The organism is Escherichia sp. F1 (genome assembly GCF_046764225.1).
Classification (GTDB): Bacteria; Pseudomonadota; Gammaproteobacteria; order Enterobacterales; family Enterobacteriaceae; genus Escherichia; species Escherichia coli.
Genome location: NZ_CP177202.1, coordinates 230,686 through 288,356 on the forward strand (window position 1 = coordinate 230,686; position 57,671 = coordinate 288,356).

The 57,671-nt window shown below is 48.6% G+C and carries 52 protein-coding genes and 1 pseudogene (2 of these 53 only partly in view); 25 read left to right on the top strand and 28 right to left on the bottom strand.

Annotation, left to right across the window (positions count from 1 at the left end; translation table 11 throughout):
• A protein-coding gene (locus ACK8NJ_RS00990) for a helix-turn-helix transcriptional regulator (RefSeq protein WP_001167676.1) crosses the window boundary here: on the top strand, positions 1-58 show its end. The gene continues 545 nt to the left of window position 1, outside the view; 58 of the gene's 603 nt are visible here — the last part of the coding sequence; the start codon falls outside the window, past its left edge; it ends in the stop codon at positions 56-58.
• A gap of 50 nt (positions 59-108) precedes the next feature.
• On the opposite strand, the gene ACK8NJ_RS00995 is transcribed toward ACK8NJ_RS00990, so the two are convergent.
• Positions 109-1,758 (bottom strand): alpha,alpha-trehalase, encoded by a 1,650-nt coding sequence (locus ACK8NJ_RS00995; protein WP_000934212.1) that lies wholly within the window; start codon positions 1,756-1,758, stop codon positions 109-111.
• A 404-nt stretch (positions 1,759-2,162) separates the two neighbouring features.
• On the opposite strand from ACK8NJ_RS00995, the gene ccp reads away from it, so the two are divergent.
• The 4 genes from ccp to gadW all read left to right on the top strand — a co-directional run bounded on the left by ccp (position 2,163) and on the right by gadW (position 7,461).
• Positions 2,163-3,560 (top strand): cytochrome c peroxidase, encoded by a 1,398-nt coding sequence (gene ccp, locus ACK8NJ_RS01000; protein WP_000784813.1) that lies wholly within the window; start codon positions 2,163-2,165, stop codon positions 3,558-3,560.
• A 210-nt stretch (positions 3,561-3,770) separates the two neighbouring features.
• Complete coding sequence (locus ACK8NJ_RS01005) at positions 3,771-5,171, top strand: glutamate decarboxylase (RefSeq protein ID WP_000372261.1); 1,401 nt, start codon at positions 3,771-3,773, stop codon at positions 5,169-5,171.
• 368 nt (positions 5,172-5,539) lie between these two features.
• Positions 5,540-6,364, top strand: a complete 825-nt coding sequence (gene gadX / locus ACK8NJ_RS01010; RefSeq protein ID WP_001191049.1) for an acid resistance transcriptional activator GadX — start codon at positions 5,540-5,542, stop codon at positions 6,362-6,364.
• Between the two features lie 368 nt (positions 6,365-6,732).
• Entirely contained in the window at positions 6,733-7,461 is a 729-nt protein-coding gene (gene gadW, locus ACK8NJ_RS01015) for an acid resistance transcriptional activator GadW (protein ID WP_001560074.1), read from the top strand.
• 362 nt (positions 7,462-7,823) lie between these two features.
• Here gadW and mdtF read toward each other — a convergent pair whose 3' ends face one another.
• Together mdtF and mdtE are read right to left on the bottom strand one after the other, a co-directional pair.
• Positions 7,824-10,937, bottom strand: coding sequence for a multidrug efflux pump RND permease MdtF (mdtF, locus tag ACK8NJ_RS01020; RefSeq protein ID WP_000024897.1), 3,114 nt, complete (start codon positions 10,935-10,937; stop codon positions 7,824-7,826).
• 24 nt (positions 10,938-10,961) lie between these two features.
• Positions 10,962-12,071, bottom strand: a complete 1,110-nt coding sequence (gene mdtE / locus ACK8NJ_RS01025; protein WP_328180655.1) for a multidrug transporter subunit MdtE — start codon at positions 12,069-12,071, stop codon at positions 10,962-10,964.
• A 107-nt stretch (positions 12,072-12,178) separates the two neighbouring features.
• Here mdtE and ACK8NJ_RS01030 point away from each other — a divergent pair, with 107 nt between their 5' ends.
• A complete protein-coding gene (locus tag ACK8NJ_RS01030) occupies positions 12,179-12,457 on the top strand; it encodes a hypothetical protein (RefSeq protein ID WP_001205324.1) in 279 nt (92 codons plus the stop codon).
• Here ACK8NJ_RS01030 and gadE read toward each other — a convergent pair whose 3' ends face one another.
• Positions 12,458-12,985: an acid resistance transcriptional activator GadE gene (gadE, locus tag ACK8NJ_RS01035; RefSeq protein WP_328180663.1), complete on the bottom strand. Its 528-nt coding sequence runs from the start codon at positions 12,983-12,985 to the stop codon at positions 12,458-12,460.
• Between the two features lie 797 nt (positions 12,986-13,782).
• Complete coding sequence (hdeD, locus tag ACK8NJ_RS01040; RefSeq protein WP_000965681.1) at positions 13,783-14,355, bottom strand: acid-resistance protein HdeD; 573 nt, start codon at positions 14,353-14,355, stop codon at positions 13,783-13,785.
• 254 nt (positions 14,356-14,609) lie between these two features.
• On the opposite strand from hdeD, the gene hdeA reads away from it, so the two are divergent.
• From hdeA to ACK8NJ_RS01055, 3 genes are all read left to right on the top strand, one after another.
• Positions 14,610-14,942 (top strand): acid-activated periplasmic chaperone HdeA, encoded by a 333-nt coding sequence (hdeA, locus tag ACK8NJ_RS01045; protein WP_000756550.1) that lies wholly within the window; start codon positions 14,610-14,612, stop codon positions 14,940-14,942.
• A 115-nt stretch (positions 14,943-15,057) separates the two neighbouring features.
• The gene (gene hdeB, locus ACK8NJ_RS01050; RefSeq protein WP_001298717.1) at positions 15,058-15,384 is read left to right on the top strand and encodes an acid-activated periplasmic chaperone HdeB; all 327 of its coding nucleotides are present in this window, start codon (positions 15,058-15,060) and stop codon (positions 15,382-15,384) included.
• A gap of 63 nt (positions 15,385-15,447) precedes the next feature.
• Positions 15,448-16,095 (top strand): MgtC/SapB family protein, encoded by a 648-nt coding sequence (locus ACK8NJ_RS01055; protein WP_001296814.1) that lies wholly within the window; start codon positions 15,448-15,450, stop codon positions 16,093-16,095.
• A 51-nt stretch (positions 16,096-16,146) separates the two neighbouring features.
• Here the strand turns inward: ACK8NJ_RS01055 and ACK8NJ_RS01060 are convergent, their stop codons facing one another.
• The 6 genes from ACK8NJ_RS01060 to shuT are packed head-to-tail and all read right to left on the bottom strand — an operon-like array spanning position 16,147 to position 21,356.
• Positions 16,147-16,917: a heme ABC transporter ATP-binding protein gene (locus ACK8NJ_RS01060; RefSeq protein WP_000622315.1), complete on the bottom strand. Its 771-nt coding sequence runs from the start codon at positions 16,915-16,917 to the stop codon at positions 16,147-16,149.
• A complete protein-coding gene (gene shuU, locus ACK8NJ_RS01065) occupies positions 16,914-17,906 on the bottom strand; it encodes a heme ABC transporter permease ShuU/ChuU (protein ID WP_000910402.1) in 993 nt (330 codons plus the stop codon). The genes ACK8NJ_RS01060 and shuU overlap by 4 nt, the downstream gene beginning before the upstream one ends.
• Positions 17,907-17,954: 48 nt before the next feature.
• Positions 17,955-18,578, bottom strand: a complete 624-nt coding sequence (gene chuY / locus ACK8NJ_RS01070; protein WP_000189365.1) for an anaerobilin reductase — start codon at positions 18,576-18,578, stop codon at positions 17,955-17,957.
• Positions 18,578-19,072: a heme utilization cystosolic carrier protein HutX gene (gene hutX, locus ACK8NJ_RS01075; RefSeq protein WP_000020040.1), complete on the bottom strand. Its 495-nt coding sequence runs from the start codon at positions 19,070-19,072 to the stop codon at positions 18,578-18,580. Before hutX ends, chuY begins: the two co-directional genes overlap by 1 nt.
• Positions 19,073-19,084: 12 nt before the next feature.
• Positions 19,085-20,422, bottom strand: a complete 1,338-nt coding sequence (gene hutW / locus ACK8NJ_RS01080) for a heme anaerobic degradation radical SAM methyltransferase ChuW/HutW (RefSeq protein WP_001102203.1) — start codon at positions 20,420-20,422, stop codon at positions 19,085-19,087.
• 19 nt (positions 20,423-20,441) lie between these two features.
• Complete coding sequence (gene shuT, locus ACK8NJ_RS01085; RefSeq protein ID WP_001322813.1) at positions 20,442-21,356, bottom strand: heme ABC transporter substrate-binding protein ShuT; 915 nt, start codon at positions 21,354-21,356, stop codon at positions 20,442-20,444.
• Between the two features lie 682 nt (positions 21,357-22,038).
• Between shuT and chuA the strand changes: the two genes are divergently transcribed.
• Both chuA and chuS read left to right on the top strand, forming a co-directional pair.
• Entirely contained in the window at positions 22,039-24,021 is a 1,983-nt protein-coding gene (chuA, locus tag ACK8NJ_RS01090) for a TonB-dependent heme/hemoglobin receptor ChuA/ShuA (protein ID WP_328180657.1), read from the top strand.
• A gap of 53 nt (positions 24,022-24,074) precedes the next feature.
• A complete protein-coding gene (gene chuS / locus ACK8NJ_RS01095; protein ID WP_001560070.1) occupies positions 24,075-25,103 on the top strand; it encodes a hematinate-forming heme oxygenase ChuS in 1,029 nt (342 codons plus the stop codon).
• Between the two features lie 60 nt (positions 25,104-25,163).
• Here the strand turns inward: chuS and ACK8NJ_RS01100 are convergent, their stop codons facing one another.
• The 4 genes and pseudogenes from ACK8NJ_RS01100 to ACK8NJ_RS01115 all read right to left on the bottom strand — a co-directional run bounded on the left by ACK8NJ_RS01100 (position 25,164) and on the right by ACK8NJ_RS01115 (position 29,463).
• Positions 25,164-25,694 carry a helix-turn-helix transcriptional regulator gene (locus ACK8NJ_RS01100; protein WP_000478615.1) on the bottom strand — a complete coding sequence of 177 codons (531 nt, stop codon included), beginning with the start codon at positions 25,692-25,694 and terminating at the stop codon, positions 25,164-25,166.
• 152 nt (positions 25,695-25,846) lie between these two features.
• A complete protein-coding gene (gene slp / locus ACK8NJ_RS01105; protein WP_001057453.1) occupies positions 25,847-26,413 on the bottom strand; it encodes an outer membrane lipoprotein Slp in 567 nt (188 codons plus the stop codon).
• Between the two features lie 352 nt (positions 26,414-26,765).
• Positions 26,766-27,882, bottom strand: a pseudogene (locus ACK8NJ_RS01110) (hypothetical protein).
• Positions 27,883-28,461: 579 nt separating this feature from the next.
• Complete coding sequence (locus ACK8NJ_RS01115) at positions 28,462-29,463, bottom strand: permease (RefSeq protein ID WP_001389872.1); 1,002 nt, start codon at positions 29,461-29,463, stop codon at positions 28,462-28,464.
• 107 nt (positions 29,464-29,570) lie between these two features.
• Here ACK8NJ_RS01115 and ACK8NJ_RS01120 point away from each other — a divergent pair, with 107 nt between their 5' ends.
• Complete coding sequence (locus ACK8NJ_RS01120; protein ID WP_001175589.1) at positions 29,571-29,867, top strand: ArsR/SmtB family transcription factor; 297 nt, start codon at positions 29,571-29,573, stop codon at positions 29,865-29,867.
• A gap of 122 nt (positions 29,868-29,989) precedes the next feature.
• Here ACK8NJ_RS01120 and arsC read toward each other — a convergent pair whose 3' ends face one another.
• The 3 genes from arsC to arsR are packed head-to-tail and all read right to left on the bottom strand — an operon-like array spanning position 29,990 to position 32,125.
• Positions 29,990-30,415 (bottom strand): glutaredoxin-dependent arsenate reductase, encoded by a 426-nt coding sequence (gene arsC / locus ACK8NJ_RS01125; RefSeq protein ID WP_000065800.1) that lies wholly within the window; start codon positions 30,413-30,415, stop codon positions 29,990-29,992.
• A gap of 12 nt (positions 30,416-30,427) precedes the next feature.
• Positions 30,428-31,717 (bottom strand): arsenite/antimonite:H(+) antiporter ArsB, encoded by a 1,290-nt coding sequence (gene arsB / locus ACK8NJ_RS01130; RefSeq protein WP_001551794.1) that lies wholly within the window; start codon positions 31,715-31,717, stop codon positions 30,428-30,430.
• Between the two features lie 54 nt (positions 31,718-31,771).
• Positions 31,772-32,125 (bottom strand): As(III)-sensing metalloregulatory transcriptional repressor ArsR, encoded by a 354-nt coding sequence (gene arsR / locus ACK8NJ_RS01135; protein WP_000008965.1) that lies wholly within the window; start codon positions 32,123-32,125, stop codon positions 31,772-31,774.
• Between the two features lie 742 nt (positions 32,126-32,867).
• On the opposite strand from arsR, the gene dinQ reads away from it, so the two are divergent.
• The gene (gene dinQ, locus ACK8NJ_RS01140; RefSeq protein ID WP_001295215.1) at positions 32,868-32,951 is read left to right on the top strand and encodes a damage-inducible type I toxin DinQ; all 84 of its coding nucleotides are present in this window, start codon (positions 32,868-32,870) and stop codon (positions 32,949-32,951) included.
• A gap of 53 nt (positions 32,952-33,004) precedes the next feature.
• On the opposite strand, the gene gorA is transcribed toward dinQ, so the two are convergent.
• Positions 33,005-34,357 (bottom strand): glutathione-disulfide reductase, encoded by a 1,353-nt coding sequence (gene gorA, locus ACK8NJ_RS01145; RefSeq protein WP_000160811.1) that lies wholly within the window; start codon positions 34,355-34,357, stop codon positions 33,005-33,007.
• Positions 34,358-34,428: 71 nt separating this feature from the next.
• Positions 34,429-35,271 carry a 23S rRNA (adenine(2030)-N(6))-methyltransferase gene (gene rlmJ, locus ACK8NJ_RS01150; protein WP_411962049.1) on the bottom strand — a complete coding sequence of 281 codons (843 nt, stop codon included), beginning with the start codon at positions 35,269-35,271 and terminating at the stop codon, positions 34,429-34,431.
• A 202-nt stretch (positions 35,272-35,473) separates the two neighbouring features.
• On the opposite strand from rlmJ, the gene prlC reads away from it, so the two are divergent.
• Complete coding sequence (gene prlC, locus ACK8NJ_RS01155) at positions 35,474-37,516, top strand: oligopeptidase A (RefSeq protein ID WP_325867547.1); 2,043 nt, start codon at positions 35,474-35,476, stop codon at positions 37,514-37,516.
• Positions 37,517-37,523: 7 nt separating this feature from the next.
• Positions 37,524-38,276: a 16S rRNA (guanine(1516)-N(2))-methyltransferase RsmJ gene (gene rsmJ, locus ACK8NJ_RS01160; protein WP_000686620.1), complete on the top strand. Its 753-nt coding sequence runs from the start codon at positions 37,524-37,526 to the stop codon at positions 38,274-38,276.
• A 48-nt stretch (positions 38,277-38,324) separates the two neighbouring features.
• Here rsmJ and dtpB read toward each other — a convergent pair whose 3' ends face one another.
• Together dtpB and uspA are read right to left on the bottom strand one after the other, a co-directional pair.
• Entirely contained in the window at positions 38,325-39,794 is a 1,470-nt protein-coding gene (gene dtpB, locus ACK8NJ_RS01165; RefSeq protein WP_001098652.1) for a dipeptide/tripeptide permease DtpB, read from the bottom strand.
• Positions 39,795-40,109: 315 nt separating this feature from the next.
• Positions 40,110-40,544 (bottom strand): universal stress protein UspA, encoded by a 435-nt coding sequence (gene uspA, locus ACK8NJ_RS01170; protein WP_000323571.1) that lies wholly within the window; start codon positions 40,542-40,544, stop codon positions 40,110-40,112.
• A 390-nt stretch (positions 40,545-40,934) separates the two neighbouring features.
• On the opposite strand from uspA, the gene uspB reads away from it, so the two are divergent.
• Positions 40,935-41,270, top strand: a complete 336-nt coding sequence (uspB, locus tag ACK8NJ_RS01175) for a universal stress protein UspB (RefSeq protein ID WP_000626187.1) — start codon at positions 40,935-40,937, stop codon at positions 41,268-41,270.
• A gap of 70 nt (positions 41,271-41,340) precedes the next feature.
• On the opposite strand, the gene pitA is transcribed toward uspB, so the two are convergent.
• Positions 41,341-42,840, bottom strand: a complete 1,500-nt coding sequence (gene pitA / locus ACK8NJ_RS01180; RefSeq protein ID WP_000902780.1) for an inorganic phosphate transporter PitA — start codon at positions 42,838-42,840, stop codon at positions 41,341-41,343.
• A gap of 231 nt (positions 42,841-43,071) precedes the next feature.
• Between pitA and ACK8NJ_RS01185 the strand changes: the two genes are divergently transcribed.
• Positions 43,072-44,274, top strand: coding sequence for an NAD(P)/FAD-dependent oxidoreductase (locus ACK8NJ_RS01185; protein ID WP_000439201.1), 1,203 nt, complete (start codon positions 43,072-43,074; stop codon positions 44,272-44,274).
• Between the two features lie 315 nt (positions 44,275-44,589).
• Here ACK8NJ_RS01185 and ACK8NJ_RS01190 read toward each other — a convergent pair whose 3' ends face one another.
• Positions 44,590-45,642, bottom strand: coding sequence for a DUF2776 domain-containing protein (locus tag ACK8NJ_RS01190; protein WP_001028899.1), 1,053 nt, complete (start codon positions 45,640-45,642; stop codon positions 44,590-44,592).
• A 382-nt stretch (positions 45,643-46,024) separates the two neighbouring features.
• Between ACK8NJ_RS01190 and ACK8NJ_RS01195 the strand changes: the two genes are divergently transcribed.
• The 8 genes from ACK8NJ_RS01195 to ACK8NJ_RS01230 all read left to right on the top strand — a co-directional run bounded on the left by ACK8NJ_RS01195 (position 46,025) and on the right by ACK8NJ_RS01230 (position 55,509).
• Entirely contained in the window at positions 46,025-47,632 is a 1,608-nt protein-coding gene (locus tag ACK8NJ_RS01195) for a YhiJ/YhiL family protein (RefSeq protein ID WP_411962050.1), read from the top strand.
• Positions 47,633-47,893: 261 nt separating this feature from the next.
• Positions 47,894-49,516, top strand: coding sequence for a DUF4049 domain-containing protein (locus tag ACK8NJ_RS01200; RefSeq protein WP_411962051.1), 1,623 nt, complete (start codon positions 47,894-47,896; stop codon positions 49,514-49,516).
• Between the two features lie 189 nt (positions 49,517-49,705).
• Positions 49,706-49,819, top strand: coding sequence for a protein YhiY (gene yhiY / locus ACK8NJ_RS01205; protein ID WP_001296785.1), 114 nt, complete (start codon positions 49,706-49,708; stop codon positions 49,817-49,819).
• Between the two features lie 62 nt (positions 49,820-49,881).
• Positions 49,882-50,949, top strand: coding sequence for an HlyD family secretion protein (locus ACK8NJ_RS01210; protein ID WP_000361507.1), 1,068 nt, complete (start codon positions 49,882-49,884; stop codon positions 50,947-50,949).
• The gene (gene rbbA, locus ACK8NJ_RS01215) at positions 50,946-53,681 is read left to right on the top strand and encodes a ribosome-associated ATPase/putative transporter RbbA (RefSeq protein ID WP_411962052.1); all 2,736 of its coding nucleotides are present in this window, start codon (positions 50,946-50,948) and stop codon (positions 53,679-53,681) included. Before ACK8NJ_RS01210 ends, rbbA begins: the two co-directional genes overlap by 4 nt.
• A complete protein-coding gene (locus ACK8NJ_RS01220) occupies positions 53,681-54,805 on the top strand; it encodes an ABC transporter permease (protein ID WP_001314210.1) in 1,125 nt (374 codons plus the stop codon). The genes rbbA and ACK8NJ_RS01220 overlap by 1 nt, the downstream gene beginning before the upstream one ends.
• A gap of 72 nt (positions 54,806-54,877) precedes the next feature.
• On the top strand, positions 54,878-55,153 hold the full coding sequence (locus ACK8NJ_RS01225) for a type II toxin-antitoxin system HicA family toxin (protein ID WP_001259385.1): 276 nt from the start codon (positions 54,878-54,880) through the stop codon (positions 55,151-55,153).
• Complete coding sequence (locus ACK8NJ_RS01230; protein ID WP_000593557.1) at positions 55,150-55,509, top strand: type II toxin-antitoxin system HicB family antitoxin; 360 nt, start codon at positions 55,150-55,152, stop codon at positions 55,507-55,509. Before ACK8NJ_RS01225 ends, ACK8NJ_RS01230 begins: the two co-directional genes overlap by 4 nt.
• 119 nt (positions 55,510-55,628) lie before the next feature.
• Here the strand turns inward: ACK8NJ_RS01230 and nikR are convergent, their stop codons facing one another.
• The 4 genes in view from nikR to nikC are tightly spaced (at most 5 nt apart) and all read right to left on the bottom strand, a layout consistent with a single transcriptional unit that may run on beyond the window.
• On the bottom strand, positions 55,629-56,030 hold the full coding sequence (gene nikR / locus ACK8NJ_RS01235) for a nickel-responsive transcriptional regulator NikR (protein ID WP_001190062.1): 402 nt from the start codon (positions 56,028-56,030) through the stop codon (positions 55,629-55,631).
• 5 nt (positions 56,031-56,035) lie between these two features.
• Entirely contained in the window at positions 56,036-56,842 is an 807-nt protein-coding gene (gene nikE, locus ACK8NJ_RS01240) for a nickel import ATP-binding protein NikE (RefSeq protein ID WP_411962053.1), read from the bottom strand.
• Complete coding sequence (gene nikD, locus ACK8NJ_RS01245) at positions 56,839-57,603, bottom strand: nickel import ATP-binding protein NikD (protein WP_001136211.1); 765 nt, start codon at positions 57,601-57,603, stop codon at positions 56,839-56,841. Before nikD ends, nikE begins: the two co-directional genes overlap by 4 nt.
• Positions 57,603-57,671 carry the 3' portion of a nickel ABC transporter permease subunit NikC gene (nikC, locus tag ACK8NJ_RS01250; RefSeq protein WP_001008963.1) on the bottom strand. Its footprint extends 765 nt past the window's final position, so the window shows 69 of its 834 coding nt (coding positions 766-834); its start codon lies off the right edge, out of view; it ends in the stop codon at positions 57,603-57,605. The genes nikD and nikC overlap by 1 nt, the downstream gene beginning before the upstream one ends.

The following is a 57,671-nucleotide window of genomic DNA, read 5'->3' on the forward strand; positions in this document are numbered from 1 at the left end:
CCGTCTGGAAGTGAAAAATCGCACCCAGGCGGCAATGATGTTAAATATCTCCTCCTGAAGAGGATAATTTTACAGCCAGCAGGAAGTTAGCGGCTGGCTGTAAAAATATTATGGTTCACCGTACAAACCAATTAAACGGCGCACCACACCGTTAGTCCAGCCAAACCCATCCTGCAACGGATACTCGCCACCGCCGCCTTCGCGGGGAACACCATCGGCAATATGGTATTTCTCGATCAGTTTGTGCTGTTCCAGATAGAACTGATTCACCGTCTTCAGCCAGCTGCGCGCGATTTCATCACCCAGAAGGTCATCGCCATACATTTTAAATCCCTGAATCGCCATCCATTGTAACGGTGCCCAGCCGTTGGGTTTATCCCACTGTTCACCGGTTTCGTACTCGCTTGCCAGAATCCCGCCAGGTGTCAGTAATCGGCTGCGCACGGCGTTTGCCAGACGATCGGCCTGTTCATGGTTCGCCATACCGACATAGAGCGGCACAATGGCGGCAGCGGAAAACAGCGCCAGTTGCTCGCGTCGCCAGTCGTAATCGCGGTAGATACCGTTTTCATCATCCCAGAGGTAACGGTTTACCGCATCGCGACGGGCACAGGCCTTCTGGCGGAACAGTGCTTCTGTCTCTTTCTCGCCTTTCAGCGCCGAGATGTTGGCGATGGCGCTCTCCAGTTTAAACAGGAAGGCATTCAGATCGATGGGGATGAACTGGGTGGTACGAATGCTCGCCAGACGACCAGTATCACGCAGCCAGCGGGAAGAGTAATCCCAACCGGAGGCCGCCCCCGCGCGTAAATCGCGGTACACCTCGTTGGGCGGGCGACCAGAATGTTTCGCGGTTTCAACGTCCTCAAGCCAGGATTCGTCACGCGGTGTGTCGCGATCGTCCCAGTAACGGTTGAGCAGCGATCCGTCCGGCATCCGCACAACATGGCGATAGGCCTGATTAGGGATCAACGATTCTGCACCGTCCATCCAGAAGGCATATTCCATTTTCAGGTGGTCGAGATAGCGGCGCGCACCGCGTACACCATCTTCTTCAAACAACTCCACCATCAGCGCAAAAACCGGTGGTTGCGAGCGGCTCAAATAATAGGTGCGGTTGCCGTTGGGGATGTGACCGTAGTTTTCGATCATCCAGGCGAAGTTATCGGCCATGCATTTCAGCAAATCTTCCCGACCACTTTCCGCCAGCCCCAGCATGGTGAAATAGGAATCCCAATAGTAGGTTTCGCTAAAACGGCCGCCCGGGACAATATATGACTGCGGCAGCGCCAGCAGAGAAGACCACGGAATGTGATCCTGCGGTTCGCGGGTTAGCACCGGCCACAGCTGGTCGATATGCTCTTTCAGGGAATTTTGCGGGTCCGATACATACTCGCTGGAGTAGACCTCCGGCAGCCAGAAGTGGTTTTCAACAAACTTGCGCAAGTCAAAATCACGATGACGGCGCACTTTACGGTAGCGGATTAAGATATCCAGCGGGTCCATTTTAGGTGCGCAGTCGGGAAAGGTTTTACTGTCGGGGAAAATTTTCGCCGACTGAACATGCTCGAACAGTTCGAGATAGCGATCGGCAGGCGTCAGCGCATCAGAGGCGGGCAGCCCTTCAATCATCTCGGGTTCCGGTTCTGCCTCGATCATCTCATCCAGTTTTAATTCATACGGGTCCAGCTCATAGCAGAGATCGACCTCGATCATCAGTTCGTCTGGATTAGGGTTTTGAATTTTCTGATTGAGCATAAGGATCCAACCTCCGAAATTCGTCGCTAATTATCGGGCTTTTCTTTAAGGGTAGTCATTCGCTCCGCCTGGTGGGCGACAAACCGTGCGGTGGATCACGTTTATTAACCTGTCAAAAAATATAACGTACTAATATCCATGGAATTTATAAAAATACAGATTTCGTGTTGTTTTTCATTTTCAGAACATTCAATTCTGCTCTCGCCGCAATCATGATATGCCATTCCTGATCTGGGTAATAGGCACAGGCTATCTTATTGATAGTTTATATTCATGTAATTGATTGATTCCTATCAAAAAGCATATTTCCCTGTTTTTTATGATGGCTTTGTCTCGCAGAGACGTTTGCAGCATTCTGGAAAATTTTCTGGGTCACAATAACTCACCACCGTGAGGGAAGAATAATGAAAATGGTCTCACGTATTACCGCGATCGGCCTGGCTGGCGTCGCGATTTGCTATTTAGGGTTATCTGGTTATGTGTGGTACCACGATAATAAACGCAGTAAACAGGCTGATGTTCAGGCATCTGCTGTCAGTGAAAATAATAAGGTTTTAGGCTTTCTCCGCGAAAAAGGATGCGACTATTGCCACACGCCTTCGGCAGAATTACCCGCCTATTATTATATTCCTGGCGCGAAACAGTTGATGGATTACGACATTAAGCTTGGATATAAATCTTTTAACCTCGAGGCCGTGCGTGCGGCTCTGCTGGCTGATAAACCCGTTTCGCAAAGCGATCTGAATAAGATTGAATGGGTGATGCAGTATGAAACCATGCCACCAACGCGTTATACCGCGCTACACTGGGCGGGTAAGGTGAGTGATGAAGAGCGGGCGGAAATACTCGCCTGGATTGCAAAACAACGCGCAGAATATTACGCCAGTAATGATACTGCTCCGGAGCATCACAATGAACCGGTGCAGCCCATCCCGCAAAAACTGCCTACCGATGCGCAAAAAGTGGCGTTGGGCTTTGCGCTGTATCACGATCCCCGTTTATCGGCTGATAGCACCATTTCATGCGCTCATTGCCATGCGTTGAATGCGGGGGGCGTCGATGGCAGAAAAACATCGATTGGTGTTGGTGGCGCAGTGGGGCCGATTAACGCGCCGACGGTATTTAACTCAGTATTTAACGTTGAGCAGTTCTGGGATGGTCGTGCGGCAACATTGCAGGATCAGGCTGGTGGACCGCCGTTGAATCCGATTGAAATGGCGTCGAAATCCTGGGACGAAATTATTGCTAAGCTGGAAAAAGATCCGCAGCTTAAAGCGCAGTTCCTCGAAGTCTATCCGCAAGGTTTCAGTGGCGAAAATATTACTGATGCCATTGCTGAATTTGAGAAAACATTAATTACGCCGGATTCCCCATTTGATAAATGGTTGCGTGGAGATGAGAATGCGCTGACGGCACAACAGAAAAAAGGCTATCAATTATTTAAAGATAATAAATGTGCAACTTGTCATGGTGGTATTATTCTCGGCGGACGTTCCTTCGAACCGTTGGGGCTGAAAAAAGACTTTAACTTTGGTGAAATTACGGCGGCGGATATTGGTCGTATGAATGTTACTAAAGAAGAGCGCGATAAATTGCGTCAGAAAGTACCCGGTTTACGTAACGTTGCACTAACGGCACCGTACTTTCATCGCGGTGATGTGCCGACGCTGGACGGGGCGGTGAAACTGATGTTGCGCTATCAGGTAGGCAAAGAGCTGCCGCAGGAGGATGTGGATGATATCGTAGCTTTCCTGCACAGTCTGAACGGGGTTTACACGCCGTATATGCAGGATAAACAATAATTAATTTAATCGCCCGAACAGGAATGTTTGGGCGATTTTCATTACGATAATAAAGTCTGTTTTTAATATTATCATGTTAAATGTTTATATTATAAAAAGTCGTTTTTCTGCTTAGGATTTTGTTATTTAAATTAAGCCTGTAATGCCTTGCTTCCATTGCGGATAAATCCTACTTTTTTATTGCCTTCAAATAAATTTAAGGAGTTCGAAATGGACCAGAAGCTGTTAACGGATTTCCGCTCAGAACTACTCGATTCACGTTTTGGCGCAAAGGCCATTTCTACTATCGCGGAGTCAAAACGATTTCCGCTGCACGAAATGCGCGATGATGTCGCATTCCAGATTATCAATGATGAATTATATCTTGATGGCAACGCTCGTCAGAACCTGGCCACTTTCTGCCAGACCTGGGACGACGAAAACGTCCATAAATTGATGGATTTGTCGATCAATAAAAACTGGATCGACAAAGAAGAATATCCGCAATCTGCAGCCATCGACCTGCGTTGCGTAAACATGGTTGCCGATCTGTGGCATGCGCCTGCGCCGAAAAATGGTCAGGCCGTTGGCACCAACACCATTGGTTCTTCCGAGGCCTGTATGCTCGGCGGGATGGCGATGAAATGGCGTTGGCGCAAGCGTATGGAAGCCGCAGGTAAGCCGACCAACAAACCAAACCTGGTGTGCGGTCCGGTACAAATCTGCTGGCATAAATTCGCCCGCTACTGGGATGTGGAGCTGCGTGAGATCCCTATGCGCCCCGGTCAGTTGTTTATGGACCCGAAACGCATGATTGAAGCCTGCGACGAAAATACCATCGGCGTGGTGCCGACTTTCGGCGTGACCTACACCGGTAACTATGAGTTCCCGCAACCGCTGCACGATGCGCTGGATAAACTCCAGGCCGACACCGGTATCGACATCGACATGCACATCGACGCTGCCAGCGGTGGCTTCCTGGCACCGTTCGTTGCCCCGGATATCGTCTGGGACTTCCGCCTGCCGCGTGTGAAATCGATCAGTGCTTCAGGCCATAAATTCGGTCTGGCTCCGCTGGGCTGCGGCTGGGTTATCTGGCGTGATGAAGAAGCGCTGCCGCAGGAACTGGTGTTCAACGTTGACTATCTCGGTGGTCAGATTGGGACTTTCGCCATCAACTTCTCCCGCCCGGCGGGTCAGGTGATTGCACAGTATTATGAATTCCTGCGCCTCGGTCGTGAAGGCTATACCAAAGTACAGAACGCTTCCTACCAGGTTGCCGCTTATCTCGCGGATGAAATCGCCAAACTGGGGCCGTATGAGTTCATCTGTACCGGTCGCCCGGACGAAGGCATCCCGGCGGTTTGCTTCAAACTGAAAGAGGGTGAAGACCCGGGATACACCCTCTACGACCTCTCTGAACGTCTGCGCCTGCGCGGCTGGCAGGTTCCGGCCTTCACTCTCGGCGGTGAAGCCACTGACATCGTGGTGATGCGCATTATGTGTCGTCGCGGCTTCGAAATGGACTTTGCTGAACTGTTGCTGGAAGACTACAAAGCCTCCCTGAAATATCTCAGCGACCACCCGAAACTGCAGGGTATTGCCCAGCAGAACAGCTTTAAACATACCTGATAACATAACGTTGTAAAAACCGAATGCCCAACCTTTAAAAAACAGCTGGGCATTCGGTTGCTTATTAATCGCAATAATATATTGGCTGTCTATTCATCGTGTTGATAAGATATATGTTATATGAATGTTTATTAAATGTAGCAATTATATTTAATGTAACGAAAAGGGATTATTTGCTTACTATTAATTTCCCTGCGTTCTTAAACACGTTTTTGTATTATAAATCCAGTCATCCTGCCCGTAGAACATCACACATTATCATCCTGTTCTCCCGCTTCGTTTAAATTTATTTATCAATCAATTTGACTTAAGAGAGCGGCGTGCTACATTAATAAACAGTAATATGTTTATGTAATATTAAGTCAACTATGCAATCATTACATGGGAATTGTCTAATTGCGTACGCAAGACATAAATATATTCTCACCATGGTTAATGGTGAATATCGCTATTTTAATGGCGGTGATCTGGTTTTTGCGGATGCAAGCCAAATTCAAGTGGATAAGTGTGTTGAGAATTTCGTATTAGTTTCAAGAGACACGCTTTCATTATTTCTCCCGATGCTCAAGGAGGAGGCATTAAAACTTCATGCACATAAAAAAGTTCCTTCATTACTCGTTCATCACTGTACCAGAGATATTCCTGTTTTTCAGGAAGTTGCGCAACTATCGCAGAATAAGAATCTTCGCTATGCAGAAATGCTACGTAAAAGGGCATTAATCTTTGCGTTGTTATCTGTTTTTCTTGAGGATACGCAGTTTATACCGTTACTTCTGAACGTGTTGCAACCGAATATGCGAACACGAGTTTGTACGGTCATCAATAATAATATCGCCCATGAGTGGACATTAGCCCGAATCGCTAGCGAATTGTTGATGAGTCCAAGCCTGTTAAAGAAAAAATTGCGCGAAGAAGAGACATCATATTCACAGTTGCTTACTGAGTGTAGAATGCAACATGCTTTGCAACTTATTGTTATACATGGTTTTTCAATTAAGCGAGTTGCAGTGTTCTGTGGATATCACAGCGTGTCGTATTTCATTTATGTTTTTCGAAATTATTATGGGATGACGCCCACAGAGTATCAGGAGCGATCGGCGCAGGGATTGTCGAACCGTGACTCGGCGGCAAGTATTGTTGCGCAAGGGAATTTTTACGGCACTGACTGTTCTGCGGAAGGAATAAGATTATAGAGTTTTACTCAGACATAAAAAAAACCCGGCATAGGGGACCGGGAAGAGGATAGTCTGCCGTCTCCAGACTAATAAACCGTTATAACACTCCCTGTTGGCACGGGAAACTTTGTGCTCTCAGTAAGTTAAATATAACTTTTACTGGAAATAAGATCAGCCATTTTTTTATAAACATAAGCTATACGCTGTGCGAAAATATATTCGTGCTGCATTTACTTATTATCAATTAACTGTTATGCAAAACTACTTTGTGGATAAATTTTGGTCCTACCAAATCTGGCAGTTTTTGCGCTAAGAAACAGTCTGGCATCATTTCATTAGTATACTGAAATTGAAATAATCGCAGTAATGAAATATAAGGGATAGTCATGACTCATGTCTGCTCGGTGATCCTCGTTCGTCGTTCATTCGATATTTATCATGAACAGCAAAAAATATCGTTGCACAACGAGAGTATCCTGTTACTGGATAAAAATTTGGCAGACGATTTTACGTTTTGTTCACCGGATACGCGACGACTGGATATCGATGAGCTGACAGTTTGCCATTACTTACAAAATATTCGTCAGATACCACGCAATTTAGGGTTACATAGCAAAGACCGTCTGTTAATTAACCAGTCCCCCCCCATGCCGCTGGTGACGGCGATTTTTGATAGTTTCAATGACTCCGGGGTAAATTCACCGATACTGAGCAAAATGCTCTATCTTTCCTGTTTATCGATGTTTTCTCATAAGAAAGAACTGATCCCCTTACTTTTCAATAGTATCAGTACTGTTTCAGGAAAAGTTGAACGCCTTATTAGCTTTGATATCGCCAAACGTTGGTATCTGCGCGATATTGCGGAAAGAATGTATACCAGCGAGAGTCTAATCAAAAAAAAGTTGCAGGATGAAAATACCTGTTTCAGTAAAATATTACTCGCCTCCAGGATGTCGATGGCCAGACGATTACTCGAGTTACGTCAAATTCCTCTGCATACTATTGCGGAAAAATGTGGCTATAGCAGTACATCGTACTTTATAAACACATTTCGACAATATTATGGTGTAACGCCACATCAGTTTGCGCAACATTCGCCAGGTACCTTTTCCTGACATATTTTGCATTTGAATATTGGTCAGGATCTCACACCTGCTTCATGTGAAACTCTTCCCTGATGATTTCTGCCGGGCTACCGGCTAGTTCTCTTTCGCAGTTTGCCAGGCGGTATAGGTATTTTCAGGAGGAAAAGACTCGGCATGTTTGGGATTATTAAGCTGACAATTCATACGATTACGGGAATGTGGGTCAGTATTGTGTTGTTTAAATTGATGACGAATGGCTGGAGTGGTTTCTACTTTCAGTGCTGTGTACTAAGCCTGGTATTCCTGACGGTTAGCTGGTTGTTGAGTGGTGAATGGTTAGCAGGAAAGAGTAAGGCTGAACCCTCACGTTCAACCTTACTCTCATTTACACGTTACGCTTTTTTAAAGCGGGCAAAGAGATGTTCCACTACAACGAAAAAGACCGGAACGAAGTAAATTGCCAGCACTGTTGCGGCAAACATCCCGCCCATCACGCCGGTACCTACCGCGTTTTGCGCGCCAGAACCGGCACCATGACTGATAACCAGCGGCAGCACGCCGAGAATAAAGGCCAGAGAGGTCATCAGGATTGGGCGTAAACGCATTCGCGCCGCTTCGATGATCGCCTCTATCGGCGTTTTCCCTTCTTTCTGCATCATCTCAACGGCAAATTCGACAATCAGGATGGCGTTTTTGGCGGAAAGCCCGATGGTGGTCAGCAAACCAACCTGGAAGTAGACGTCATTACTTAAGCCGCGTAGATCGGTGGCCAGTAATGCGCCAACGACGCCTAACGGTACAACCAACATCACCGAGAACGGAATTGACCAGCTCTCATAAAGTGCGGCGAGGGCGAGGAACACCACGACCAGTGAAATGGCATACAGCGCGGGAGCCTGGTTTGAGGATAACGCTTCCTGATACGACAGTCCGGTCCATGAGTAGCCGACGCCTGCCGGAAGTTTAGCGACCAGGTCTGCCATAAATTTCATGGCGTCACCGGTACTTTTCCCGGCTGCCGCTTCACCTAAAATCTCCATTGACGGGATGCCGTTGTAGCGTTCCAGTCGCGGTGAACCATAGGTCCATTCGGTAGACGAATAGGCAGAAAGCGGTGCCATCGTGCCAGAGGCGTTGCGTACATACCACTGGTTGATGTTATCCGGCAACATACGGAACGGCGTGCCTGCCTGGACATACACTTTTTTCACCCGCCCCTGGTTGAGGAAGTCGTTCACGTAGCTGCTGCCGAAGGCGGTGGAAATTGTCTGGTTGATATCAGACAGCGCCACACCCATTGCCTCGGCTTTCGCGGCGTTGACGTTCACTTTGAACATCGGTGTATCTTCCAGGCCGTTCGGGCGTACCCCGGTGACTTGATTCGGTGATTGCGCTGCCAGTGATAATAGCTCGTTTCGCGCCTGGGTCAGTTTTTCGTGTCCCAGGTTGCCGTTGTCCAGCAGTTCCATATCAAAACCTGACGCGGTACCCAGTTCAGCCACCGCGGGTAAGTTGAACGGGAAGACGACGGCTTTATTGATACTGCTTAACGCAATCATTGCCCGCTGAATGATCGCGGTAACCGAGTTTTCCTCACCGACACGTTCAGACCACGGCTTGAGACTGATAAACGCCAGGCCGTTGTTTTGCCCCTGGCCGCTGAAGCCAAAGCCGCCAACGGTAAATACCGACTGGACATTATCTTTCTCTTTAGTCAGATAATAATCCGTCACCTGTTGCAGCACTTTCGTGGTGTTAACCATGGTGGCACCGGAAGGTAACTGCGCGGTGGTCATAAATACCCCCTGATCCTCTTCTGGTAAGAAAGAGGTCGGCGTGCGCAGGAACAGCACCGCCATCCCGGCGCAAATCAGGAGGTAGACCACCATGTAGCGACCGGTACAACGCAACAGCGAGCGGGTGCTATCGGTATAGTGCTGAGTTGATTTTTCAAACAGCGTGTTGAAGCGTGCGAACAGGGCGTTAGGTTTATGACCGCCTTCCGGCGCGGCTTTCAGAATGGTGGCGCACAGGGCAGGGGTCAGGCTCATTGCCACAAATACTGAAAGCAGCATGGAGGAGATCAGCGTGATGGAGAACTGGCGGTAGATCTCCCCGGTTGCACCGCTCATAAAGGCCATCGGCATAAACACTGCGGAAAGAACAACGGCAATCCCGACCAGCGCACGTTGGATCTGCCCCATCGATTTATGCGTCGCTTCCTTCGGCGGTAGTTTATCTTCCGCAATGACACGCTCGACGTTCTCCACCACCACGATGGCGTCATCCACCAGTAACCCTATCGCCAGCACCATCCCGAACATAGTTAACGTGTTGATGGTGAAACCGACCGCCGACAAGATCGCAAACGTCCCGAGAATAACCACCGGTACGGCAATCGTCGGGATGATTGTGGCACGGAAATTCTGCAAAAACAGATACATGACCAGGAAGACGAGGATGATAGCCTCAACCAGTGTTTTAAAAACTTCCTGAATAGAAATTTCGATAAACGGCGTGGTGTCGTAAGGATAAACCGTCTTCAGACTTGCGGGGAAATAGGCTGATAAGCGGTTCAGCTCCTCTTTGACTGCCCGCGAGGTATCCAGGGCGTTTGCTCCGGTAGCCAGTTTGATGGCGATCCCGGCAGCAGGTTTGCCGTTATAGCGCGCCACGGTGGAATAATCTTCCGCCCCAAGTTCGACGCGGGCGACATCACGCAGCAGCACTTGCGAGCCATCTTGCTGAACTTTCAACAGGATTTTGCCAAATTCTTCCGGCGTTTGCAGACGCGTCTGCACAATGATCGAGGCGTTTAGTTGCTGGTCTGCCGCCTGTGGCATGCCACCCAGTTGACCACCAGAAATCTGGTTGTTCTGCACCTTAATCTGGGAAATAACATCGGAAGGTACCAGATTGTATTTATTGAGTTTTTGCGGGTCCAGCCAGATACGCATGGCGTACTCGGAACCAAAGAGCTGTACGCTACCAACGCCCGCGGTACGGCTTAGCGGGTCTTTGATATTAGACGCTACATAGTCCGCGATATCGTACTGGTTGAGGCTACCGTTATCAGAAATAAACGCCGCTACCATCAGGATATTACTGCTCGACTTATCGACGCTAATCCCCTGCTGCTGCACCGCTTCAGGTAATGAAGGCATAGCGAGCTGCAGTTTATTTTGCACCTGAACCTGTGCGATATCAGGAGATGTCCCAGTCTCGAAGGTCAGAGTGATAGAGGCATTACCCGCCGCATCACTGGTTGAAGACATGTACATCAGGCCATCAAGCCCATTCATATTTTGCTCAATCACCTGAGTGACCGAGTCTTCTACCGTTTGCGCATCGGCACCTGGATAGGTAGCGCTGACGGTAATGGTCGGTGGCGCAATCTGCGGATACTGCGCAACCGGTAAGTTCATGATCGCCAGACCGCCTGCAAGCATCATAATAATGGCAAGTACCCAGGCAAAAACCGGGCGATCAATAAAATAGTTAGCCATGAAAGTCCCCTTAAGCCTGCAACGTTATTGTTTCGATTCGGTGCTGGCGTTTTCCTGGCTGGAGGAAATTGCTCGTGCTTTGATACCCGGACGAATGCGTTGCAAACCGGAAACGATCACCCGATCGCCAGCCTGCAAGCCAGAGGTGACAACCCACTGGTCGCCGATGGCTTTGCTGGCTTCGATTTCGCGTAGCTGCACGACATCGTCTTTATCCAGAATGAGCGCCGTTGCTTTACCCTGGGCGTTGTGGGTGACGCCTTCCTGCGGCACCAGTAATACATTCTGGCGGCTACCTTCATCCACTAATGCCGTAACGTACATGCCAGGCAGCAAGTCACCATTTGGGTTGGGGAAAATCGCCCGTAACGTCACGGAGCCCGTGGTTTCATCCACCGTCGGGTCGGAGAATTTCAGCGTGCCGGTCTGGCTGTAACGTTTACCATTTTCCAGATTGAGCTGTACTGGCGTACTGCCCTGAACCTGTTTGATTTGCCCACTGGCGATCTCTTCTTTCATGCGCAAGAAATCCTGCACTGACTGCGTGAGATCGACATAAATCGGGTCCAGACGTTGTACGGTAACCAGCGAATCTGCCTGATTAGCGGTAACGAGTGCGCCGACGGTCACCGACGATTTCCCGCTGACGCCCGTAATCGGCGAGGTGACATTCGCGTATTGCAGATTGATCGTCGCCTGTTCAACAGCTGCTTTGGCGACGGTGACATTGGCTTCTGCTTCATTCAACTGGGTGCGCGCGGTGTCGTAATCCTGACGGCTAACGTAGTTGGTCTTCAGCAACGATGCCTGGCGGTTAAAGGTGATGCGGGCATTGCTGGCGGTAGAGAGCGCTTTCGCCAGCGTGCCTTTGGCGGAGTTCAGCTCGGCCTGTAAAGGTGCAGGATCAATCTGATACAGCGAATCGCCCTGGTTCACTTTATCGCCTTCGATAAAGTTGCGTTTAATGATAATACCGCCCACCTGGGGACGTATCTCGGCAACTTCATAAGGAACGGTTCTACCGGGCAATTCGCTCAACACATTGACCGAACCGGGGGAGAGTGTGACGACACCGACCTCAGGCGTCATGGCTGCGGCGTTTTCCGCCGATTTGTCATCGCAGGCGGTGAGCATCGCGCCGCAGAATAACAACGGTATTAACAGCTTTCTTCTTCTGTTCATTTTAGTCCCTGAAAATTCTTGAGAAATAACGGTTCTTTAAATTGCGCGCGAGGAGAGATATGAGGGATTTACAGACCAGCGGCATAGTGGGGTTGTCAGCCAGTAAGGTGGGATACAGGCACAGTGATCGACATGGTGAGGTCAACGACAAAAAAAATGTTGCCGTTCTGCCAACAGTTCCTGCCAGCATTCGGGCAACGAAGGGTTCTACTGGTGGATACATATACCAGGGGAATAAAGTCGTTTTCGCCTCTCCTTTAGTAATCACCGGGGGTAATGAAATCAGCATCTGCATCCCTCGTCATGCCAGCCATCAATTTCAGTTGCTTATGTCCTGACTAAAAATAAGATGTGATACCCAGGGTGACGATGTCGCTCATACGTCTTAGTTTCAGCTTGTACATAATGTTGAATTTCTGAATCTTTAATGTTTGTTGCGAAATATTGAGCGTCGACGTGATATTGCTTTCATTTTTATTTTTCAGAATCAGTTGCATAATTTTGAACTGATTATGTGAAAAACATAATTGTGAATTCTTATGGGGCAAGTGTTTACCATAAGTAATCTCAAGAAGATTTTTGATACTTTCTTTGCGGCTGACAAAATAAATAGGCGCTTTAGCTTTTAGTTTACTGATGTGATAAGGTGCCAAAACAATAATTCTCTCGGCATCTGATTTCTCCAGAAATTTAATCGCTTCTTCATCAAGGATATGATTGTGATAGGTATCAATGATAACCTTGAAGGGTTTATTGCCTACTTTTTTGATCTCTGACAGGGAATTGATTTTTATCATTTCGTGATTATCTTTCAACTGCCAAAAGCCCTGTAAAAGAAAAGAATCTTTCGTCATGAGAAAAATCATAACTTGCTCCTTAGCCGTTATCGTTTCGAACATGTCATCCTTTTCATTATTTACATCCTTGTCCGAATCGTTGTTCAATATAGTAAACGCCTATAAGAACTTTGCCCTTCGTGAACTAATACGTCTATTAACACTAATCAATACTTCAGATTTATCCATCACGCACTCCATATATTGATCCTAAGTAAGATTCCTGGTTGTTATCAGTTTGTAAATGGTAAACAAAAAGTTAACGTCTGCGGATTACTGCCCAAGAATAAGTTATCAATAACCAGTTTGTGATCTCTGAAGAATATTACTAAAGTTAAAATGTAATCCGATTTAAATATCGAGTCTCCTTGTTTCGACTTAAGCTGGCAATTGGATTGCCAGCTTTCTTTTAACGCATTCAAATTACCTGAGTAGATAACTCATTCATGTCTTCAGGTTTTTATATAGCGTCTGGAGACACGGATATTTATGCACTGTAATCAACGCCAGTTGCAAAAAATGAACCCGGATTACTTATTTAACCGCCCATAGCATCAACGCTTACGGAACTCTTTGTTCACTTTCCCACAGCACTTTTAAAACATTAAACCTGACTACGGAAAATATCAGCCATGATAATGTTTGAAATGGCTAATTTGCCATGGAATGAAAAAAATTAGATGAAATTCAGTAGGTTGAAATAATCATCAGCAGGTAATTATTTCAATGATAGTGCGCAATTGATCTACAACGCTGTGTAGCGGAGAGAGTATTAATCGGATCATAGTCACATCAAGTGACTATGATCCGGGTGACAACAGGGATAATTATTGCTGCTTAACGAACAAACTGGCGAAGCTGAACAGGCTGGCAGCGCTAAATATCAGTTCAATACCCACCAGTGTGGAAACCAAAGTTACAGACACCATCGGCGTTGCACCAAGGAATATCCATGCAATGACGATATCCAGCACACCAATAACGAGCTGTAGCCAGCTGCCTTTCATTGAACGCTGACGATACCAACTCATCAGGCGAATAACCCCTGCAACACAGAACAAACCGGCAATAAATGCCGCAATGGCAAAAATGCCCAGCTCCGGTGCGCGGATGAAGAAATAGCCGATCAATAAATAGGCGACTGCGACGAGGAAACCGGATAATACCGGCCAGAAATTATGACTGCGGTTGCTGAATAATCCAACAATAAGCGCAACGCCCGAGCAGATTAATAATGCACCCACTACCGTGCTTAAAATATCGCCAGAGACGAACGGGAAACTGATACACAGCAACCCGACGATAAACAGTAGCACGGCAATAAACTGGATTGCTCTGCGATGCTTTTTCAGCATCTCCAGATCAAACTTCAAAATTGTTGCCTTATCTATATATAACATAGAACCACCCTATAAAATTAAGAAGAAAATCCCCTGCTATCAATCTATGCCAAAAACGCGTCTAAGAATGCAGTCGATTTAATAAAAATTTCCTAATTACAGTATCTGATGCATCTGTAACTCATTGTATTGAAATAAAAATATCTGATTTTGATATTTTCCATCAACATGACATATACAGAAAACCAGGTTATAACCTCAGTGTCGAAATTGATTCGTGACGGCTCTTTCACTTTATAGTTGAGGATATTACGATGAAAAAAGTATTAGGCGTTATTCTTGGTGGTCTGCTTCTTCTGCCAGTTGTGAGCAATGCAGCGGATGCGCAAAAAGCAGCTGATAACAAAAAACCGGTCAACTCCTGGACCTGTGAAGATTTCCTGGCTGTGGACGAATCCTTCCAGCCAACTGCAGTTGGTTTTGCTGAAGCGCTGAACAACAAAGATAAACCAGAAGATGCGGTTTTAGATGTTCAGGGTATTGCAACCGTAACCCCAGCTATCGTTCAGGCTTGTACTCAGGATAAACAAGCCAACTTTAAAGATAAAGTTAAAGGCGAATGGGACAAAATTAAGAAAGATATGTAATTCCGGGAATGCGTTACATCGTACTTCCTTGCATATTGAACAGGCCGGAATATCTTCTTTAAAAGCAGCTATTCCTCCTGTTCATATATAATCTCTATATTGAATGGGTTACAAAATGAATATTTCATCTCTCCGTAAAGCGTTTATTTTTATGGGCGCTGTAGCGGCTTTGTCACTGGTGAACGCACAATCTGCGCTGGCAGCCAATGAATCCGCTAAAGATATGACCTGCCAGGAATTTATTGATCTGAATCCAAAAGCAATGACACCGGTTGCATGGTGGATGCTGCATGAAGAGACAGTATATAAAGGTGGCGATACCGTTACTTTAAATGAAACCGATCTCACTCAAATTCCTAAAGTGATCGAATACTGCAAGAAAAACCCGCAGAAAAATTTGTATACCTTCAAAAATCAAGCATCTAATGACTTGCCGAATTAATGAGGTACAAGTAAAAAGGAGTAGCAAGTTGAGCCATCTTGCTGCTCCTTTTTGCATTTTTATATGACAGCAGAATTTATTATACGTCTTATACTCGCAGCAATTGCCTGTGGCGCTATTGGCATGGAAAGGCAAATGCGCGGCAAAGGAGCAGGGTTACGCACACATGTATTAATTGGCATGGGAAGCGCCCTGTTTATGATTGTTTCGAAATATGGTTTTGCTGACGTGCTGTCTTTAGATCACGTCGGACTGGACCCCAGCCGTATTGCTGCTCAGGTGGTGACGGGCGTCGGGTTTATCGGTGCAGGTAACATTCTCGTTCGTAACCAAAATATTGTAGGTCTGACGACGGCAGCGGATATCTGGGTGACCGCCGCCATTGGTATGGTTATTGGTAGCGGTATGTACGAACTGGGCATTTATGGTTCAGTGATGACCTTACTGGTGCTGGAAGTCTTCCATCAATTAACCTTCCGCCTGATGAACAAAAATTACCATTTACAGCTGACATTAGTGAACGGTAATACGGTATCAATGCTCGACTGGTTTAAGCAGCAAAAAATAAAAACTGATTTAGTTTCGTTGCAGGAAAATGAAGATCATGAAGTGGTCGCCATTGATATCCAGCTTCATGCCACAACGTCGATAGAAGATCTGTTGCGATTATTAAAAGGTATGGCAGGGGTGAAAGGCGTTTCAATTAGCTAATCTTTATAGTTATTTATTCGCAGGAGTACCAGTGCGGTACTCCTGTTGGTTTTAATGATCGAGGACGATCAGTGGTGAATGGTTGGCAGGATCTTTAAGTACGGTAATATCCGCGCCGTAGAGCATTGTCAGCGCCTGCTGTGTCAATACATCCTGCGGTTTACCATTTGCGATAACCTTTCCTTTTTGCATTAATACAATACGGTCTGCATAACGTGCGGCAAGATTTAGATCGTGCAATACGCAGCAAACATTGAACTGCCGTTCGTGAACTAACTGGCGTAATAAACGGAACAAGTGCTGCTGATGGTGAATATCCAGCGCCGAAGTTGGTTCATCAAGAAATAACCATTTCGGTGAGGGAGTAGGTTCCCAGAGTTGCACCAGCAGGCGCGCTAATTGCACGCGCTGTTGTTCACCACCGGATAATTGCCGATAGTCGCGGTTTGCTAACGCCTGACAGTCACATAACGCCATTATTTGTGCTGTTTCATTATCCTGATTACCAGTGCGATGCGGATGCCGCCCCATCTGGATAACTTCTTGTACGCTGAATGGAAACGCCATGTGGCTATTTTGACGCATCACGGCCCGGTGTTTCGCCAGTTCAGTAATCGACCATTCATTTAATGGCTTATTAAACAACCGACATTCGCCGCTATCAGGTTGAAGATAGCCGGTTAACTGGCGAAGCAGCGTAGATTTTCCCGCACCATTAGGGCCGAGAATGGCAACAATTTCCCCACCGGGAAAAGTCAGCGAGACATTGTCAGTCAGACGCCGCCCCTGAAGGCTATAAACCAGATTCTGGGCGCTGATCATGTGATCCTCCGGTTGCGCAGAATCAACCACATAAAATAAGGACCGCCAAGCAGGCTGGTTAATAATCCCACGGGCATTTCTGCTGGCTGTACCAGCGTGCGGGCAAGCGTGTCTGCCATCAGCAATAAACAGGCTCCGGCGAGGGCGGAGCAAGGGATTAGCCAGCGGTGATTTGCCCCGGTAGTCATACGAATCAGATGCGGGATCACCAGGCCAATAAAGCCGATAATGCCGCTTACCGATACGGCGGCACCAACGAGCAGTGAGCTCACTAACAGTAATTGCTGGCGCTTACGCTTAACGTTCACGCCGAGGTAGTGGGCTTCTTCATCACCGAGCTGCAGTAAATTCAGCGTTCCGGCGAGACAAGTTGTTGCGATAATGGCCGGTAGGATGAATGAACTGGCAACCAATAACGTCGGCCATTGCGCCTGTCCAAGATTGCCCATCATCCACAATGTGAGTTGTCGTAGCTGCTGCTCATCGCCGATATAGCTCAGGATGCCGATCGCTGCGCCGCACAGGGCATTGATGGCGATACCGGCGAGTAATAATTGCATCATGCTGCCATCGCGATGGCGCTGCGTGATGAGAAAAATGATGGTGCAGACCACTAAACTTCCGGCAATGGCAAACACCATTTGCTCATAGAGCACCAGCACCACTGGGAAGGAGAAGGGCAGCACAATAGCAACGCCAACCATTAATGCAGAACCGCTACTGACGCCGAGTAATCCAGGGTCAGCCATTGGGTTGCGAAAAAGCCCCTGCATAATTACCCCGGCGGTTGCCAACGCTGCACCTACCAGCACCGCCAGCAAAACCCGTGGTAGACGAATATTGAGCCAGATATCGCGGTATTCCTCATCAAAAAGGGCATCAAAACTGATCTTTAACGCTCCCTGACTGGCACCGAACAGCACCAGAGCTAGCAATAATAGTGATAGCCCCATAAAGACCCTGGCGGAAGAGAGTGAATCCTTGAGCACGCAAAACTCCGTTACGACATTACGGCGCGGACATGCCGCGCCGGGGTATCACGCCGGTTTCAGGTCCGGTTCAATCAGACTGTAGACCTGCTGGTTAAGTGCTGGCGCATTTGCCAGTTCATGGATATGTGCGGCGACATCGGCACGGTGAACAAAACCATGACACTCCTGATTTTGTATCCGTTGTGCTTTGCCCGTTGCCGCCCCATCAAGCAGACCGCCAGGGCGGAGAATGGCGTAATCAAGCTGGCTGGTTTGCAACCAGCTTTCCGCCAGCGTTTTTTCCCGTACCGCCTGACCAAACGCAGCCTTTGCTCGCTCCGATAAAAACGGCCAGCTATCGCCGCATCCCAAAGAGGTCACCAGAATCATGCGACTGATGCCGGCCTTTTCGGCCTCATCAATCACTGTTCTGTGCGCCAGATAATCCTGAGCTCCGCCCATTGTTGAGATGATAAGCGCATCCGGGCCAGCTGCGCGGCAAGCATCCGCGACTACGCTGGCATCACAGGCGTCGCCTGTAAAAACCTGTACGCCTTGTTGCGCCAGTTTCGTGGCGGCATCGGCATGACGAACGACAGCAACGACCGGACGTTGTTCCGCCAGCGCCAGTTCAAGCGTTCTGGCACCCACACCTTTTCCGCCTGCGCCAAAGAGTAGCCACGGTGTCATCAGGCGTGTTCCTTTAACGATGCTGCCAGAGCATGGAAGGCGCTGACTTGTTCGCTCAGGAGCTGACGATGGTCATCCCTGCCGAGGAAGATTTTCAGCATGGCGCTGCCTTCCTTATTGAAAAAGAGAATAGAGGCGGTGTCCATGCCCATAAATTTACGTTCGATCAAGGCAATATGCGTGCAGTTTTCTGCTTTGATATGCCCGGACATGCCGTGCTTTCCGCGTAGGTTGAAATAGCCGTGGCGGTGGAAACCCGAAGGCAGTTCGCCGCTAAATTCGAGGATTACATCGGCAGTATGTACTAACGTGGTGACGTTGCCCCATTCGCAGACGGTATCCCAGACAGTATCGAATTTATCGCCTGACACTATGGTAGAGGAGGGCAGATTTTTCACTACTTCCAGCAGTGTGGTGTTGTATTGTTCGGCTACCACCTCCAGCGTACCGTCCGGCTCCGTTTTCAAAAATTCTTGTAACGAGACATGGCTCATAAATCACTCCTGTTATGGTTTTTCACGCACAATCGCTGGCGCATTAAGTACCTGAATTAGTTCATTAAGAGACTGCAAAATATTGCTTGCCCAGAAACGACCTTCATTAGTCAGCCGCAGGCAAGTTGACGCATCGCGGCTTAAGCCTTTTTGGTGCCATTGAGCCAGTAACGGCGCGAGTTTTTCGGCATGTGGCGTAAGTTCATCCAGCGGTACACGCGCTGTTTCAACACCTGACTGCAAGGTATGACGCCATTGCGCATTACGTTCGGCGTTACGCATGATCATCATCAGCGGTTTTTTGCCTGCCGCGACGGATTCATGCCAGGTCTGAAGATTGCGTTCGTTCATCCAGGAGTAACCATTAATCGAACCGCCGGCTCCGGAACCAAAGGCCAGACAATCGGCACCTTGTTTAATCAGCAGGTTATAGAGATTGCGTTCGCGTGTGGTACGGCCCCAGTGGCTGTTACTAATACAGCGCCAACCGGCTTCGTCCATGAAGTCACACCCTTGCAGATAAAGATCGCGACGTTCTGCCGGAGAGGGCACGGTAGTACGCCCATTTTCCACGGCTTTGCCCAGCGGTGTGTTGGGCAGGACATTGAGTGCATAGAGATCGACGCCGTCGAGACCGATATCGCGGGCAATAGTCAGATCTTCTCCCCAGGTTTGCGCATCCTGACCCGGCAGGCCAAACAGCAGGTCACAGACCACCGCAGCACGGTCACGTTTGACCAGGCTTTCCATAAACGCAATGGCGGTTGGGCCATCCGAGGTGCGGGCCATTTTCTTGCGGATTTTGCTGTTAAACGACTGGATACCAATTGAGAAGCGGTTTGCTCCTGCATCAAGACAAGCATCGATTCGCTCAGCGTCAAAATTCAGTACCCGGCCTTCGATAGTGATTTCACAATCAGGGGCCAGTGGCAGCTTTTCTCGTAATGTGGTGATAATTCTGGCCAAATCGTGTGCCGAAAGCGCGGAAGGCGTGCCGCCACCGAAATAGACCGCGTGGATGGGGGCAGACTGATGCAATACGCTGTCCGCTTCCATTTCTATTTCACGAATCAGGGCGTCGGTATAATGAGCACACGCATCTTCATTAAAACGGTTCTGATAAAAACCACAAAACGTGCAGTGTGTTGCACAAAAAGGAATGTGTAGATAAACCAGTCGCTTACGTGGTGATACCGTTTGATTGATCATCTCTTGCCAGGTCTGTGCCAGTTGCTCTTTGGCAACCGGAATGGCCCCACGAAACGGCATCATGGCGCGCCTGTCTTTAAATGGCTGATCACCGTCTAAAGCAAAATGTGGCGTGAGATCCAGGGTGTTATTTACGTTCATTCGTCTGATTTAAATCCATTTATTGCGGCCAAAGCTGCTGGTGTAAAGACTCAACGACATCAGCAATACGCGGACCCATTCCCAGAATCAGGTTTTGATCAACGGTGATAATGCGCTGGTTTTTCCATGCGGCAGTGTGGGTAATTCCGGCAATAGAACGTAGCCGATTTATATCGCCATCGACCATTTGTGAGGTTACGACAATCACTTCTGGATTGGCCGCAATCAGTGATTCTGCACTGTAGCTTTTGTACTGCTGGTGGGTTGCGACGTTTTCTGCTCCGGCAAGCGAAAGAATGGCGTCCGCGACGCTGCCTTTACCGGCAACCTGTGGCGCACTTCCGCCTGCGGAGAGAATAAACATGGCTTTAACCGGGGCTTTTTTGGCCGCCACGTTTTGCTGTACTCGCTCCAGGCGTTGGTTGATCTGTGTCACCAGCGCCTCGCCTTGTTCAGGAACCTGTAGCGTTTTTGCCAGTTGGCGAATGTTGGCGTACATCTGCTGAAGGGTGGCAGGCACACGCGGCAGGGTGACGACGTTGACTTTCTGCGCTCGTAGTTGGTCGAGCACAATTTGTGGCCCGGCATCCTGCCAGGTAATTACGCTATCCGGGCGAAGTGACAAAATGCCTTCGCTGCTGAGTTGTTTCCAGTAGCCAATATGCGGCAGTTTGGCGGTTTCTGGTGGATAAGATGTCGTTTCATCGACACCAACCACGCGTTCGCCAGCGCCCATCGCGTAGATTAGCTCCGTCAGCGATCCTCCTGCGACCACGATACGTTCGGCAGCCGTTACGCTAAAAGCCCAGCTAAGAGCCAGTACTGCCGTAAACAATTTTTTTCGTTTTACCGCGGTCTTCGCGGCAGAGGCCACGGCTGAAATACATAACGTCAGTGGGGAAAAAAGAAACGGCCTGGTGATGATCCTTGGCATAATATGAGAACTCTTATCAAATTGAGAATGATCATGATTATCATTTGAGTTATATATGAAATACAACCGTCGATTCAATACGTAAGGCGTTACAAGCGTATTTATTTTTGATTTTTATCAAGATGCTTCGTCAGCTAACGTTCTTGTTACCGACTAAATTTAAGCGCGGGAAAAAGCTGAGAACCCAGAGATATCGAGGCTTGCAGAGCAAAGCGAAGAGAAAATTATCACTGTTAACGACAAAGTTTAGTGATGAGGTCATGGGGGAATAACCATAAAAACAAAGTGGTTTCCAGGGCGCAGGATAAGTTTCATAACCCCCTGTTTATTGTGTTAATGGCGGTTAAAAAAAAGCTTGATCATAAAAAATTGATCGATAATAATTCTCATTATCACGTTTGCATTTAACAAAATACGGCCATATGGATAACAAAGCCATATCATTTACAAGGGTAACGCACAGCGCTCTTCACTCCTGATGGGGCATATCGTTTTGCCTGACAAAGAGGGCGTGCTTTTGCGTATTTGCCGAGATACCAGGCAATTTCATGGGATATAAACGCCTGTAAACTCACCCGGCGAATATTATCGCTCTGAATTTTAAATAAATTTATTTTTCGCCAGCCACCCCGGTATTAACCCAGGCAGCCAGCATTTTTTATTTTCCTCATGGAGAATCGCTATGTCACGTCCGCAATTTACCTCGTTGCGTTTGAGTTTGTTGGCTTTGGCTGTTTCTGCCACCTTGCCAACGTTTGCTTTTGCTACTGAAACCATGACCGTTACGGCAACGGGGAATGCCCGTAGTTCCTTCGAAGCGCCTATGATGGTCAGCGTCATCGACACTTCCGCTCCTGAAAATCAAACGGCTACTTCAGCCACTGATTTGCTGCGTCATGTTCCTGGAATTACTCTTGATGGTACCGGACGAACCAACGGCCAGGATGTAAATATGCGTGGCTATGATCATCGCGGCGTGCTGGTTCTTGTCGATGGTGTTCGCCAGGGAACGGATACCGGACACCTGAATGGCACTTTTCTCGATCCAGCGCTGATCAAGCGTGTTGAGATTGTTCGCGGACCTTCAGCATTACTGTATGGCAGTGGTGCGCTGGGTGGAGTGATCTCCTACGATACGGTCGATGCAAAAGATTTATTGCAGGAAGGACAAAGCAGTGGTTTTCGTGTCTTTGGTACTGGCGGCACGGGGGACCATAGCCTGGGATTAGGCGCGAGCGCGTTTGGGCGAACTGAAAATCTGGATGGTATTGTGGCCTGGTCCAGTCGCGATCGGGGTGATTTACGCCAGAGCAATGGTGAAACCGCGCCGAATGACGAGTCCATTAATAACATGCTGGCGAAAGGGACCTGGCAAATTGATTCAGCCCAGTCTCTGAGCGGTTTAGTGCGTTACTACAACAACGACGCGCGTGAACCAAAAAATCCGCAGACCGTTGAAGCTTCTGATAGCAGCAACCCGATGGTTGATCGTTCAACAATTCAACGCGATGCGCAGCTTTCTTATAAACTCGCCCCGCAGGGCAACGACTGGTTAAATGCAGATGCAAAAATTTACTGGTCGGAAGTCCGTATTAATGCGCAAAACACGGGGAGTTCCGGCGAGTATCGTGAACAGATAACAAAAGGAACCAGGCTGGAGAACCGTTCCACTCTATTTGCCGACAGTTTCGCTTCTCACTTACTGACATATGGCGGTGAGTATTATCGTCAGGAACAACATCCGGGCGGCGCGACGACGGGCTTCCCGCAAGCAAAAATCGATTTTAGCTCTGGCTGGCTACAGGATGAGATCACCTTACGCGATCTGCCGATTACCCTGCTTGGCGGAACCCGCTATGACAGTTATCGCGGTAGCAGCGACGGCTACAAAGATGTTGATGCTGACAAATGGTCATCTCGTGCGGGGATGACTATCAACCCGACCAACTGGCTGATGTTATTTGGCTCATATGCCCAGGCATTCCGCGCCCCGACGATGGGCGAAATGTATAACGATTCTAAGCACTTCTCGATTGGTCGCTTCTATACCAACTATTGGGTGCCAAACCCGAACTTACGTCCGGAAACTAACGAAACTCAGGAGTACGGTTTTGGGCTGCGTTTTGATGACCTGATGTTGTCCAATGATGCCCTGGAATTTAAAGCCAGCTACTTTGATACCAAAGCGAAGGATTACATCTCCACGACCGTCGATTTCGCGGCGGCGACAACTATGTCGTATAACGTCCCGAACGCCAAAATCTGGGGCTGGGATGTGATGACGAAATATACCACTGATCTGTTTAGCCTTGATGTGGCCTATAACCGAACCCGCGGCAAAGACACCGATACCGGCGAATATATCTCCAGTATTAACCCGGATACCGTTACTAGCACCCTGAATATTCCGATCGCTCACAGTGGCTTCTCTGTTGGGTGGGTCGGTACGTTTGCCGAACGCTCAACACATATCAGCAGCAGCTACAGCAAACAACCTGGCTATGGTGTGAGTGATTTCTACGTCAGTTATCAAGGACAACAGGCGCTCAAAGGCATGACCACTACTTTGGTGTTGGGTAACGCTTTCGACAAAGAGTACTGGTCGCCGCAAGGCATCCCACAGGATGGTCGTAACGGAAAAATTTTCGTGAGTTATCAATGGTAATCATCTGCCCCGATATTTCGGGGCATTTATCTTATCTGGAAGGAAGAGAGACAATGAACCACTACACACGCTGGCTTGAGTTAAAAGAACAAAATCCCGGAAAGTACGCGCGTGACATCGCAGGTTTAATGAATATTAGCGAAGCAGAACTGGCATTTGCGCGCGTCACGCACGATGCGTGGCGGATGCGCGGCGATATCCGTGAAATTCTGGCGGCGCTCGAAAGTGTTGGCGAGACCAAATGTATTTGCCGTAATGAATATGCAGTCCATGAGCAAGTTGGTGCGTTCACAAACCAGCATTTGAACGGACATGCCGGATTGATCCTCAATCCACGCGCGCTGGATTTGCGTCTGTTTCTCAATCAATGGGCCAGTGTTTTTCACATTAAAGAAAATACGACTCGTGGCGAACGCCAGAGTATTCAGTTCTTTGATCATCAGGGCGATGCATTACTAAAAGTTTATGCCACCGACAATACCGATATGGCGGCATGGAGTGAGCTTCTGGCACGGTTTATCGCCGATGAGAATACGCCGCTTGAGTTAAAAGCCGTTGATGCGCCAGTCGTTCAAATGCGAGCCGATGCCAGTGTGGTTGAGCAAGAGTGGCGGGCGATGACCGACGTTCATCAGTTTTTTACGTTGCTCAAGCGCCACAACCTGACGCGCCAACAGGCGTTCAATCTGGTGGCAGATGATTTGGCCTGCAAAGTATCCAACAGTGCGTTGGCGCAAATTCTTGAATCTGCACAGCAGGATGGCAATGAAATCATGGTGTTTGTTGGCAACCGTGGCTGCGTACAGATTTTCACTGGCGTGGTAGAAAAAGTGGTGCCAATGAAAGGTTGGCTGAATATTTTCAACCCGACGTTTACTCTTCATCTATTAGAAGAGAGCATTGCTGAAACCTGGGTAACCCGTAAACCTGCTAGTGACGGTTATGTGACCAGTCTGGAATTGTTTGCCCATGATGGTACGCAGATAGCGCAACTTTATGGTCAACGTACAGAAGGCGAACAGGAGCAAGCGCAATGGCGTAAGCAAATTGCTTCGCTGATACCGGAAGGCGTTACTGCATAACGTATAATTAACGGGAGGTCTGGCTATTTATTGCTGGGCCTCTTTATATTAATCAATCGATCACACCAGATAATCAATATGCTGATGGCGTACCAACTCATTGATCCGCTTAAGATTGAGGATCATCATGATATTGTGTTTATGGCAGTAGAACGTTTTTAGCGATATTTTCAGTTTCTCCAGAATATCTTCCGTTGTCATTTGATTCGCAATGCAGCTCAGAACCTGATGCTGCTTGCGCGAAAGGGACACATCCGCTTCAGGCACAGAGCAGTAACTGCCATTGATGAGTGCGACAAAGTCGATGATGGTGATAGTTCGCGGAACAAAGGTCACCGGTACTTTCCCCAGGCAGCGTTTAATATTAAAGGGGGAGAAAATAATCACATGGACAGGTTTTAATCGTTCAATTTGAGTGAGCAAATTAGAATGAAATACATTATTCATTAATGTATCAATAATGACGAAGGCATGCTGATGCAACATTACGTCGATCTCTTCTTCGTTCTGTATATGAACGACATTACCTTTACTCAGAATGTTTTTCATCGCAGTGAAGAACATCGTATCCCTGGTAATTATAAGAAACATAACCGACTCCTGGTGCGGACATTAACTTTATAATCAGTTTGCCAAAGGTAATTAACAGGACAGGGCTTATAATAATAGTTAGCTGGCTGTGTATTAATTTGATGTAATGCATGATGCAGATGCTGAGAAAGCATCTGCATCTCTCGGTGGTGTTATTTGACCAGCTCAGGTGTTACCTGACTCACCGCATTGGTGTAGTAAGGCGCGCCCCAGCCCGGTTCCGGCCAGAATGCACCATAGCCGTAATCCCACAGGTTATAGGTGGTATTAACCACTTCTCTCAAATGCCACACCTGGATGCCCTGCATATTCACTTCGAGGAAGTTATACGGGACTTTATTGATAAAGCCAGGTTGTTCACCCTGAATGGTACCGAGGATGGTAACAAAGTGATTACGATAGTTCACTGGATCAAGGAAGCCGCTTTGTCTGGCGAGCAGTCGGCCCTGATAGTTGGCTTCAATATCAGGCTTCGCATAGCTATCCAACGGTAATACAGCGATTTCTAACAACGTATCCGTTTTGCCATTGATAACGTTGATAACCTTCCCACCAAAGCGCGCTTGTTGACCAACATATAACCCCGGCTGGTTATGAACAGCAACAAAACTTTTTTGAATATCAGGTTGGTTATTGCCTTTGATATTTTGCGGAATTGAACTACATGCGGCAAGCAAAAATGAAAGGCTGAGGATGAGTGCACCTTTTGTCATGTTCATGTTACTATCCTTATCAACAAATATTAAAACCATAATAGATATTTCTTTATAGTTTTCATCTGATTCTGAGGCGATATGCCTGATAGTAACGTAAACCTGTCTGATGTTTATATCCCTTCTGTTTAGTTTAATTCTGTTAATTTTGGGGCGTGACATGAGTATCCATCGCCCCATAAAATAGCCTTTTTTTAAAGGTACATAAAATCTATTTTTATTCAATGCTTATAAAGCGCTAATAATCAATATTATGGTATTATATTCTGATAATGATTTGATAAGCGAATTCTTTTGCCGGATGGTATTTCTATTTCCACCCCATAATTTATAGTTTTTTCATCAGGTAGCGATCTCTTTAAATAAGGCGTGCGTGACATTTTTTTTGGGTTAAGTGTCTCGTATTGAAATACTTCGAATTGATATTCAGACATTTCTGCCCATGTTTGAATTTTATTGTATCGGGAGAGTGTCGTAAAGGCTTTAACTTGCTTATAACATTGTTTTTGGAATTCTTGCTGATATTTTAATATGTCATTGTATGAAAGATTGGTTATCCTGGCCTCTAAGAATTTAATTATTGTCGAAGCAATTTCCGCTTTTGCTCGTAAAAAGTTGTCATTAATGGTTAATAATGTTGAAAATAAACCTTCGATTTGTTTGTCAAGATATTGTTCGTCTTTATATAATTTTGGGGTAGGGTGTTCTTTATGTGAAAAAATAGTGTCACCTAAATTTGCGTCAGTGAAATTTATATTAAGTAGATCTTCGAAATAAAACCTTGACAAGGTTAGAACGAACCCGGACAGGTTCTGTCCTGTCATATTGAAATCAATAAAGTTGGTTCCGGCAAAGACTTTCATCCTGTTTTTATTTTCACTGTGTTCAATATATAACTTCGTCATTTTTTGATACAGGCTTTGAATATCTTTTATATTAGTCGGTAAGTCAGCTCGTTGTTCAGCATTAAAATTAGTATCTGAAAACATGGTTTGGACACTGAATCTTACTGGTATTCCCTCTTCTACGCTAATTTTAGTTATGATTGCCTTGTCGGGTTTAGGATTAGCGACAACAATGATTCGACATTCAGAATTTTTATTCTTTTCGTATCTAATGTTATTAATTTGATTAAGTAGTCCCTGTGCCTGCCGCGTAAGTGGTGTCGAACTTATCGATTCAATGTTAGTAATAAGACTTACAAGTTGAGCCACAACTTTGGAGTAGTCTGCATTTGTATATGTGGTGTTCGTGCGGCACGCATAAATTTGTGGGAGGTGTTTCCGCGCTAAATCATATTGATCAGAGGTATATCCTTCTCCAGAGAATGTGGAATTAATGGGTTGTTGTTCTTCCCAATTATCGCAAGGCCACTTCGGTGTATCTGGCGTTTTAGCATTATCGGTATTTGTTGTGCAGTTATAAATATCGCCGTGATATGTATTTATTATACCTGGGGTAAAGTCAATTGACATAAAATTCCTTATTCATCATTTGTTTTATGCTAAGATGTTTAAATTGGATAATTAGAACAGGAATGGATTTTCTTCTACACACAATAAATGTAATGCGTTATCTCTTCCTGATATAATTACCTTTGATTTCCCTTTTATCTCCACCCGGTAATATTTGTGTATAAAAAAAGGGCAGTGATAGTATCGTAAAGGAAAACGTTAACAACTATCAAAAAGCGCTCATTTTAAAAAGTTATGATGTTCACCGATAGTGTGTGAAGTGATATTTTTGTGATGTTTTAGATGTGTAATAATGAACCAGGTTAAAGTGTATTTAAAAATGTGTTGTATTGGCGACTGAAATCTGCCCTTTAAAAGGGGGATAGCACTGAAACAAAGAGACATTGCTTCTCCGATAAAATGTCAGAGAAGCATGATTGCGTGGTGATTGTCGATTGATGACTTACTGACGGATCCGTCATCATTCTCAAAGCATTAGTTAAGTTATTTGTGATTTTTAAGGATTATCCTATCTATGATTTTCTACTCAGAAGGATAAGGCACTCACAATGCTCCTTATAGTTTACTGCTGGCATCTATTTAAAATAGCATTTGAGTCAAATAGCCCATCAAGATAGCCATACCTAAGATAACCGTCAGGAATGCAGCTATCATCGGCATTCTGAACATTGATTTAAGTAATATCACTTCCGTCAGGCTTGCTCCGGCACTGCCGATGATTAATGCCATTAATGCTCCCAGCCCCATTCCTTTTGTCATCAGAACAGATGCCAGAGGGATAACCGCCTCTGCCCGGATATACAGCGGAATTCCGACAACGGCGCTCAATGGGATGGCGAAGGGATTATCTGCCCCTGCATGAGCGGCAATCCACTCTGAGGGAATAAAGCCATAAATAAAAGAGCCTATTAATACCCCTAACAAAAGATATGGCAGTACATCTTTAAACTGTTGCAACGCATCTTTGGTGGCTAGTTTTATGGGATTAATACTTACCACAGCTTTGGTACTGCAACAGTTTACTACAGGTTTCTCAATGGCTTTAGCCGCTGGACTACAGCAACTCACTTTTATTGGCGTATATGTCGTCCCCGGCGAAGTTTTGGCTGGAGCACAACAATTTGCTGATGAGCTTTTACTGGCAATGATATGACGTTCAAATCCCAGGGAATCCAGGATAATACTGGCAAGTACGGAGACGCCGGCGGCGATAATCGCGTACAACAAGGTAACTTTCCAGCCAAAGGTCACCCACATTAACCCGACGATAATGGGATTAAGTAATGGGGAAACAAATAAAAAAGTGAGAGTCGGACCAAACCCGGCTTTCGCTGATAACAATCCACGTAACATGGGGATTGTCGAGCAACTACAGAACGGGGTAACGGCTCCCAACAGAGCAGCCAGGAGATAGCCTTTCCCTTTTCTTGCCCCCATCATCTGCTGGATTTTATGGTCTGGCACCTTTTGTCTTATCAGGCTGACACCGGCACTAATCACTATAAACAGCAAAGAAAGCTCGACGGCGAGAAACACAAACATCTCTGCGGCATCTTGCAGCATCGCAAGCCAACTACTCATACGTAACCTCATTGAATGAATCCATATTTCCAGAATAATCGAAATGAAATTCAGATCAAGATATTTCTGGTATTATCGAAATATCAACCAGACAAAGGGGGTGTCATATGCAGTTGGAAGAAGTTGCTAAAGCGCTGAAAGAGCTAGGTCACCCGACCCGTTTGTTCATATTCAAACACCTGGTCAAAGCGGGGGAACAAGGTTTGCCGGTCGGTGAGTTGCAAAAGCAGCTTGGGATCCCCGGCTCCACACTCAGTCACCATATTTCAGCACTGGTATCGGTAGGGCTGGTCAAACAAAACCGTGAGAGTCGAACGCTGATGTGTGTTTCGCAATACGCAATGCTGGAAGCGATAATTGAATTCTTACGTGAGGAGTGCTGCGTAAATAGCAAAATTGCCTGATGCGCTACGCGCTACAGATTTCATGCCATGCACGGTTTTGTAGGTCGGATAAGACGCGTTAGCGTCGCATCCGACATAAACAAAGCGCACTTTACCAACTATGGGCAGTGGATATCGCCGCTTTATTTCAAGCGTTTACCCGCTTCATCAACCACTTTCTCGCCATCTTCCTTGGTGAACGCGCCTTGTTGCGCATCTGGCAGAATTTCCAGCACGACTTCTGAAGGGCGGCACAGGCGAGTTCCCAGCGGCGTCACCACAATCGGGCGATTAATCAGAATCGGGTGCTGAAGCATAAAGTCGATTAACCGATCGTCAGTAAATTTATCTTCTGCAAGGCCCAGTTCCTCATACGGCTCGACGTTTTTACGCAGCAGCGCGCGTACGGAAATCCCCATATCGGCAATGAGTTTGACCAGTTCATCACGCGTCGGTGGGGTTTCCAGATAATAGACAATGGTCGGTTCTGTGCCGCTGTTGCGGATCATCTCCAGCGTATTTCGCGACGTGCCGCAGGCTGGGTTGTGATAAATGGTAATGTTGCTCATATCAATATCTCATTACAAAGTGAAAGAGAGACGTAGCGCCAGCGCAGCCAGCGTCACAAAAAGCACCGGCAGGGTCATGATAATCCCTGTACGGAAGTAATATCCCCAGCTGATAGTCATATTCTTCTGCGAAAGTACGTGCAGCCAGAGCAGCGTCGCCAGGCTACCAATTGGGGTAATTTTCGGCCCCAAATCGCAGCCAATCACGTTGGCATAAACCATCGCTTCTTTGATAACGCCAGATGCCGTGCTGCCATCAATGGACAACGCGCCAACCAGTACCGTCGGCATATTGTTCATAATAGAAGAGAGGAAGGCGGTGAGGAATCCGGTGCCGAGCGTCGCGGCCCACAGGCCGTTTTCCGCCAGCACGTTGAGTACGCCAGAAAGATATTCCGTTAGTCCGGCATTGCGCAGGCCATAAACCACCAGATACATGCCGAGCGAGAAGATGACAATCTGCCAGGGCGCACCGCGTAGCACCTTACCCGTATTAATTGCATGACCGCGTTTAGCGACGGCAAATAATATCAGCGCGCCCACTGCCGCAATGGCGCTGACCGGAATGCCGAGCGGTTCCAGAACGAAAAATCCCACCAGCAGAAGCAGTAAAACAACCCAGCCAGTTTTGAACGTAGCAGGATCTTTAATCGCTTCTGCGGGAGATTTCAGCAGCGCCATGTCGTAGTTCTGCGGAATATCTTTGCGGAAATAGAGATGCAACATCACCAGCGTGGCAACAATCGCGGCGATATCCACCGGCACCATCACCAAGGCATATTCGCGAAAGCCGAGGCCAAAGAAATCTGCGGAAACGATATTCACCAGGTTGGAGACAATAAGCGGCAGGCTGGCGGTATCGGCAATGAACCCGGCCGCCATCACGAACGCAAGCGTCGTGCCTTTACTGAACCCTAAAGCCAGCAGCATGGCGATGACAATCGGTGTCAAAATAAGCGCCGCGCCATCATTGGCAAACAGAGCTGCAACGGCAGCACCGAGCAGGACAATCCAGGTAAACAGCAAGCGACCGCGTCCATTGCCCCAGCGTGAGACGTGCAGCGCCGCCCATTCAAAAAAGCCGGACTCATCCAGCAGCAGGCTGATGATAATGACGGCAATAAACGCCGCCGTCGCGTTCCAGACGATATTCCACACCACCGGAATATCACCCGGATGAACCACGCCCGTAAGCAACGCCAGTACCGCGCCGAGCGTTGCACTCCAGCCGATGCCTAAACCTTTCGGCTGCCAGATAACCAATACGATGGTCAGGACAAAGATAGCGCCTGCCAGTAACATAATGCCTCCCGGAAAAAACACATGTGCAAATCCATATGTGTTTAGATAAATTTTTTAACTACAAATGTTCTTACTGTCTTCGGAACAATTTTGTCGAGCCAGGTTGCGGACAATCACCTGAACCTTTTCCTGTTCGCATCGCCAGGCCTGCTCAATAATTTTCGCGGCCCATGATGGAATATGCGGTGATAAGCGGTAATGAACCCACTTACCCTGCTTGCGATCCAGCAATAGCCCACTTTCACGCAGCAATGCCAGGTGGCGGGATATCTTGGGCTGCGACTGATCGAGGGCAGTACAGAGATCGCAGACGCATAATTCTCCCAGCTCGCTGAGCAGTAAAACGATGCCCAGACGGGTTTCATCAGCAAGAATTTTGAACAGTTGGATGGGTAACAGAAATGACATATTGCGCTCCTGATTGTTGCAGGTAGTGTCTCTCTTCGAAGCGGATAAGTCAAAAACATATATGGTTTAACGAATGTGTATGTGCAGAGGAAGGTAATAGGTGTGAATTTTGAGTTGGCTATTCATTTGAAAGGAGGTCTGAATCAGGACGTAAAAAAACCGACTTTGCGTCGGTTTTTTACTTTCCAGCCCTGAGTTGGTGGCTCTGGCTGGAGTGAGAGAGCTCTTATCTAACAGTTCAATACTATTAGCCAGTGGCTAACATTGCAAGAATTAGCGATTTCTTCAGCTGGAGAAGGGACAGTTTGCTATACATGTTGGTGAAAGAGGATTTATATACTTTCATCGGGTCGCTGCCGTACCAAGCCTTGTCCGAATCCGGACGTAAAAAAACCGACTTCGCGTCGGTTTTTTACTTTCCAGCCCTGAGTTGGTGGCTCTGGTTGGAGTGAGAATGCCATCATCTAACGCATCAATGCTAATACCATACTGAAACTATTGCAAGGACGTGCTGGTTTTATAACCTGCATGTACTGTATGATTATCCAGTTAGCTCTGAGGCATTTTCACTCTGGTAATGCGCATAAACGCTTTCAAAGTCCTGGTCAGAAGTACGGGTGGTGCCGTTAACTGATGCTCTGGCCGGAGTGAGAGAGTTCTTATCTAACAATGAGACATGCGCCGTGACAGGCAGTGGATGAGTAAGCGGATGCATTCTCACTCCATCGCATGGAGAAAACGGGTGATTGATAAAGCAATCATCGTTCTTGGGGCGTTAATTGCGCTGCTGGAACTGATCCGCTTTCTGCTTCAGCTTCTGAACTGATAGCGGAAACGTAACTAAGGGCAAAGAGCACACCACTCTTTGCCCTTTAACATTTAACGCATGGTCACGAACTCTTCTGCCGCCGTCGGGTGAATGGCGACGGTATTGTCGAAGTCTTTTTTGGTCGCCCCCATCTTCAGCGCCACCGCGAAGCCCTGCAACATTTCATCCATACCAAAACCAATGCCGTGAATACCGACAATCTTCTCTTCCGGTCCAACACATACCAGCTTCATGCGGCACGGCTGGCGGTGAGTGGTGACTGCGGTATACATCGCGGTGAAAGAGGATTTATACACTTTCACCTGATCGTCGCCGTACTGCTCGCGCGCCTGCGGTTCCGTTAAACCAACAGTCCCAATCGGCGGATGGCTGAAGACCACGGTCGGAATGTTGCTGTAATCCAGATGCTCATCAGGCTTGTTATTAAACAGGCGTTCAGAGAGACGGCGACCCGCTGCAACTGCTACCGGTGTCAGTTCCACTGCACCCGTGTTATCGCCCACCGCGTAAATACCTTCAACGTTGGTGTTTTGATATTTATCGACGACGATATAGCCTTTTTCGTTGGTTTTTACACCAGCGGCTTCCAGGTTGATGTTGTCATTGGCAGGCTCGCGACCAATCGCCCAAATCAGGCAATCCACCGTTTCACTGCGACCATCTTCCAGCTCCAGCGTCAGGCTACCATCGGCATTTTTCACTACCGCTTTCGGGATGGCGTTGGTGTGCAACTGCGGACCTTCGGCATTCATCACTTCAACCAGCGTTTCAGAGATCATCGGGTCGAAGCTGCGCAGCGGCGCATGTTTACGCACAAACAGATGCGTTTTCGCGCCGAGGCCGTTAATCACGCCCGCCAGTTCAACGGCGATGTAACCCGCGCCAACAACCGCTACGCGCTCTGGCAGCGCCGGCAGGGCGAAGAAGCCATCAGAATCAATACCGTATTCCACGCCCGGAATATCCGGGTGGCTCGGACGACCGCCGGTGGCGATCAGAATATGATCGGCCGTGATGGTTTCGCCGTTTACCTCCAGCGTTTTGGCATCAACGAAGCGGGCAAAGCCTTTGATTACATCAACGTTATTTTTACCGAGCACATTTTCATAGGAAGTATGAATTCGGTCGATATAGGCGGTACGGCTGGCGATCAACGTTTCCCAGTTGAACTTATTGATAGTGGTATCGAAACCATAATCCGGGCCGTACATGTGGATCGCTTCACGGATTTGCGCCGCGTGCCACATCACTTTCTTCGGCACGCAGCCGACGTTCACGCAGGTGCCGCCCAGTTCTTTGGCTTCAATCAGCGCGCATTTCTGGCCGTACATAGCCGCGCGGTTGATGGAGGCGATACCGCCGCTGCCGCCGCCGATGGCGATGTAATCATAGTGTTTAGTCATGACATATTGTCCTTATCGTTGATTACCGCGATTGTAGCGCGAGACATAATAGGTGCCAGCGATGGCTGCAATTACTCCGGCACGATCCAGCTTACGGTGGCATGCCCGGTGCCAGCCGGAACCAGTTTGCTGTGCAGCCATGACAGCACGTTATTCATCTGCTGTTCCAGCTTCCACGGCGGGTTAATCACAATCATGCCGGAAGCGGTCATGCCACGGCGATCGCTGTCTGGCAGTACCGCCAGTTCAATTTGCAGAATTTTGCGAATGCCGGTCGCTTCCAGGTCGTGGATCATGCGCTTAATTTGCTGGCGCAGCACCACCGGATACCACAGTGCGTAAGTGCCAGTGGCGAAACGTTTGTAACCTTCTGCTATCCCGCTGACCACCGCCTGATAGTCGGTTTTCATTTCATACGGCGGGTCGATAAGGATTAAACCACGGCGGGAAACCGGCGGCAGTTTGGCCTTAAGCTGCTGGAAACCATCGGCTTTTTCGACGCGCGCACGATTGTCTTTCTGAAATTCAGAACGCAGCAACGGGTAATCGCTCGGGTGCAGCTCGGTCAGTTGCAGGCTGTCCTGTTCACGCAGTAACTGACGGGCAATCAACGGTGAACCGGGGTAGTAACGCAACTGACCGCTACGGTTGAAGTGTTTTACCACATTGATGTACGGCTCCAGCTCCGCAGGCAAATCGTCCTGCTGCCAGATACGGGCGATACCTTCGAGATATTCGCCGGTACGCTCGGCATGTTCGCTGCCTAACTGATAACGCCCGGCCCCTGCGTGGGTATCGAGATAGAGAAACGGTTTATCTTTCTCTTTCAGCGATTCGATGATCAGGCTCTGAACGGTATGTTTAAGGACGTCGGCGTGGTTGCCAGCGTGAAAGCTGTGGCGATAACTGAGCATGGGTAAAGGTGTTCCGGTAAGTAAAAATCGGCCCGTATTCGGGGCGCACAAAAGCCTATCAGGACAGTATACCGAAAAGAGGCCGCCGCCGCGAAAGCGTAACGTTTCTCATTGAAATTCACTACACTTAACCCCATGCTACAAACATTATGTAAAGCGCCTGTTGAGCGCTTCCTTAACCTCTTTAACCAGGACTGCGCTAATGACGAATCCGTTACTGACTCCCTTTGAATTGCCTCCGTTTTCTAAAATTCTCCCGGAACATGTCGTTCCAGCCGTGACTAAGGCGCTGAACGACTGCCGCGAAAATGTGGAGCGCGTAGTAGCGCAAGGGGCACCGTACACCTGGGAAAATCTCTGCCAGCCGTTGGCGGAAGTGGACGATGTGCTGGGGCGTATCTTCTCCCCGGTCAGCCATCTGAACTCGGTGAAAAATAGCCCGGAACTGCGTGAAGCGTACGAACAAACCCTGCCGCTGCTGTCAGAATACAGCACCTGGGTAGGGCAACATGAAGGGCTGTATAAAGCATATCGCGACCTGCGCGATGGCGATCATTACGCCACGCTGAACACGGCTCAGAAAAAAGCGGTTGATAACGCACTGCGCGACTTCGAACTCTCTGGCATCGGTCTGCCGAAAGAGAAACAGCAGCGTTACGGCGAAATTGCTACCCGTCTTTCTGAACTGGGCAATCAGTACAGCAACAACGTCCTCGATGCGACGATGGACTGGACCAAACTCGTTACCGACGAAGCGGAGCTGGCGGGGATGCCAGAAAGCGCGCTGGCTGCGGCAAAAGCCCAGGCCGAAGCGAAAGAGCTGGAAGGTTATTTGCTGACGCTGGATATCCCAAGCTACTTGCCGGTAATGACCTACTGCGACAACCAGGCTCTGCGCGAAGAGATGTATCGTGCTTACAGCACCCGCGCTTCCGATCAAGGCCCGAACGCCGGAAAGTGGGACAACAGCAAGGTGATGGAAGAGATCCTCGCGCTGCGTCACGAACTGGCGCAACTGCTGGGTTTTGAAAACTACGCCTTTAAATCCCTTGCCACTAAAATGGCAGAAAATCCGCAGCAGGTGCTTGATTTCTTAACCGATCTGGCAAAACGCGCGCGTCCGCAAGGTGAAAAAGAGCTGGCGCAACTGCGTGCCTTCGCTAAAGCCGAATTTGGCGTGGATGAGTTGCAGCCGTGGGATATCGCGTACTACAGCGAAAAACAAAAACAGCACCTCTACAGCATCAGTGACGAACAACTGCGTCCGTACTTCCCGGAAAACAAAGCGGTTAACGGCTTGTTTGAAGTGGTGAAACGTATTTACGGCATCACCGCTAAAGAGCGTAAAGATGTTGATGTCTGGCATCCGGATGTACGTTTCTTCGAACTGTATGACGAGAACAACGAACTGCGCGGCAGCTTCTACCTCGACCTGTATGCCCGTGAGAACAAGCGCGGCGGGGCGTGGATGGATGACTGCGTAGGCCAGATGCGTAAAGCCGACGGTTCGCTGCAAAAACCGGTCGCGTATCTGACCTGTAACTTCAACCGCCCGGTGAATGGTAAACCGGCGCTGTTTACCCATGACGAAGTGATCACCCTGTTCCACGAGTTCGGTCACGGCCTGCACCATATGCTGACCCGCATTGAAACTGCTGGTGTATCTGGTATCAGCGGGGTGCCGTGGGATGCGGTCGAACTGCCGAGCCAGTTTATGGAAAACTGGTGCTGGGAGCCTGAGGCGCTGGCGTTTATCTCCGGTCACTATGAAACCGGCGAACCGCTGCCGAAGGAGCTGCTGGATAAAATGCTGGCGGCTAAGAACTACCAGGCGGCGCTGTTTATTCTGCGCCAGCTGGAGTTCGGCCTGTTTGATTTCCGCCTCCATGCCGAGTTCCGCCCGGATCAGGGAGCGAAAATCCTCGAAACTCTGGCAGAAATCAAGAAACTGGTTGCCGTAGTACCGTCTCCATCCTGGGGCCGTTTCCCGCACGCTTTCAGCCATATTTTCGCCGGTGGTTATGCCGCAGGTTACTACAGCTACCTGTGGGCCGACGTGCTGGCGGCAGATGCCTTCTCGCGCTTTGAGGAAGAGGGCATTTTCAACCGTGAAACCGGACAGTCGTTCCTCGACAACATTCTGAGCCGTGGCGGTTCAGAAGAGCCGATGGATCTGTTCAAACGCTTCCGTGGTCGTGAACCGCAGCTGGATGCGATGCTGGAGCATTACGGCATTAAGGGCTGATCATTCAGTGAAAATCTGCTTAATTGATGAAACAGGCACCGGAGACGGTGCCTTATCTGTTCTGGCGGCCCGCTGGGGGCTGGAACATGATGAAGACAACCTGATGGCGCTGGTATTAACGCCGGAGCATCTGGAACTGCGCAAGCGTGATGAGCCAAAACTTGGCGGCATCTTTGTTGATTTTGTTGGCGGGGCGATGGCGCACCGTCGCAAATTCGGCGGCGGACGTGGGGAGGCAGTGGCGAAAGCGGTGGGTATTAAAGGCGATTATTTGCCAGACGTGGTGGACGCTACCGCAGGGCTGGGGCGCGATGCCTTTGTGCTGGCTTCGGTCGGCTGCCGCGTGCGGATGCTGGAGCGTAATCCGGTGGTTGCTGCATTGCTCGACGACGGCCTGGCGCGTGGTTATGCGGATGCGGAAATCGGCGGCTGGTTGCAGGAGCGGTTGCAGTTAATTCACGCTTCCAGCCTGACGGCGCTGACCGATATTACTCCGCGCCCGCAGGTGGTCTATCTCGACCCGATGTTCCCGCATAAGCAGAAAAGCGCGTTGGTGAAAAAAGAGATGCGAGTCTTTCAGTCGCTGGTGGGGCCGGATCTTGATGCCGATGGATTGCTGGAGCCTGCACGCTTGCTGGCGACCAAACGCGTGGTGGTAAAGCGCCCGGACTACGCGCCGCCGCTGGCGAATGTCGCCACGCCAAACGCGGTAGTGACCAAAGGGCATAGGTTTGATATCTATGCAGGTACGCCGGTGTAAAAGTCAAGCAGGGTAGCGTTATCGCTACCCTGCTTTCTGCAAGAATAATTAATGGCTTTCGGGCGTCGCAATCATTCGTTTCAGCCACGGCACCATCAGCAGCATCACCACCGCAACGCCCAGCGTAACCAGGCCAATCTTACCAAACACGTTGGTATAGACGGGCAACGTCTCAAGCGGATCGGTAATGTTGTCTGGTACTGCGGTAAATGTTGCCACATAGCCGCCCAGCAAGAACGCGGCAGCCTGCGTCAGGAACCACATCCCGAGAATAAAGCCCATCAAATGCTGCGGCACCAGGGCAGCAATCATCGCCAGACCCAGGGCGCTAATAAACAATTCACCCAGGCTCTGGAACAAGTAAACCAGCACGATAAACCACGGCGATGTCAGTCCTTGTGCATCAGCAAACCACATTCCCGCAGCGGCGGCTGTAAGAAAGCCCAGCGAGCACATAAACATTCCGAGAGTAAATTTCATCGGCATCGAGAGGTCTTTGCCTTTGTTACCCAGATGCGTGTAAATGCCTGCCAGTATTGGGCTGGCGAGTACCACCCAGAACGGGTTAAGCGCCTGGAAGCTGACCGGGTTGATGGAAAAGCCGAGAATTTCATGATGCACGTTGTTGATGGCAAAGAAGTTCAGCGACGTTGGCATCTGGGCGTAGAGAATGTAAAACACCACCGCTTCGAGCATCAGGACAAAGGCGACAAACATTTTATTGCGCCCGGTTTTATCCAGCTTGAATGCCTGACGAAAGAAGATGATGGTGACGACGATGGAGAGAACAATCAGCACCAGATTGGCGACTTCTACGTTGTGCATCAGCCATGCACAGACGAAGATCATCACCACGCTGCCAAGTAACACGTACAACAGTTTGCTGAAGCTCATCGGCCGGAAGTCGGGTTCAGAACCAATGTCTTTCACCATTCCGCGACAGGCGATGTAAACCAATAGCGCGATAATTAATCCCGCACCGCACAGGTTGTAGGTGACTGAATAGCCGAATCTATCAGCGATCACAGGGGCTAGCGATAACGCTATCAACGAGCCGATGTTGATCGACATATAGAACAGGGTAAATGCGCCATCAAGCCGCGGATCTTTCGGTGGATAGCACTTCGAAAGCAAGCTGGCTGGGTTAGCTTTAAACAGGCCGTTACCGACAGCGATAGTCCCCAGGGCGATGAAAATCAGGTCAGGCTTAAGTAGCGACATGCCGGTCATGAAGTAGCCAATCGCCAGCACAAGTGCTCCGAGAACAATGGTGCGTTTGGTCCCCAGCAGGTGGTCGCCGACATAGCCGCCAATGGAAATGAGGCCATAGACCAGCGCAGCAAAAGCACCAAAAGTGACAAAAGCCTGTTCTTGCGAGAATCCAAGCTGCTTAACGAAGAAAACCGCCAGTACGCCCTGCACGCCGTAGTAGCCGAATCGCTCCCATAACTCGACAAAAAAGATCATGAAAAATGGGCGAGGTTGCTGCAGCATCCCCATGGGTGTTGTTGTATTCATATTTATTAACCTTCCAATACCATCCTGAAAAGTATGAACGCGTAAGGGATAACGCGCGAAAAAGTTTACATCTGTCAGAGATTCTTAATATTGATGCGGTGAATAGATTAATACACTATTACAACAGAAAATAACCAGCTGATCACACTAATGATGGAAAATATGATGGTGTTAAATGTTGTATTGGTAGGGGATTTTGATTGCGTACGCAGACCGTAGGCCAGATAAGGTGTTTACGCTGCAAGGTAACAAGGCGCGCCAAAAAGCAAAACGCCCGCATATGCGGGCGTTCAGGAACACGTCGTAGAGGGAAGATTATTCTTCTTCGTCGCGCAGCGGAACAATCAGCATATCAACGTGAACGGTGTTGATCAGCTGACGTGCGGAAGACATCAGTTTGCTCCAGAAGTCCTGGTGGTGACCACAAACCACCAAATCCATATCGTATTTCTTGATTGCATCGACCAGAACCTGACCCAGGTCGCCGCTGCCGCTCAGGGTTTCAGTGATTGGGTAGCCTGCATTAGTGGAAAGCTCGGTCAGCGCATGATGTGTCTCTTCAGAGATGCGTTTCTGCATATCACCCAGATTCACATCAATAAGCCCGGTGTATAGGTCAGAGTAGTTTACATCTACGTGGATCAGAGAAACTTTCGCATTGTAGGGGCGAGCCATAGAGACTGCTTTCTCTACCAGAACTTTGCTTTCCGGGGAGAGATCGACCGCGATGAGAATGTGTTTATAAGCCATAGTGTTACTCCTTCCATAAAGTTGTCGATGACTGGCCAGCTAGCGTTTCTTGTGCCGTTACGTCACCCGCGTCCTGCGAACTACGTGCGCGGGGCTAACCCAGCCGTAATGATTCAGTGTTAAGACCATCCTTACCTTATAGCGACCCGGATGATCCGTCAATCCGCCTTGCTTACCCGTTAGATAAACAAATTTTCGACATGAATATATTGATAGTGGTTAACCTTCTGGAAAAAAAACAACCTGATCTCCTACACTATCTATAGAGCCGCTCGGATGTTGGTCACCACAAAAGCGGTTTCTCCAGGACCTGGTGTTAACTGATTGGCAGCGTATCGGGAGCGGTAGCCCCGGGGTGGAACTCCGCGGGCAGGTCGCCGGGGAGGAGGTATGATAAGCACCGTCGCATTATTTTGGGCTTTATGTGTCGTTTGCATTGTTAACATGGCGCGCTATTTCTCATCACTACGCGCGTTGTTAGTGGTACTGCGTAACTGCGATCCATTGCTCTATCAATATGTTGATGGAGGGGGCTTTTTTACCTCACATGGCCAACCCAACAAACAGGTGCGTCTCGTTTGGTATATCTATGCCCAACGTTATCGCGATCATCACGATGATGAGTTTATTCGCCGCTGTGAGCGGGTGCGTCGGCAGTTTATTCTGACCAGCGCATTGTGTGGTCTGGTGGTGGTCAGTCTGATTGCATTGATGATTTGGCATTAAGCACTTCAGCAAAAATAACGCATAAAAAAAGCGGGCCAGTAAACTGACCCGCTCGTTTTGGTGCGTGTGATTACAGGAACTGCAAGGAGAGCCAGTACAGCCCGCCGGAAAGCAGTACCGCAGCCGGAAGGGTAAACACCCAGGCCATCAGAATACTGGTTACGGTTTTACGCTGTAAGCCGCCGCCATCTACCACCATCGTCCCCGCGACAGAAGAGGAGAGTACGTGGGTAGTGGAAACCGGCATCCCGGTATAACTTGCCAGGCCGATGGACACTGCCGCCGTCATCTGGGCAGACATCCCCTGAGCGTAGGTCATGCCTTTCTTACCGATTTTCTCACCGATAGTCGTTGCCACACGACGCCAGCCAATCATCGTACCGATACCTAACGCCAGCGCGACCGCCATGATGATCCACACCGGCGCATACTCGATGGTGCTAAGCATGTCGGACTTCAGTTTCTTCAACAGGCGCTGATCGTCTGCACTCACGCCAGGCATCTTCACCACTTTGTCGATAGTGTCAGAAACGCACAGCATAATGCGGCGCATCTGGCTACGTTGATCAAGCGACAGCTTGTCGTAGCTTTCCACATCAGTAGTCAACATGCCTTTCAGGCGGTTGAGCGCGTTAATGGTATTCGACGGATGGCAATGGAACTCCGCAGGTTGCGTTGCGCCAGCTTCCGGAGCCGGTACTAACTGATCAGCACCGGTAGCCTGTTTCAGCAGCGCAGGGTGCTGCTCAAAGTAAGCTTCCACGTTGTTGATGGCATCACGGGTACGGGTGATTTCGTAGCCAGTGGCATTCATGTTCACCACGAAGCCTGCTGGTGCGACGCCAATCAATACCAACATAACCAGACCAATGCCTTTCTGACCATCGTTCGCGCCGTGCGAAAACGCCACGCCGATAGCGGAAAGGATCAGCGCAATACGCGTCCAGAACGGCGGCTTTTTCTTGCCGTCTTTCTTTTCACGCTCCGCTGGGGTCAGGTGGATACGGGCGCGTTTCTTGGTGCCGCTCCAGTAGCGACGCAGCAAGAAAATCAGACCGCCAGCAAACACCAGGCCGACAATAGGGGAAACGATCAGAGAACCGAAAATACTTAATACTTTCGGGATATTGAGTGCATCCACCACTGACGTCCCGGTCATCAACGCATTGGTTAAACCAATCCCGATGATCGCGCCAATCAGCGTATGAGAGCTGGATGCAGGTAAACCAAAGTACCAGGTACCCAGGTTCCAGATAATCGCCGCCAGCAACATAGAGAACACCATGGCAAGGCCATGAGACGATCCCATATTAAGCAGCAGATCCGTCGGCAGCATATGCACAATGGCATAGGCAACACTCAGACCACCCAGCAAAACACCCAAAAAGTTGAACACCGCCGCCATAACCACGGCGAGCTGAGAACGCATCGCGCGGGTATAGATAACGGTTGCCACGGCGTTGGCTGTGTCATGGAAACCATTGATGGCTTCGTAGAACAGCACAAAAGCCAGTGCAAGCAATAATAACAGCCCGGTATGCAAATCCAGGCCAGCAAACAAATGTAGCATAGGACGTTACGCCATTTTGAGGACATGAACGCGGCGCATTATCAGTGACTTTCGCGGCGCGGGCAAAGTGAAATATAGACTTTTTTTGATTTGCCTCCTGTATGGATTTCACTCAAAAAATAATTATCTTATATAATTCAGGCAAATACTTCCTTTTAGTAATATTGATGCTGGTGCGACCACTGAGGAATCTTTACAATTCACGCCCGTTTTTTCTTAGAGGAGCGCAACGTGGAAAGGTTTGATGCCATTATTATAGGCGCTGGTGCGGCGGGTATGTTCTGTTCTGCGCTGGCAGGTCAGGCAGGGCGCCGGGTTCTGCTGATCGATAATGGTAAAAAACCAGGGCGCAAAATCCTCATGTCTGGCGGTGGGCGCTGCAACTTTACCAATCTTTATGTCGAACCGGGCGCTTATCTGAGCCAGAATCCGCATTTTTGTAAATCTGCACTCGCGCGTTTTACCCAGTGGGATTTCATTGATCTGGTCAATAAACACGGCATCACCTGGCACGAGAAAACGTTAGGGCAACTCTTCTGCGATGACTCCGCGCAGCAGATTGTCGACATGCTGGTGGATGAGTGCGAGAAGGGCAATGTGGCCTTCAGATTGCGTAGCGAAGTGCTGAGTGTGGCGAAGGATGAAACAGGCTTCACGCTTGAACTGAACGGCATGACTGTCGGTTGCGAAAAGCTGGTCATCGCGACCGGTGGACTGTCAATGCCGGGGCTGGGCGCGTCGCCGTTTGGTTATAAGATTGCCGAACAATTTGGCCTCAACGTGCTGCCGACCCGCGCGGGCCTGGTGCCATTCACTCTGCATAAACCGTTGCTCGAAGAGTTACAGGTGCTGGCGGGCGTGGCGGTACCTTCCGTGATTACCGCTGAAAACGGCACCGTTTTCCGTGAGAACTTACTCTTCACCCACCGCGGCTTATCTGGACCGGCGGTGTTGCAAATTTCCAGCTACTGGCAACCGGGTGAATTTGTCAGTATCAATCTGCTACCGGATGTGGACCTCGAAACCTTCCTGAATGAGCAGCGTAATGCACATCCGAATCAGAGCCTGAAAAACACTCTGGCGGTTCATCTACCGAAGCGGTTGGTTGAACGTTTACAACAACTCGGGCAAATCCCGGATGTCTCGCTAAAACAGCTCAACGTGCGTGACCAACAGGCACTGATTAGCACATTGACCGACTGGCGCGTACAACCCAACGGCACTGAAGGCTATCGCACTGCCGAAGTGACGCTCGGCGGCGTGGACACCAACGAACTCTCTTCACGGACGATGGAAGCGCGCAAAGTGCCTGGGCTGTACTTCATCGGCGAAGTGATGGACGTCACCGGCTGGCTGGGGGGCTATAACTTCCAGTGGGCGTGGTCGAGTGCATGGGCTTGTGCGCAGGATTTGATTGCAGCGAAGTCGTCCTGAGCTATTTCCTAAAGATGAAAATTATTAGAGTCGCATTAAAAATGAGCTAATTTTGATAGTGGTTATCTTGTGATTATTTTCTAATGAGCCTGTGAACTGAAACCCTCCAGGCTTAACATAAGGTGGAAGGAAAGGTGATTGAAAACTCACCCAGTGGCCAGATCTTTATAAAATATGAACAGGCTGAAAAAATCAGCAACTTTGCTGTTTTTTTATACTTAACCACTATGCATTAATGCTGCGTTATTTCATGATACCTAAGAAAAACCAGCGTTACGCAAATAATCAACGCTGGTTTTAACCGGTACGTTGCAATTATTTTTTAGCAGAACCCGCTTCTAATATTGAAACGATTGAGAACAACGTAAAGCATACCGCTCCCAAACCGACCAGAACCCGCGAAGGAATAAAATACCCTATGTCGGTCTGCGCCATTTCCGCAAGAAACGATGCCAGGAAAAGGCAAAACAGGCAGGTGAAGACGGGAATCATCGGTATTCTGTTGGCTAACGAACAGGTACGTCTCCAGACCAGTGCCAGTAGCCAGACTTTTGAGAATATGCTGTAACAGATCATTCCGAGGCAAATGAGGATAATGCCGGGAGCCAGTCGGGCGCTTGCATCGGAGCTGACTAACACGTATATGCCCTGCAGCACCGTGATTGAGCCGAGAATAATAACCCAATAACACCACAGCCAGTGCTCTTTGGATGAGAACGTATTACGTGTTTGATGGACGATTGTGGCAACAAGGCCAATTAGACAGGCACAGATTGCGGTTAACCCAAGCAATACGTGACCGGCGACATAATGCGGAGTTATGTCGGCACTACGTAACAGCGTAATAGACCAAATGAAACCGAGCAGGGTGAGTAAAACGGGAACGGCAATGAGGCAATTACCGATTAATGACGAATAAGCCTGTACCGGTGTTCCATCGCTCTTGCTCCCTGCTGCGTTTTTGGGAATGAGCAGAAAGTGACCGGATGACGCTGCCACTGTCGATACACAGGCGGCAATCATACCAACGCCAAAAATAACATGGCCGGCAACAAACTCGTCTGCCATCACATCATTGCCTGCTAACAGTGCCCAGCCCCATATCATGGTGATAATTGACCCCGCATAGCCAATAATGGGGAACAATGTATTGTAAAACGTATTAACGCCGCGCGTGAGCTGCGAAATGATAATAAATGCGGTAGTGAATAATGCCAGGCATATGGCTGCCAGAGAAATCAGCACATGACCCGCGACGAAATACTCACTTTGCCCAGAACTTTCCAGCACAAAGCCACCTAACGCGATACAAATTAAGCCCATAATCAAAGGGATTAATTTGAAAAGCCACCCGATATATATGTTCACTTTAAACTCCTCAGGTATCCCTGCTAATATTGAAATGTGCATTAATGATAATTTCAGCCTGTTAATATAATGACGAGATATCATTAAAGACAAATGCATAGCATAACTATAGCGGGATTTACTTTGCAGAGCGCTACTTTTCAGCGTTCAAAAGGCCATGGTAAATAAATATTTATCCTAAGATTAATTCTTATTCTGTTGTTTTTTACAATTATCTTCCAGGGAGGGATTCTTTTTCATTATTTGGTAAAAGACCGGATAGTATCGGTGCTTAAAATCAGCGAACATATACGCATTATTGCTTTATATCGTCGAAAATATGTCTTTCAGACATGTATTATTTATTTTGTTACAAACAAGTCAAAAATATCACAGGTTATTTATGAAAGCAATTCACAATCAGATTATAAACATCTCTTCAAGCCATCAAGATAAGCATTCAGATAAAGTTAACGGTCATCAACACCATGGCAAGGTTGATAAAAAACATCGTGCAAAGATAGTTGAAATTGATAAGCTGAATAAACATTCGCAAATAGATAACGATTTTGGCCTGCATATCATCTATTTCCTGCAACATGGTCACTGGAAGGTAAATGATCGTAGTCACCAGATGGAGAAAGTATGGTTTTACAATAGTGAACCTTCTATAGATATTCAAGAATATAATAGATTCGCCGACAATACTACTGACACGTTTATCTTTACAATTATACCAGACAATAACCATGTGTTAAAATTATCGTCTCCCATTACCGTTACTGTTGAGTGTAAGGGCGGTTATTATTTTATTAATTCCTCTGGAGATAAATCAGATGTAATTTATAAAGTTGATGGGCTTTCTATCATAGCGAGAAATTTCTTTACTCTTCTTAGTGGTAATTTCAAACCTGACTGGCGTTGGGATGTTTCTAAAGAGACGTTTCCTAAGGATAAGTTTGCTAACTATATTAAATCTGTGTTTTCAAAAATAGACTTTTATAAACAGTGTGGTGTGATTAACCCACAAAATGCCAACACGGCTTATTTTGGCGATACAGATGGAAGAGTAGGCGCTGTACTTTATGCATTGCTCGTTTCAGGGCATATAGGCATCAGGGAAAAGGGTTGGAGTTTATTATGTGAATTATTAAAACACGAAGACATGGCTTCATTTGCATACAAACATAAAAATAATAAAGTGCTCTACGATTTATTAAATACGAGAGACATGATCTTGAATGAGTTGCATCAACATGTTTTTTTAAAGGACGATGCGATAACCCCTTGTATCTTCCTTGGGGATCATACAGGCGATAGATTTAGTACTATTTTTGGTGATAAATATATCCTTACTTTGCTAAATTCTATGCGAAATATGGAGGGTAATAAAGATAGCCGTATTAATAAAAATGTCGTCGTTCTGGCTGGAAATCATGAAATCAATTTTAATGGTAACTATACTGCACGATTAGCAAATCATAAACTCTCTGCCGGTGATACGTATAACTTAATTAAAACGCTCGATGTTTGTAATTATGACTCAGAAAGGCAAGTTTTAACCAGTCATCACGGAATAATAAGAGATGAAGAAAAAAAATGTTATTGTCTCGGTGCCTTGCAGGTTCCATTTAATCAGATGAAAAATCCTACTGATCCTGAAGAATTAGCCAATATTTTTAATAAAAAACATAAAGAACACATGGATGATCCTCTATTCCATCTAATCCGAAGCAATACTTTGAAACCCACACCTGTATATGCTAATTATTTTGATAACACTACTGATTTCAGACCAGCACGTGAACGTATCTTCATATGTGGGGAGACACTCAAAGGTGAAGACCCCAGCAAATACATTAGACAAAAATATGGGCATCATGGGCCAGGGGTAGATCAGAATCAACAATTTGATAATGGTATTATGGGGCTAAATTCCCTGAAGGAAGCACGTGATAAAAATAATAAAATAATTTATTCCTCAGGGCTTAGTTGTTTTCAATCTCATTAAAACTCCATGAATACGGTGGTATGTCTTTTTAATCCTGCCAGTATTTCATAGGTTTTCTTAATCGATTGTAGAGGCATATACTGATGACGCCTCTACAATCTTTAGGGACTTTCTCTACTATGAGATAAGAAATTTCATATTATGCTTTAAGGCTGAATGATTTGTGCAAAATATAATTATTTTCCCGTCGAACATGAGGTGTATGTCATAAGATTAAATGATAACTATGTATTCCTTGCGGTGAATTATATGAGGTAAAAGATGAAACTTGGAACTGTGGCAGGCACTAACGACAGTACAACGACAATCGCAACAAATGATATGGTGCAAGAGCATGTTACTAACTTCACTAAAGAACTGTTTGGGTATATTGCAAATGGTATAGGTGATGATATATCAAGTATTGCCAGGACAATGCTCGGTGAAGTTGTGGAAAAAATTGATGATTGGCAAATAGAACGTTTCCAACAATCTTTTCAAGATGACAAAATTTCATTTACCATACAAACGAATCATTCAGAAAAATATAGTATGCTATCGGGTATGCGTGCCCATATTCTACGTAGGAATAATAGTTATCAGTTTATTGTGACAATTAATAGTAAAAATTACGGTTGCCCTCTTGATGATACCGATATTAATTGGTGCAGCATTGTTTATTTACTTAATAATATGACAGTAAATGATAATGCTAATGATGTTGCAGTTACTGAGTCGTACAAACCCATCTGGAACTGGAAAATATCGCAATACAATGTATTTGATATTAAATTCGAAACAATTATAAAACCCCAGTTCGCTGACAGAACCTATTTCTCCAATTGTTCACCTGTTGATCCCACAAGTACCAGGCCGACCTATTTTGGCGATACCGATGGCTCAGTCGGTGCAGTTTTGTACGCGCTTTTGGCAACGGGACATTTGGGAATCATGGCTGAAGGAGAAAATTTCCTTAGCCAGTTGCTTAATATAGAAGATGAAGTTCTCAACGTATTGCTAAGGGAGAACTTTAATGAGCAACTTGACACTAATGTTAATACAATAATCAGTATTCTGAACAGAAGAGATATAGTTTTAGAAAGTCTTCAGCCTTATTTAGTTATTAATAAAGACGCTGTGACGCCATGTACGTTTCTTGGCGACCAAACCGGCGATCGATTTAGTAATATCTGTGGCGATCAATTTATCATCGATTTGTTAAAACGTATAATGAGTATCAATGAAAACGTTCATGTATTAGCTGGAAATCATGAAACAAACTGCAATGGTAACTATATGCAGAACTTCACGCGTATGAAACCACTTGATGAGGATACCTACGCTGGGATAAAAGATTATCCTGTATGTTTCTATGACCCTAAATACAAAATAATGGCAAATCATCATGGGATAACTTTTGATGATCAGCGAAAACGTTACATTATAGGACCGATAACAGTCTCTATTGATGAAATGACCAATGCTCTCGATCCGGTCGAATTAGCGGCAATTATTAATAAGAAGCATCATGCCATCATTAATGGTAAAAAGTTTAAAACTAGCCGGGCTATCTCTTGTCGATCCTTTAATCGTTATTTTTCTGTTTCGACAGATTACAGACCGAAACTTGAAGCACTATTAGCATGCTCACAAATGTTAGGTATAAATCAAGTTGTTGCACATAATGGTAATGGTGGAAGAGAACGCATAGGTGAAACGGGGACAGTTTTAGGTCTTAACGCCCGTGACAGTAAACATGCTGGAAGAATGTTCAGCATGCATAATTGCCAAATTAACCCTGGTGCGGGGCCTGAGATAACCACTCCCTGGAAGTCTTACCAGCATGAAAAAAACAGAAATGGACTTATGCCTTTGATTAGAAGGCGCACAATGTTACAGCTCTGAACCATAGACAACATGAATATTAATGTTACTATCTGGTTGAGACTGTTGATAAAACGTAAAAAGGAATGCTCTGTTCCTGCAACTGAACAGGCGTGAAACGCTATCCAACAGGATGGATACCGTTTTGTCAGCCAGTTTTATAGATCACACTTATGAGTATGCGTGTTTCATTTACGGCCAGGAATGCTGATGATGACAACATTACTACCCGTTTTCACTAAGCCTTCCCCATTGGCGCTCAATGCTCTGCGCGCTGGTCGTATTTGCCGTTTCCTTCTTATCCCGGATGGAAGAATCCGCTGAACGTCGTTCGGCGGCAGTTGTAACACGCGTCGTTTGTTTACAGGGATTATGGCGGGTCGATTATGGATAAGAGTAAGCGCCATCTGGCGTGGTGGGTTGTCGGGTTACTGGCGGTGGCTGCCGTCGTGGCGTGGTGGCTGTTGCGCCCGGCAGGTGTGCCGGAAGGCTTTGCCGTCAGTAATGGGCGCATTGAAGCGACGGAAGTGGATATCGCCAGCAAAATTGCCGGGCGTATCGATACCATTCTGGTGAAAGAAGGCCAGTTTGTTCGCGAAGGCGAAGTGCTGGCGAAGATGGATACTCGCGTGTTGCAGGAGCAGCGACTGGAAGCCATCGCGCAAATCAAAGAAGCGCAAAGCGCCGTTGCTGCTGCACAGGCTTTGCTGGAGCAACGGCAAAGCGAAACTCGCGCCGCACAGTCGCTGGTCAATCAACGCCAGGCCGAACTGGACTCCGTGGCTAAACGTCATACGCGTTCCCGCTCGCTTGCCCAACGTGGAGCTATTTCTGCGCAACAGTTGGATGACGACCGCGCCGCCGCCGAGAGCGCCCGAGCCGCGCTGGAATCGGCGAAAGCCCAGGTTTCAGCCTCTAAAGCGGCTATAGAAGCGGCCCGTACCAATATCATTCAGGCCCAAACTCGCGTCGAAGCGGCACAAGCCACTGAACGGCGCATTGCCGCAGATATCGATGACAGCGAACTGAAAGCCCCGCGTGACGGACGCGTGCAGTATCGGGTTGCCGAGCCAGGCGAAGTGCTGGCGGCAGGTGGTCGGGTACTGAATATGGTCGATCTCAGCGACGTCTATATGACCTTCTTCCTGCCAACCGAACAGGCGGGCACGCTGAAACTGGGCGGTGAAGCCCGGCTGATCCTCGATGCCGCGCCAGATCTGCGTATTCCTGCAACCATCAGTTTTGTCGCCAGCGTCGCCCAGTTCACGCCAAAAACCGTCGAAACCAGCGATGAACGGCTGAAACTGATGTTCCGTGTCAAAGCGCGTATCCCACCGGAATTACTCCAGCAGCATCTGGAATATGTCAAAACCGGTTTGCCGGGCGTAGCGTGGGTGCGGGTGAATGAAGAACTTCCGTGGCCTGACGACCTGGTGGTGAGGTTGCCGCAATGACGCATCTGGAACTGGTTCCCGTCCCGCCTGTCGCGCAACTGGCGGGCGTGAGCCAGCATTATGGAAAAACCGTTGCGCTGAACAATATCACTCTCGATATTCCGGCCCGCTGCATGGTCGGGCTGATTGGCCCGGACGGCGTCGGGAAGTCGAGCTTGTTGTCGTTGATTTCCGGTGCCCGTGTCATTGAGCAGGGCAATGTGATAGTGCTGGGCGGCGATATGCGCGACCCGAAGCATCGCCGCGACGTCTGCCCGCGCATCGCCTGGATGCCGCAAGGGCTGGGCAAAAACCTCTACCACACCTTATCGGTGTATGAAAACGTCGATTTTTTCGCCCGCTTGTTCGGTCACGACAAAGCGGAGCGGGAAGTGCGAATTAATGAGCTGCTGACCAGCACCGGGTTAGCACCGTTTCGCGATCGTCCTGCGGGGAAGCTCTCCGGCGGGATGAAGCAAAAACTTGGGTTATGCTGCGCGTTAATCCACGACCCGGAACTGTTGATTCTTGATGAGCCAACGACGGGGGTTGATCCGCTCTCTCGCGCCCAGTTCTGGGATCTGATCGATAGTATTCGCCAGCGACAAAGCAACATGAGCGTGTTGGTCGCCACCGCCTACATGGAAGAGGCCGAACGCTTCGACTGGCTGGTAGCGATGAATGCCGGAGAAGTGCTGGCAACTGGCAGCGCCGAAGAGCTGCGGCAGCAAACGCAAAGCGCCACGCTGGAAGAAGCATTTATTAATCTGTTACCGCAAGCGCAACGCCAGGCGCATCAGGCGGTAGTGATCCCACCATATCAACCTGAAAACGCAGAGATTGCCATCGAAGCGCGTGATCTGACCATGCGTTTTGGTTCCTTCGTTGCCGTTGATCACGTCAATTTCCGCATTCCACGCGGGGAGATTTTTGGCTTCCTCGGTTCGAACGGCTGCGGTAAATCCACCACCATGAAAATGCTTACCGGACTGCTGCCCGCCAGCGAAGGTGAGGCGTGGCTGTTCGGGCAACCGGTTGATCCAAAAGATATCGATACTCGCCGTCGGGTGGGCTATATGTCGCAGGCGTTTTCGCTCTATAACGAACTCACCGTGCGGCAAAACCTTGAGTTACATGCCCGTTTGTTTCACATCCCGGAAGCGGAAATTCCCGCAAGAGTGGCTGAAATGAGCGAGCGTTTTAAGCTCAACGACGTTGAAGATGTTCTGCCGGAGTCATTGCCGCTCGGCATTCGCCAGCGGCTTTCGCTGGCGGTGGCGGTGATTCATCGCCCGGAGATGTTAATCCTCGATGAGCCTACTTCTGGTGTCGATCCGGTGGCGAGGGATATGTTCTGGCAGTTGATGGTCGATCTCTCGCGTCAGGACAAAGTGACTATCTTCATCTCCACCCACTTTATGAACGAAGCGGAACGTTGCGACCGCATCTCCCTGATGCACGCCGGAAAAGTGCTTGCCAGCGGTACACCGCAGGAGCTGGTTGAAAAACGCGGAGCCGCCAGTCTGGAAGAGGCATTTATCGCCTATTTGCAGGAAGCGGCAGGGCAGAGCAACGAAGCCGAAGCGCCGCCTGTGGTACATGACACCACCCACGCGCCGCGTCAGGGATTTAGCCTGCGACGTCTGTTTAGCTACAGCCGTCGCGAAGCACTGGAACTGCGCCGCGATCCGGTACGTTCGACGCTGGCGCTGATGGGAACGGTGATCCTGATGCTGATAATGGGTTACGGCATCAGTATGGATGTGGAAAACCTGCGCTTTGCGGTGCTTGACCGCGACCAGACCGTCAGTAGCCAGGCGTGGACGCTCAATCTCTCCGGTTCCCGTTACTTTATCGAACAACCACCGCTCACCAGTTATGACGAGCTGGATCGCCGGATGCGTGCGGGCGATATCACGGTGGCGATTGAGGTTCCACCCAATTTCGGGCGCGATATCGCGCGTGGTACGCCTGTGGAACTCGGCGTCTGGATCGACGGAGCGATGCCCAGTCGTGCCGAAACGGTAAAAGGCTACGTGCAGGCTATGCACCAGAGCTGGTTACAGGATGTAGCGAGCCGACAATCCACGCCCGCCAGCCAAAACGGGCTGATGAATATTGAGACGCGCTATCGCTATAACCCGGATGTAAAAAGCCTGCCAGCGATTGTTCCGGCGGTGATCCCGCTTCTGCTGATGATGATCCCGTCAATGCTAAGCGCTCTTAGCGTGGTGCGGGAAAAAGAGCTAGGGTCGATTATCAACCTTTACGTGACACCCACCACCCGTAGCGAATTTTTGCTTGGCAAACAGCTGCCGTACATCGCGCTGGGGATGCTGAACTTTTTCCTGCTCTGCGGCCTGTCGGTGTTTGTGTTTGGCGTACCGCATAAAGGTAGTTTCCTGACGCTCACCCTGGCGGCGCTGCTGTATATCATCATTGCCACCGGAATGGGGCTGCTGATCTCCACCTTTATGAAAAGCCAGATTGCCGCCATTTTCGGTACGGCGATTATCACGTTGATCCCGGCGACACAGTTTTCCGGGATGATCGATCCGGTAGCTTCGCTGGAAGGTCCAGGACGCTGGATCGGCGAGGTTTACCCGACCAGTCATTTTCTGACTATCGCCCGCGGGACGTTCTCGAAAGCGCTGGATCTGACTGATTTGTGGCAACTTTTTATCCCGCTGCTGATAGCCATCCCGCTGGTGATGGGCTTAAGCATCCTGCTGCTGAAAAAACAGGAGGGATGATGCGCCATTTACGCAATATTTTTAATCTGGGTATCAAAGAGTTACGCAGTCTGCTCGGTGATAAAGCGATGCTGACGTTGATTGTTTTCTCGTTTACGGTATCGGTGTATTCGTCAGCGACCGTCACGCCAGGATCGTTGAACCTCGCGCCGATCGCCATAGCCGATATGGATCAATCGCAGTTGTCGAACCGGATCGTTAACAGCTTCTATCGCCCGTGGTTTTTGCCACCGGAGATGATCACCGCCGATGAGATGGATGCCGGACTGGACGCCGGACGCTATACCTTCGCGATAAATATTCCGCCTAATTTTCAGCGTGATGTCCTCGCCGGACGCCAGCCGGATATTCAGGTGAACGTCGATGCCACGCGCATGAGCCAGGCATTCACTGGCAACGGTTATATCCAGAATATTATCAACGGTGAAGTGAACAGCTTTGTCGCGCGCTACCGTGATAATAGCGAACCGTTGGTATCGCTGGAAACCCGGATGCGCTTTAACCCGAACCTCGATCCCGCGTGGTTTGGCGGGGTGATGGCGATCATCAACAACATTACTATGCTGGCGATTGTATTGACCGGATCGGCGCTGATCCGCGAGCGTGAACACGGCACGGTGGAACACTTACTGGTGATGCCGATAACACCGTTTGAGATCATGATGGCGAAGGTCTGGTCGATGGGGCTGGTGGTGCTGGTGGTATCGGGATTATCGCTGGTGCTGATGGTAAAAGGCGTGCTGGGCGTACCGATTGAAGGCTCGATCCCGCTGTTTATGCTGGGCGTGGCGCTCAGTCTGTTTGCCACCACGTCAATCGGCATTTTTATGGGGACGATAGCGCGTTCAATGCCGCAACTGGGGCTGCTGGTGATTCTGGTGCTGCTGCCGCTGCAAATGCTTTCCGGTGGATCCACGCCGCGCGAAAGTATGCCGCAGATGGTGCAGGACATTATGCTGACCATGCCGACGACACACTTTGTCAGCCTCGCGCAGGCCATCCTCTACCGGGGGGCCGGATTCGAAATCGTCTGGCCGCAGTTCCTGACGCTGATGGCAATTGGCGGCGCATTTTTCACCATCGCACTGCTGCGATTCAGGAAGACGATTGGGACAATGGCGTAAGGAAGGGAAACTTGACTTCATACTGTGATGTCATACTATTGATGTCATAAAGTGAAGTCATAAGGACATGCCATGAGAACCAAGGTACAGGCTTTACGGAAGAAACAAAAAAATACATTGGATCAAATATTTAAAACTCCTGTTCCTCAAGGGATCAAGTGGTCTGATATAGAGTCACTGGTTAAAGCATTAGGCGGAGAAATTAAGGAAGGAAGAGGTTCGCGTTGTAAGTTCATACTAAATATGAGCGTTGCGTGTTTCCATCGGCCTCATCCGTCGCCAGATACCGATAAAGGCGCTGTAGAAAGCGTTCGTGACTGGTTACTAAGTATAGGGGTAAAACCATGATCAAACTGAAGACGCCAAACTCTATGGAGATTGCCGGGCAACCTGCTGTTATCACTTACGTGCCAGAACTGAATGCATTTCGTGGCAAATTCCTGGGCTTGTCAGGTTATTGTGATTTTGTCTCTGACAGCATTCAGGGGCTGCAAAAAGAAGGGGAGCTTTCCCTGCGAGAGTATCTTGAGGATTGTAAAGCTGCGGGTATTGAGCCGTATGCGCGTACAGAAAAGATTAAGACTTTTACATTACGCTATCCAGAATCGCTGAGTGAACGCCTTACTAATGCGGCTGCGCAGCAACAAGTCTCTGTAAATACTTATATTATTGAAACGCTAAATGAGCGTTTGAATCATTTATAAATTTTAGCGGCGTACATTACGCAGAATATCTGCCTTTACAGGATCTATCTATGCAACTGAACTTAATTTTATAAATTAAGTTCAGTTAATATCTTTTCTTTCCTCGTTTTAGAAATAACTCAATCTTCCTTCGGCAGGCACTGCAAATGCCCGTGCCGCACGCCGCGCTGGGCGATGACGTCATCGGCAAAATGCTGCACGTCGCCCATGTCACCTTTCAACACGGCGATTTCCAGACAGTCGTCGTGATTAATGTGCACATGCAGAGTAGCAACCGAGAGATCGTGGTGATGATGCTGGGTGGAGACAATACGGCTGGCTAAGTCGCGTTTTTCGTGTTCATACACATACGACAGCACCGCGAAACCTTGTGTGCCGTGCTGCTGGGTAGCTTCCTGCGCCAGGGCGCTACGCAGAATATCGCGGATAGCTTCGGAACGGTTGTTATAGCCACGACGCTGGCTCAGGCTGTCCAGCGTCTCCAGTAAATCGTCATCAAGCGTGATGGTGACTCGTTGCATTTGCGTTAAACCTTTTTTGTGGTGCGACGGCGCACGGGGAATGCGGGTAATACCGCGTTTTGTAGCACACGTCCGGCGTCAGAGGAAAAGGTTAATTTATCTCCCACCACCTGGGTTTCGACGATTTGCCCGTTGTCCATCACCATCACTCGCTGGCAAAAGCGTTCCACCAGGCGTAAGTCATGAGTGATGAACAGGCAGGCAGTGCCAAACTGTTGTTGTAGCTTTTTCAGCAGGCGAATGACGCCCGCCTGTAACACGAGATCAAGGTTAGAAACGGCTTCATCCAGAATCAGTAGTTTCGGTTCGACCGCCAGCGCGCGCGCCAGACAGACGCGCTGGAGCTGACCGCCGCTTAACTGCGGTGGGCGTTTGTCTAGAACGCTGTCATCGAGATCGACCGCCTTCAGCATTTCGCTGGCGCGCGCCAGTTGTTCGGCTTTTTTCAGCGATAGCAGGTGGCGCATCGGTTCACGCAGGATCTCGCGCACGGTTTTGCGCGGATTCACGGCGCTGATGGAGTCCTGAAACACCATCTGAATATCGCGGCGGAACGCTTTACGTTGCGCGCGATTGAGTTTCGCCAGCGGTTCGCCGCGCCAGTTGATATTCCCCTGTGCGGGCGATTCTAAACCTACCAATAGCCGCGCGAGGGTGCTTTTTCCGCAGCCGCTGCGCCCCAGCAGAGCGACGGTTTCGCCGCTTTTCAGGTTCAAAGAAACGTTATTCAGCACCGCCTGGTGCTGATGTTTGCCGCTAAATCCACCGTGCGCATAGTGATGTGAAAGGTCGCAGACGTTAAGTAAAGTCATGATGCCAGCTCCATACCGTAGAGGGCGAGATGAGCGGAAACCAGGCTGCGCGTTACCGCATGTTTGGGGGCATTAAACAGCGTTTCGACATCGCCCTGTTCGACAATTTTACCGTGTGACATCACCGCCACGTCATCCGCCAGACGCGCCACAACGCCCATATCATGGGTCACCAGCAGCATTCCCGGCGCTTGTTTTTGCATAATGCTTTCCAGCAGATCGAGGATGCGCGCCTGTGCTACCACGTCGAGATCGGTGGTCGGTTCATCGGCGATGATAAACGGCGATTCACACAGCACCGCCATCGCAATCATCATGCGCTGCAACATACCGCCACTCATCTCGAACGGGTAGAGCTTCAGCACGCGCGCGGCGTTTTCCAACCCCACCGCTTCTATGGCAGCGGTAAGCGTAGCGTCATCGGCGGGTTTCCCCAGCGCCAGGCAGGTTTCACGCGCGTGGGTGTGCATGGTGTGTAGCGGATTAAAGGCGCTGCGCGGGTTCTGCATGATGGTGGCAATTTTGATGCCGCGCAGGGCACAGGGAGAAACAGGTTTGCCATCGGCTAAAATTTCCCCCGCCGTCTGGCGAACGCCTGCGGGCAGAATGCCCAGCGTCGCGGCGCAGGTCAGTGATTTCCCGCTGCCGCTACCGCCGACTAACGCCAGCACACGCCCGCGTTTAAGGGTTAACGATACGCCGTGCACCAGCGGCTGCGCGGCCTGTAGCGCGATATTACGTAGTTCAATCTGTTGCGGCATTAGTGTGCGTGCTCCGTCACCAGATGAGGGTCCAGATGATCGCGCAGTGCGTCACCCACCAGGTTAAA

Coding starts and splice junctions, on each gene's coding strand:
- ACK8NJ_RS00995 (WP_000934212.1), bottom strand. CDS start 1,758: ATGCTCAATCAGAAAATTCAAAACCCTAATCCAGACGAACTGATGATC.
- ccp (WP_000784813.1), top strand. CDS start 2,163: ATGAAAATGGTCTCACGTATTACCGCGATCGGCCTGGCTGGCGTCGCG.
- ACK8NJ_RS01005 (WP_000372261.1), top strand. CDS start 3,771: ATGGACCAGAAGCTGTTAACGGATTTCCGCTCAGAACTACTCGATTCA.
- gadX (WP_001191049.1), top strand. CDS start 5,540: ATGCAATCATTACATGGGAATTGTCTAATTGCGTACGCAAGACATAAA.
- gadW (WP_001560074.1), top strand. CDS start 6,733: ATGACTCATGTCTGCTCGGTGATCCTCGTTCGTCGTTCATTCGATATT.
- mdtF (WP_000024897.1), bottom strand. CDS start 10,937: ATGGCTAACTATTTTATTGATCGCCCGGTTTTTGCCTGGGTACTTGCC.
- mdtE (WP_328180655.1), bottom strand. CDS start 12,071: ATGCTCACCGCCTGCGATGACAAATCGGCGGAAAACGCCGCAGCCATG.
- ACK8NJ_RS01030 (WP_001205324.1), top strand. CDS start 12,179: ATGAGGGATTTACAGACCAGCGGCATAGTGGGGTTGTCAGCCAGTAAG.
- gadE (WP_328180663.1), bottom strand. CDS start 12,985: ATGATTTTTCTCATGACGAAAGATTCTTTTCTTTTACAGGGCTTTTGG.
- hdeD (WP_000965681.1), bottom strand. CDS start 14,355: ATGTTATATATAGATAAGGCAACAATTTTGAAGTTTGATCTGGAGATG.
- hdeA (WP_000756550.1), top strand. CDS start 14,610: ATGAAAAAAGTATTAGGCGTTATTCTTGGTGGTCTGCTTCTTCTGCCA.
- hdeB (WP_001298717.1), top strand. CDS start 15,058: ATGAATATTTCATCTCTCCGTAAAGCGTTTATTTTTATGGGCGCTGTA.
- ACK8NJ_RS01055 (WP_001296814.1), top strand. CDS start 15,448: ATGACAGCAGAATTTATTATACGTCTTATACTCGCAGCAATTGCCTGT.
- ACK8NJ_RS01060 (WP_000622315.1), bottom strand. CDS start 16,917: ATGATCAGCGCCCAGAATCTGGTTTATAGCCTTCAGGGGCGGCGTCTG.
- chuY (WP_000189365.1), bottom strand. CDS start 18,578: ATGACACCGTGGCTACTCTTTGGCGCAGGCGGAAAAGGTGTGGGTGCC.
- hutX (WP_000020040.1), bottom strand. CDS start 19,072: ATGAGCCATGTCTCGTTACAAGAATTTTTGAAAACGGAGCCGGACGGT.
- hutW (WP_001102203.1), bottom strand. CDS start 20,422: ATGAACGTAAATAACACCCTGGATCTCACGCCACATTTTGCTTTAGAC.
- shuT (WP_001322813.1), bottom strand. CDS start 21,356: ATGCCAAGGATCATCACCAGGCCGTTTCTTTTTTCCCCACTGACGTTA.
- chuA (WP_328180657.1), top strand. CDS start 22,039: ATGTCACGTCCGCAATTTACCTCGTTGCGTTTGAGTTTGTTGGCTTTG.
- chuS (WP_001560070.1), top strand. CDS start 24,075: ATGAACCACTACACACGCTGGCTTGAGTTAAAAGAACAAAATCCCGGA.
- ACK8NJ_RS01100 (WP_000478615.1), bottom strand. CDS start 25,694: ATGTTTCTTATAATTACCAGGGATACGATGTTCTTCACTGCGATGAAA.
- slp (WP_001057453.1), bottom strand. CDS start 26,413: ATGAACATGACAAAAGGTGCACTCATCCTCAGCCTTTCATTTTTGCTT.
- ACK8NJ_RS01115 (WP_001389872.1), bottom strand. CDS start 29,463: ATGAGTAGTTGGCTTGCGATGCTGCAAGATGCCGCAGAGATGTTTGTG.
- ACK8NJ_RS01120 (WP_001175589.1), top strand. CDS start 29,571: ATGCAGTTGGAAGAAGTTGCTAAAGCGCTGAAAGAGCTAGGTCACCCG.
- arsC (WP_000065800.1), bottom strand. CDS start 30,415: ATGAGCAACATTACCATTTATCACAACCCAGCCTGCGGCACGTCGCGA.
- arsB (WP_001551794.1), bottom strand. CDS start 31,717: ATGTTACTGGCAGGCGCTATCTTTGTCCTGACCATCGTATTGGTTATC.
- arsR (WP_000008965.1), bottom strand. CDS start 32,125: ATGTCATTTCTGTTACCCATCCAACTGTTCAAAATTCTTGCTGATGAA.
- gorA (WP_000160811.1), bottom strand. CDS start 34,357: ATGACTAAACACTATGATTACATCGCCATCGGCGGCGGCAGCGGCGGT.
- rlmJ (WP_411962049.1), bottom strand. CDS start 35,271: ATGCTCAGTTATCGCCACAGCTTTCACGCTGGCAACCACGCCGACGTC.
- prlC (WP_325867547.1), top strand. CDS start 35,474: ATGACGAATCCGTTACTGACTCCCTTTGAATTGCCTCCGTTTTCTAAA.
- dtpB (WP_001098652.1), bottom strand. CDS start 39,794: ATGAATACAACAACACCCATGGGGATGCTGCAGCAACCTCGCCCATTT.
- uspA (WP_000323571.1), bottom strand. CDS start 40,544: ATGGCTTATAAACACATTCTCATCGCGGTCGATCTCTCCCCGGAAAGC.
- uspB (WP_000626187.1), top strand. CDS start 40,935: ATGATAAGCACCGTCGCATTATTTTGGGCTTTATGTGTCGTTTGCATT.
- pitA (WP_000902780.1), bottom strand. CDS start 42,840: ATGCTACATTTGTTTGCTGGCCTGGATTTGCATACCGGGCTGTTATTA.
- ACK8NJ_RS01195 (WP_411962050.1), top strand. CDS start 46,025: ATGAAAGCAATTCACAATCAGATTATAAACATCTCTTCAAGCCATCAA.
- ACK8NJ_RS01200 (WP_411962051.1), top strand. CDS start 47,894: ATGAAACTTGGAACTGTGGCAGGCACTAACGACAGTACAACGACAATC.
- yhiY (WP_001296785.1), top strand. CDS start 49,706: ATGATGACAACATTACTACCCGTTTTCACTAAGCCTTCCCCATTGGCG.
- ACK8NJ_RS01210 (WP_000361507.1), top strand. CDS start 49,882: ATGGATAAGAGTAAGCGCCATCTGGCGTGGTGGGTTGTCGGGTTACTG.
- rbbA (WP_411962052.1), top strand. CDS start 50,946: ATGACGCATCTGGAACTGGTTCCCGTCCCGCCTGTCGCGCAACTGGCG.
- ACK8NJ_RS01220 (WP_001314210.1), top strand. CDS start 53,681: ATGCGCCATTTACGCAATATTTTTAATCTGGGTATCAAAGAGTTACGC.
- ACK8NJ_RS01225 (WP_001259385.1), top strand. CDS start 54,878: ATGAGAACCAAGGTACAGGCTTTACGGAAGAAACAAAAAAATACATTG.
- ACK8NJ_RS01230 (WP_000593557.1), top strand. CDS start 55,150: ATGATCAAACTGAAGACGCCAAACTCTATGGAGATTGCCGGGCAACCT.
- nikR (WP_001190062.1), bottom strand. CDS start 56,030: ATGCAACGAGTCACCATCACGCTTGATGACGATTTACTGGAGACGCTG.
- nikE (WP_411962053.1), bottom strand. CDS start 56,842: ATGACTTTACTTAACGTCTGCGACCTTTCACATCACTATGCGCACGGT.
- nikD (WP_001136211.1), bottom strand. CDS start 57,603: ATGCCGCAACAGATTGAACTACGTAATATCGCGCTACAGGCCGCGCAG.